Source organism: Nonomuraea endophytica, from assembly GCF_014203235.1.
Taxonomy (GTDB): Bacteria; Actinomycetota; Actinomycetes; order Streptosporangiales; family Streptosporangiaceae; genus Nonomuraea; species Nonomuraea endophytica.
On the sequence record NZ_JACHIN010000003.1, the window covers coordinates 651306 to 708344 of the forward strand.

53 protein-coding genes (2 of these 53 running past the window's edge) are annotated in these 57039 nt (G+C 71.2%); 25 read left to right on the top strand and 28 right to left on the bottom strand.

The window, feature by feature from the left end; genetic code table 11:
- From ureG to HNR40_RS14940, 8 genes are all read right to left on the bottom strand, one after another.
- Positions 1-112, bottom strand: the beginning of a protein-coding gene (ureG, locus tag HNR40_RS14905; RefSeq protein WP_184961415.1) for an urease accessory protein UreG. The gene continues 524 nt to the left of window position 1, outside the view; the window shows 112 of its 636 coding nt (coding positions 1-112); its start codon is at positions 110-112; its stop codon lies beyond the left edge, outside the window.
- A gap of 25 nt (positions 113-137) precedes the next feature.
- The gene (locus HNR40_RS14910; protein ID WP_312896350.1) at positions 138-833 is read right to left on the bottom strand and encodes an urease accessory protein UreF; all 696 of its coding nucleotides are present in this window, start codon (positions 831-833) and stop codon (positions 138-140) included.
- Positions 830-2548, bottom strand: a complete 1719-nt coding sequence (gene ureC, locus HNR40_RS14915; protein ID WP_184961417.1) for an urease subunit alpha — start codon at positions 2546-2548, stop codon at positions 830-832. Before ureC ends, HNR40_RS14910 begins: the two co-directional genes overlap by 4 nt.
- A 5-nt stretch (positions 2549-2553) precedes the next feature.
- Positions 2554-2982 carry an urease subunit beta gene (gene ureB, locus HNR40_RS14920; RefSeq protein ID WP_184961419.1) on the bottom strand — a complete coding sequence of 143 codons (429 nt, stop codon included), beginning with the start codon at positions 2980-2982 and terminating at the stop codon, positions 2554-2556.
- A complete protein-coding gene (locus HNR40_RS14925; protein WP_184961421.1) occupies positions 2972-3679 on the bottom strand; it encodes a sirohydrochlorin chelatase in 708 nt (235 codons plus the stop codon). Before HNR40_RS14925 ends, ureB begins: the two co-directional genes overlap by 11 nt.
- A 2-nt stretch (positions 3680-3681) precedes the next feature.
- Positions 3682-3990 (bottom strand): urease subunit gamma, encoded by a 309-nt coding sequence (locus HNR40_RS14930; RefSeq protein WP_184961423.1) that lies wholly within the window; start codon positions 3988-3990, stop codon positions 3682-3684.
- A 21-nt stretch (positions 3991-4011) separates the two neighbouring features.
- Complete coding sequence (locus HNR40_RS14935; protein ID WP_312896351.1) at positions 4012-4911, bottom strand: urea transporter; 900 nt, start codon at positions 4909-4911, stop codon at positions 4012-4014.
- Between the two features lie 212 nt (positions 4912-5123).
- Positions 5124-6203, bottom strand: a complete 1080-nt coding sequence (locus HNR40_RS14940) for a DUF5925 domain-containing protein (protein ID WP_184961427.1) — start codon at positions 6201-6203, stop codon at positions 5124-5126.
- Positions 6204-6282: 79 nt separating this feature from the next.
- Between HNR40_RS14940 and HNR40_RS14945 the strand changes: the two genes are divergently transcribed.
- Positions 6283-7464 (top strand): amidohydrolase, encoded by a 1182-nt coding sequence (locus tag HNR40_RS14945; RefSeq protein ID WP_184961429.1) that lies wholly within the window; start codon positions 6283-6285, stop codon positions 7462-7464.
- A gap of 13 nt (positions 7465-7477) precedes the next feature.
- Here HNR40_RS14945 and HNR40_RS14950 read toward each other — a convergent pair whose 3' ends face one another.
- Entirely contained in the window at positions 7478-9085 is a 1608-nt protein-coding gene (locus HNR40_RS14950) for a serine/threonine-protein kinase (protein ID WP_184961431.1), read from the bottom strand.
- 92 nt (positions 9086-9177) lie between these two features.
- On the opposite strand from HNR40_RS14950, the gene HNR40_RS14955 reads away from it, so the two are divergent.
- The 5 genes from HNR40_RS14955 to scpA all read left to right on the top strand — a co-directional run bounded on the left by HNR40_RS14955 (position 9178) and on the right by scpA (position 16764).
- Positions 9178-11043 carry a CASTOR/POLLUX-related putative ion channel gene (locus tag HNR40_RS14955; RefSeq protein WP_184961432.1) on the top strand — a complete coding sequence of 622 codons (1866 nt, stop codon included), beginning with the start codon at positions 9178-9180 and terminating at the stop codon, positions 11041-11043.
- A 16-nt stretch (positions 11044-11059) separates the two neighbouring features.
- Positions 11060-11989, top strand: coding sequence for an S-methyl-5-thioribose-1-phosphate isomerase (gene mtnA / locus HNR40_RS14960; protein WP_184961434.1), 930 nt, complete (start codon positions 11060-11062; stop codon positions 11987-11989).
- Positions 11990-12094: 105 nt separating this feature from the next.
- Positions 12095-12871: a peptidoglycan recognition protein family protein gene (locus tag HNR40_RS57200; RefSeq protein WP_184961436.1), complete on the top strand. Its 777-nt coding sequence runs from the start codon at positions 12095-12097 to the stop codon at positions 12869-12871.
- 48 nt (positions 12872-12919) lie between these two features.
- Positions 12920-14602 (top strand): methylmalonyl-CoA mutase subunit beta, encoded by a 1683-nt coding sequence (locus HNR40_RS14970; RefSeq protein ID WP_184961438.1) that lies wholly within the window; start codon positions 12920-12922, stop codon positions 14600-14602.
- Complete coding sequence (scpA, locus tag HNR40_RS14975; protein ID WP_184961440.1) at positions 14599-16764, top strand: methylmalonyl-CoA mutase; 2166 nt, start codon at positions 14599-14601, stop codon at positions 16762-16764. The genes HNR40_RS14970 and scpA overlap by 4 nt, the downstream gene beginning before the upstream one ends.
- 181 nt (positions 16765-16945) lie before the next feature.
- On the opposite strand, the gene HNR40_RS14980 is transcribed toward scpA, so the two are convergent.
- The 4 genes from HNR40_RS14980 to HNR40_RS14995 form a co-directional block, all read right to left on the bottom strand.
- On the bottom strand, positions 16946-17422 hold the full coding sequence (locus HNR40_RS14980) for a GNAT family N-acetyltransferase (protein ID WP_184961442.1): 477 nt from the start codon (positions 17420-17422) through the stop codon (positions 16946-16948).
- Positions 17423-17488: 66 nt separating this feature from the next.
- Complete coding sequence (locus tag HNR40_RS53575) at positions 17489-19324, bottom strand: serine/threonine-protein kinase (protein ID WP_221340448.1); 1836 nt, start codon at positions 19322-19324, stop codon at positions 17489-17491.
- Entirely contained in the window at positions 19321-21168 is a 1848-nt protein-coding gene (locus HNR40_RS53580; protein WP_221340320.1) for a serine/threonine protein kinase, read from the bottom strand. Before HNR40_RS53580 ends, HNR40_RS53575 begins: the two co-directional genes overlap by 4 nt.
- Positions 21169-22581 carry a serine/threonine-protein kinase gene (locus HNR40_RS14995; RefSeq protein ID WP_184961444.1) on the bottom strand — a complete coding sequence of 471 codons (1413 nt, stop codon included), beginning with the start codon at positions 22579-22581 and terminating at the stop codon, positions 21169-21171.
- A gap of 812 nt (positions 22582-23393) precedes the next feature.
- Here HNR40_RS14995 and meaB point away from each other — a divergent pair.
- From meaB to HNR40_RS15025, 6 genes are all read left to right on the top strand, one after another.
- On the top strand, positions 23394-24353 hold the full coding sequence (gene meaB / locus HNR40_RS15000) for a methylmalonyl Co-A mutase-associated GTPase MeaB (protein WP_184961446.1): 960 nt from the start codon (positions 23394-23396) through the stop codon (positions 24351-24353).
- 264 nt (positions 24354-24617) lie between these two features.
- Entirely contained in the window at positions 24618-25247 is a 630-nt protein-coding gene (locus HNR40_RS15005; protein ID WP_184961448.1) for a TetR/AcrR family transcriptional regulator, read from the top strand.
- 2 nt (positions 25248-25249) lie between these two features.
- Positions 25250-25678, top strand: a complete 429-nt coding sequence (locus tag HNR40_RS15010; RefSeq protein WP_184961450.1) for an acyl-CoA thioesterase — start codon at positions 25250-25252, stop codon at positions 25676-25678.
- A complete protein-coding gene (locus tag HNR40_RS15015) occupies positions 25672-26016 on the top strand; it encodes a hypothetical protein (protein WP_184961452.1) in 345 nt (114 codons plus the stop codon). Before HNR40_RS15010 ends, HNR40_RS15015 begins: the two co-directional genes overlap by 7 nt.
- A gap of 107 nt (positions 26017-26123) precedes the next feature.
- Positions 26124-28370: a CehA/McbA family metallohydrolase gene (locus HNR40_RS15020; protein WP_246509044.1), complete on the top strand. Its 2247-nt coding sequence runs from the start codon at positions 26124-26126 to the stop codon at positions 28368-28370.
- Positions 28371-28376: 6 nt separating this feature from the next.
- Complete coding sequence (locus HNR40_RS15025; protein ID WP_184961454.1) at positions 28377-29321, top strand: acyltransferase domain-containing protein; 945 nt, start codon at positions 28377-28379, stop codon at positions 29319-29321.
- Here the strand turns inward: HNR40_RS15025 and HNR40_RS15030 are convergent.
- A complete protein-coding gene (locus tag HNR40_RS15030) occupies positions 29318-30130 on the bottom strand; it encodes a TetR family transcriptional regulator (protein ID WP_184961456.1) in 813 nt (270 codons plus the stop codon). The two genes, HNR40_RS15025 and HNR40_RS15030, sit on opposite strands and share 4 nt — an antisense overlap.
- Before the next feature lie 90 nt (positions 30131-30220).
- On the opposite strand from HNR40_RS15030, the gene HNR40_RS15035 reads away from it, so the two are divergent.
- Genes HNR40_RS15035 through HNR40_RS15055 form a run of 5 tightly spaced genes read left to right on the top strand, consistent with a single transcriptional unit; the run spans position 30221 to position 34745 of the window.
- Complete coding sequence (locus HNR40_RS15035) at positions 30221-31699, top strand: MFS transporter (RefSeq protein WP_184961458.1); 1479 nt, start codon at positions 30221-30223, stop codon at positions 31697-31699.
- A gap of 9 nt (positions 31700-31708) precedes the next feature.
- The gene (locus tag HNR40_RS15040; RefSeq protein WP_184961460.1) at positions 31709-32320 is read left to right on the top strand and encodes a TetR/AcrR family transcriptional regulator; all 612 of its coding nucleotides are present in this window, start codon (positions 31709-31711) and stop codon (positions 32318-32320) included.
- Complete coding sequence (locus HNR40_RS15045; protein ID WP_184961462.1) at positions 32317-33384, top strand: acyltransferase family protein; 1068 nt, start codon at positions 32317-32319, stop codon at positions 33382-33384. Before HNR40_RS15040 ends, HNR40_RS15045 begins: the two co-directional genes overlap by 4 nt.
- Before the next feature lie 38 nt (positions 33385-33422).
- The gene (locus HNR40_RS15050; protein WP_184961464.1) at positions 33423-34082 is read left to right on the top strand and encodes a hypothetical protein; all 660 of its coding nucleotides are present in this window, start codon (positions 33423-33425) and stop codon (positions 34080-34082) included.
- 57 nt (positions 34083-34139) lie between these two features.
- Positions 34140-34745: a phosphatase PAP2 family protein gene (locus HNR40_RS15055; protein ID WP_184961466.1), complete on the top strand. Its 606-nt coding sequence runs from the start codon at positions 34140-34142 to the stop codon at positions 34743-34745.
- Here HNR40_RS15055 and HNR40_RS15060 read toward each other — a convergent pair.
- Entirely contained in the window at positions 34733-36487 is a 1755-nt protein-coding gene (locus HNR40_RS15060) for an AMP-dependent synthetase/ligase (RefSeq protein WP_184961468.1), read from the bottom strand. The genes HNR40_RS15055 and HNR40_RS15060 overlap by 13 nt on opposite strands.
- A gap of 70 nt (positions 36488-36557) precedes the next feature.
- Positions 36558-36716 carry a hypothetical protein gene (locus tag HNR40_RS15065; protein ID WP_184961470.1) on the bottom strand — a complete coding sequence of 53 codons (159 nt, stop codon included), beginning with the start codon at positions 36714-36716 and terminating at the stop codon, positions 36558-36560.
- A 25-nt stretch (positions 36717-36741) separates the two neighbouring features.
- Here HNR40_RS15065 and HNR40_RS15070 point away from each other — a divergent pair, with 25 nt between their 5' ends.
- Positions 36742-37263 carry a CGNR zinc finger domain-containing protein gene (locus HNR40_RS15070; RefSeq protein ID WP_184961472.1) on the top strand — a complete coding sequence of 174 codons (522 nt, stop codon included), beginning with the start codon at positions 36742-36744 and terminating at the stop codon, positions 37261-37263.
- Here HNR40_RS15070 and HNR40_RS15075 read toward each other — a convergent pair.
- Entirely contained in the window at positions 37253-38461 is a 1209-nt protein-coding gene (locus HNR40_RS15075; RefSeq protein ID WP_184961474.1) for an ROK family transcriptional regulator, read from the bottom strand. The two genes, HNR40_RS15070 and HNR40_RS15075, sit on opposite strands and share 11 nt — an antisense overlap.
- An 86-nt stretch (positions 38462-38547) precedes the next feature.
- Between HNR40_RS15075 and HNR40_RS15080 the strand changes: the two genes are divergently transcribed.
- The 5 genes from HNR40_RS15080 (at position 38548) to HNR40_RS15100 (ending at position 44436) form a co-directional block, all read left to right on the top strand.
- Positions 38548-39906: an extracellular solute-binding protein gene (locus HNR40_RS15080; RefSeq protein WP_184961476.1), complete on the top strand. Its 1359-nt coding sequence runs from the start codon at positions 38548-38550 to the stop codon at positions 39904-39906.
- Positions 39903-40802: a carbohydrate ABC transporter permease gene (locus HNR40_RS15085; protein ID WP_184961478.1), complete on the top strand. Its 900-nt coding sequence runs from the start codon at positions 39903-39905 to the stop codon at positions 40800-40802. Before HNR40_RS15080 ends, HNR40_RS15085 begins: the two co-directional genes overlap by 4 nt.
- 3 nt (positions 40803-40805) lie before the next feature.
- Positions 40806-41615, top strand: a complete 810-nt coding sequence (locus tag HNR40_RS15090) for a carbohydrate ABC transporter permease (protein WP_184961480.1) — start codon at positions 40806-40808, stop codon at positions 41613-41615.
- A gap of 224 nt (positions 41616-41839) precedes the next feature.
- On the top strand, positions 41840-43423 hold the full coding sequence (locus HNR40_RS15095) for an ABC-F family ATP-binding cassette domain-containing protein (RefSeq protein ID WP_184961482.1): 1584 nt from the start codon (positions 41840-41842) through the stop codon (positions 43421-43423).
- Positions 43424-43461: 38 nt separating this feature from the next.
- Positions 43462-44436 carry a hypothetical protein gene (locus tag HNR40_RS15100; protein WP_184961484.1) on the top strand — a complete coding sequence of 325 codons (975 nt, stop codon included), beginning with the start codon at positions 43462-43464 and terminating at the stop codon, positions 44434-44436.
- A gap of 103 nt (positions 44437-44539) precedes the next feature.
- Here HNR40_RS15100 and HNR40_RS15105 read toward each other — a convergent pair whose 3' ends face one another.
- Positions 44540-44809, bottom strand: a complete 270-nt coding sequence (locus HNR40_RS15105) for a TFIIB-type zinc ribbon-containing protein (RefSeq protein WP_184961486.1) — start codon at positions 44807-44809, stop codon at positions 44540-44542.
- A gap of 46 nt (positions 44810-44855) precedes the next feature.
- Entirely contained in the window at positions 44856-45713 is an 858-nt protein-coding gene (locus tag HNR40_RS15110; protein WP_184961488.1) for a phosphotransferase family protein, read from the bottom strand.
- A gap of 46 nt (positions 45714-45759) precedes the next feature.
- Here HNR40_RS15110 and HNR40_RS15115 point away from each other — a divergent pair, with 46 nt between their 5' ends.
- Positions 45760-46650, top strand: coding sequence for a TIGR03619 family F420-dependent LLM class oxidoreductase (locus HNR40_RS15115; protein WP_184961490.1), 891 nt, complete (start codon positions 45760-45762; stop codon positions 46648-46650).
- A 78-nt stretch (positions 46651-46728) separates the two neighbouring features.
- Here HNR40_RS15115 and HNR40_RS15120 read toward each other — a convergent pair whose 3' ends face one another.
- Both HNR40_RS15120 and murQ read right to left on the bottom strand, forming a co-directional pair.
- Positions 46729-47781: a serine hydrolase domain-containing protein gene (locus tag HNR40_RS15120; protein WP_184961492.1), complete on the bottom strand. Its 1053-nt coding sequence runs from the start codon at positions 47779-47781 to the stop codon at positions 46729-46731.
- A complete protein-coding gene (gene murQ / locus HNR40_RS15125) occupies positions 47781-48683 on the bottom strand; it encodes an N-acetylmuramic acid 6-phosphate etherase (RefSeq protein ID WP_184961495.1) in 903 nt (300 codons plus the stop codon). Before murQ ends, HNR40_RS15120 begins: the two co-directional genes overlap by 1 nt.
- A 57-nt stretch (positions 48684-48740) precedes the next feature.
- On the opposite strand from murQ, the gene HNR40_RS15130 reads away from it, so the two are divergent.
- Complete coding sequence (locus tag HNR40_RS15130) at positions 48741-49859, top strand: exo-beta-N-acetylmuramidase NamZ family protein (protein WP_184961497.1); 1119 nt, start codon at positions 48741-48743, stop codon at positions 49857-49859.
- On the opposite strand, the gene HNR40_RS15135 is transcribed toward HNR40_RS15130, so the two are convergent.
- The 7 genes from HNR40_RS15135 to HNR40_RS15165 form a co-directional block, all read right to left on the bottom strand.
- Complete coding sequence (locus HNR40_RS15135; protein WP_184961499.1) at positions 49838-50701, bottom strand: GNAT family N-acetyltransferase; 864 nt, start codon at positions 50699-50701, stop codon at positions 49838-49840. The genes HNR40_RS15130 and HNR40_RS15135 overlap by 22 nt on opposite strands.
- Positions 50702-50706: 5 nt before the next feature.
- Positions 50707-51717, bottom strand: coding sequence for an ABC transporter ATP-binding protein (locus tag HNR40_RS15140; RefSeq protein ID WP_184961501.1), 1011 nt, complete (start codon positions 51715-51717; stop codon positions 50707-50709).
- Entirely contained in the window at positions 51714-52724 is a 1011-nt protein-coding gene (locus HNR40_RS15145; protein WP_312896352.1) for an ABC transporter ATP-binding protein, read from the bottom strand. Before HNR40_RS15145 ends, HNR40_RS15140 begins: the two co-directional genes overlap by 4 nt.
- A gap of 2 nt (positions 52725-52726) precedes the next feature.
- Positions 52727-53626 carry an ABC transporter permease gene (locus HNR40_RS15150; RefSeq protein ID WP_184961503.1) on the bottom strand — a complete coding sequence of 300 codons (900 nt, stop codon included), beginning with the start codon at positions 53624-53626 and terminating at the stop codon, positions 52727-52729.
- Complete coding sequence (locus HNR40_RS15155) at positions 53623-54630, bottom strand: ABC transporter permease (RefSeq protein WP_184961504.1); 1008 nt, start codon at positions 54628-54630, stop codon at positions 53623-53625. The genes HNR40_RS15150 and HNR40_RS15155 overlap by 4 nt, the downstream gene beginning before the upstream one ends.
- A 7-nt stretch (positions 54631-54637) precedes the next feature.
- Positions 54638-56422, bottom strand: coding sequence for an ABC transporter substrate-binding protein (locus HNR40_RS15160; protein ID WP_312896353.1), 1785 nt, complete (start codon positions 56420-56422; stop codon positions 54638-54640).
- Between the two features lie 179 nt (positions 56423-56601).
- Positions 56602-57039 carry the 3' end of a zinc-dependent alcohol dehydrogenase family protein gene (locus HNR40_RS15165; protein WP_376773471.1) on the bottom strand. 549 nt of this gene lie beyond the right edge of the window, so the window shows 438 of its 987 coding nt (coding positions 550-987); its start codon lies off the right edge, out of view; it ends in the stop codon at positions 56602-56604.

The following is a 57039-nucleotide window of genomic DNA, read 5'->3' on the forward strand; positions in this document are numbered from 1 at the left end:
CGATGCTGTGGCCCCTGTCCTGCAGAATCGGGACGAGAGCCTCGATCAGCGCGGTCTTCCCCGAACCCACCGGGCCGCCGATCCCCACTTTGAAGACCTTCTCCAGTTCCATGCTCTCCGCCCTCTCTTCTGGTTGGTCACGTGATGAACAGCCGGGCCTGCGCCCGCTGGTGCCCGGCCGCGACGGTGTCGGCGACCGGCACCGAGCTGTGCAGGTCCCGAGGGTCCTCGGCGCCGAGCGCCGCCCGCGCCACAACCTCCAGATCCGGGCGTACGGCACGCAGCAACGCCTGCGCACGGCGGAAGTCGGTGCAACCCAGGCGCACCGCCGCCGTCACGTAGCTCGCGGCGAACGCGTACAGATCACCGGCCACGGCCCGAACCTCGCCGACGCCGAGACCCGCGTACAGCGCGCCCACGACCACGGCGTGGTTGCCCGGCGTGGCCTTGCCCGCCACCAGCTCCGCCAGGCGCGCGGCCTCGGGGATCGGGAAGGCGAACGCGGCCGTGTCCAGGACCTGGCGCCCGGTGCGCACCGACGCCGTGCGCTGCTCCCGGACGAGCTTGGTCGCGTGCAGCCTGTGGTCGACCTCGGCCAGCCGTTCCCAGTCGCCCGTCCGGACGGCGCGGTGGGCCAGCACGAGCGCGGCCGCGTCCCCCGGCCCCACCATGTTGTGGAGCAGGTCGGCCAGCAGCTCGCGCAGGCCGTCCTGGCCCACCGGCCCGAGCTGGGTGTAGCCCTCAAGCCCGTGCGACAGCGTGTACATCCCGCTCGGGAACCCCGAGTCGGTCAGCTGGAGCTGGGCCAGCAGCGTGCCGAGGTCCTCGCTCACAGGAAGAACAGCCGGTTCAGCGGGAGCTTCTTGGCCGGTTCGATGTGCACGGGCTCGCCGTTGAAGGTCACCTTGTACGTCTCCGGGTCGACGCGGATGTCGCCCAGCGTGGCGTTGCGCACCATGTGGCGCTTGTCGACGGTGCGGCACTGCCGTACCGGACGGATCAGGCGGCGCAGCCCGAGACGGTCGGGCACGCCCGCGTCGATGGCCGCGCCCGACAGGAAGGTGACGCACGTCGCCGCCAGCGCGCTGCCGTGGGCGGCGTACATCGGGCGGTAGTAGATGGGCTGCGGCGTCGGCAGGGAGGCGTTGGCGTCGCCCATCTGGGCCCAGCTGATCATGCCGCCCTTGATGACCATCGTGGGCTTGGCCGCGAACGTGGACACCGGCCACAGGACGATGTCGGCGAGCTTGCCGTCCTCCAGCGAGCCGATGGTGTCGGCCATGCCCGAGACACGCGCCGGGTTGATCGTGAGCTTGGCGATGTAGCGCAGGACCCGGAAGTTGTCGTTGCGCGCGGAGTCCTCCGGCAGCGGGCCGCGCTTGTCCTTGCAGTGGTGGGCCACCTGGAAGGCGCGCGTGAACGACTCACCGATCCGGCCCATGGCCTGGGAGTCGGAGCCGATGATGCTGATGACGCCCAGGTCGTGCAGGACGGTCTCGGCCGAGATGGTCTCGGCGCGCACGCGGCTCTCGGCGAACGCCACGTCCTCCGGCACGTCGTAGCTGAGGTGGTGGCAGACCATCGTCATGTCGAGCAGCTCGTCGATCGAGTTGACCGTGTACGGCAGCGTCGGATTGGTCGAGGCCGGGCAGACGTTCGGCTCCCCGGTCACCCGGAGGATGTCGGGGGCATGGCCGCCACCGGCGCCCTCGGAGTGGTAGGTGTGGATCGCGCGGCCGTTGATGGCGCTGATCGTGTCCTCGACGAACCCGGCCTCGTTGAGCGTGTCGGTGTGCACGGTGATCTGGATGTCGAGCTGGTCGGCGACCGAGAGCGCGCAGTCGATCACCGCGGGCGTGGCGCCCCAGTCCTCGTGGACCTTCAGCCCGCAGGCCCCCGCCCTGATCTGCTCCTCCAGCACGCCGGGCAGGCTGCTGTTGCCCTTGCCGAGCACGCCGATGTTGATCGGGACGTTCTCGAACGCCTGCAGCATCCGGCCGATGTTCCAGGCGCCCGGGGTGGTGGTGCAGCCGCGGCTGCCGTCCGCCGGGCCCGTGCCGCCGGCGACCAGGGTGGTGATGCCGTTGCTCAGCGCGTTCTCGACCTGCTGGGGTGCGATGAGATGGACGTGGGTGTCGATTCCGCCCGCGGTGGCGATGAGGTTCTCGCCGGAGATCACCTCGGTGTTGGCGCTGATGACCAGGCGGCGGTCGACGCCGTTCTGGGTGTGCGGGTTGCCGGACTTGCCCACCCCGACGATCTTCCCGTCCTTGACGCCGATGTCGCCCTTGACGATGCCCAGGATCGGGTCGATGATCACCGCGTTGGTGATCACCAGGTCGAGGGCGACGGCGCCGCCGGTGGCCGGATCGGCCGCCATGCCGTCCCGGGCGGTCTTGCCCCCGCCGTACTGGGACTCGTCGCCGTAGTGGCCCTCGGTGTAGTCCTTCTCCACCTCGACGACGAGGTTGGTGTCGCCCAGGCGGATCCGGTCGCCCACGGTCGGGCCGTACATGGAGGCGTACTGCCGGCGGCTCATGCTGGTCATGCGGCTCAGCCCTTCTTCTTGGCGCCGGAGGACTTCTTCGCCGGCTTCTTGGAGGGCGCCGGTTCCGGCTCTTCGAGGTAGCCGCGCTCGCGCATGCGCCTGAGTGCCTCGCGGTGGGCGTCGCGGCTGTGGATGCCGCCGTTGAGCAGGCCGCCGAATCCCACGATGCGCTGGCCGCCGCCGTACTCGACGAGCGTGACGCGCTTGGTGTCGCCCGCCTCGAAGCGGACCGCGGTCCCGGCCGGGATGTCCAGGCGGGTGCCGAACGCCTGCTCGCGGTCGAAGCTCAGGGCCCGGTTCACCTCGAAGAAGTGGAAGTGCGAGCCGATCTGGACGGCGCGGTCGCCGGTGTTGCGCACGGTGAGCGTCACCCGGGCCTGGCCGGCGTTCAGCTCGATGTCGCCCTTGCCGTAGATGTATGGATCATCCGACATGAGAGTGTGTCTCCTCGTGGGTATGGGTGTGCGGCATCGGTTCGGCCAGGCCGTCGTCGCGATGTCCGCTCCAGCGATGCTCGGCCTCCATGGCGCGCCGGTGGATGAGCGTGGCGAGCGAGGCGCGTCCGAGGAGGGGCCCGGCCGTCCGCGTGCCGGGCCGGGTGGGCGCCGGTACGAACGAGGCGGGCACCAGGACGACCTCCTCGGCCCCCAGCAGGCGGCAGCGCTCGACGCCCTCGTCCACGTCCGGATCGCCGCCGCTCAGCGCGACCTCGACCCAGCGGACCGGCGTGAACTGCCGGACCAGCCGGGCGATCTTGAACAGCTCGGCGTCCGGCTCGGGGCCGATCGCGGGCGCCACCAGCAGGACGGCGGAGGCGGCCGTGAGCTTCGCATGGACGACCGCGGCCCGCAGCCAGCCGACCAGGTGACCGGTGTCCGCCAGCGGCCGGGCCAGGAGCAGGTCACCGGCATCCCGGTCGCGCGCCGCCCAGCGCAGAGCCTGGGCGGCCACGCCCGCAAGGTCCGGATCGCGGCCCAGAGTCATCGGCACGACCACCGCCGGACGCCGCGGGATCGCCGACCGCAGCTCGCGATCCACGGAGCAGACCCGCGGCGCGTCCGGCCCGAGCAGCGGCGGCAGGCAGCGACCGCCCCGGCTCTCGGCCCCCGCCGCGAGAAGAATCTCGCGCACCGTCATTGCGCGCCGACCGGATCATGGCAGGACACCAGCTTGGTGCCGTCGTCGAAAACCGCCTCGACCTGCAGCAGCGACAGCATCCCGCGCACCCCCGGCAGCACGTCGTCCGGGCCGATGACCTTCTTCCCGAGCTCCATGCACTCGGCGACCGACCTGCCGTCCCGCGCCGCCTCGACGACCGCGCAGCTGATCAGCGCGACCGTCTCCGGATAGTTGAGCTTCAGACCGCGATCCTTGCGCTGGCGCGCCAGCTCGGCCGCGGTGAAAAGCAGCAGCTTCTCCATTTCCCTGGGGGTGAGATTCATCAGAGTTCCTTTCTGAACGAGTCACGCGCGCGCGATCCTGGAGAACATCGGCACAGCCGCCAGGAACGTCCACGTCACCAGCACGAACGGCCAGGTCAGGGTGTGGCCTCCGGCCACCGCGAACAGATTGCTGATCCCGGCCGTCAGACCCGCGGCCGCCACCGCGCCGACCAGGGCATAACCGGCGCTCACCGGCGTGGCCACCACGAACGTGCCGAACAGCGCGACCCCCGTCAGCACCGAGTTGTAGCCGTAGAGCCCGGCGCCCAGATCGGCGGCCTGAGCCCCCAGCACCCAGCCGGTAATCAGACCGGTCAAACTCGACACCAGCGCCACCAAACCCACCCGCCAGCCGGCGAGCACCAGTCCGGCCAGGAAGATGAGCCCGACGTACCACTGGCCCTGGAGGAAGACCTGGCCGATCCCGCTGAACGTGCCCCGCCACAGGTGGTCCCAGCTCATGCCGGTGCCCGGAGCCGTCGCGGACGGCGCCGCCGTACTGACCTGGCGGGCCCACACCCGGCTGAACGAGGACCCCCCGACCACCATCACCGTCGTGATCACACAGAAGGGCGCGGTCAGGGCGGACAGCTTGTACGGCATCAGCAGCACGTTGAGCGCCGAGGTGAGAACGCTGCCAGCGACCGCACCGAAGATCACCAGCAGGACGGTCAACCAGCTGACGTCAAAGTAGAGGGCCAGCCCCACCCCGATCAGCGTCCCGCTGAACCCCTCCAGGCCGAGCGCCACCCGATCGCTCCACGAGACGCCCAGTAGATGGGCGGTGAGCGTGGCGGTCACCGTGCCCAGCAGCCCGAACACCCCGAACCGCCAGCCGCCCACGAACAACGCGACCAGGAACACCAGCCCCACCCAGGGATTCGGCTGGAAGACGACCTGGGCGACGCCCCTGAGGATCACCCGTGGCAGGTCGTAGCGCGGTACCCGAGATGTCCCCGATGACATGAATCCAGCCGTTTCCGCCGCTACCGGATGATGACGCCGGGCCCCCTCATACGAAAGGGGCGCGACACATTGGCATCTATCCCTGAGCGAAGGGGGAAAAGACCAAGGACAGCCATCGACTGGACAAAGTCATCGTGTTCGGTGGCTTCGGGCGACGGGCAGGGCTTTCAGAGGTAGAGGCCGGTGGGTTCGGCGGTGGCGGCGGGGGCGAGGGCGGTGCCGTTGCGCTTGGCGTACAGCTCGGCCAGGGTGGCGCCTTCCGGGCCTATGCCGTCCTGGGTGCCCAGCCAGGATGTCGCTTCCGCGTGTGACAGCGCGCCCACCTCGATCTGGGCCAGGCAGCGGCCGGGCCGTACCACGGCGGGGTGCAGGCGGGCGAGGTCCTCGTTCGTGGTGATCGCGACCAGCACGTCGCGGCCCTGTCCGAGCAGGCCGTCGGTCAGGTTGAGCAGGCGGGACAGGCCCTGGCCCGTCATCTCCTTCGCGCCGGAGCGGATGAGCTCGTCGCAGTCCTCCAGCACGAGCAGGCGCCAGCGGGAGCTGCCCTCGTCGTCCTCCTGGTCGTAGCCGACGGCGACCTCCATGAGGTAGCCGGGCTCGGCGAACAGGTGCTCCGGGTCCAGGACGCAGTCGACCTGGCACCAGTCGCGCCACTGGCCGGCGAGGGTGCGCAGGAGCGTCGTCTTGCCGGTGCCGGGCGGGCCGTGGAGCAGGATCAGGCGGCCGGTCACCTCCGCGGGGGTGACGGCCATCAGCGCGTCTATCGAGGTGCGGGCGGTGCCAGAGTAGTTGCCGGAGATCTCCGACCAGGCCTGCGTGGTGATCGGCTTCTCGGAGCGGTGGCCGCCGTGCGGGCCGCGCCACCAGAAGCCCATGCGGCTGTGGTCGTCGGCCGGCTCGGGCTCCTCCGCGCCGTCGGTGCACTCCCGCAGCACCGAGCGGGCGAGGTCCTCGCTGACGGCGGTGACGGAGACGGTGGCGGTGCGGTTGCGATGGCGTACGACGCGCAGCGTCCATCCTTCACCGGTGACCAGGCGTGACTCGGTGCCCTCCTCGACCTTCGCGGTGCGCACCACCTTGCCGGTGGCGGGCTGCAGGGCGGCGTCGGGGCGTACGCGCTCCAGCTCGGCCTGCCGTGACCACGGCTGGGTGCCGGTGGCGAACGGGGACAGGGCGAGAGCGTCGATGACGTCGATGGCCGAATCGGCGTCGTCGAGCCACAGGTTCATGGGCAGGCCGGATGACATGGGCTCAATGATCCAGGTCAGCGCCATCCGGTGTCGAAGGATTTTGCGTGAAATAACGGTATACCACTATCTTCGGGGGATGACCGACCTGCTCCTGCGCGACGCCCGGATCTGGGGCTCCGACGCGCTCACCGACCTGCTCATCCGCGACGGCGCCGTCGCCGCCGTCGGCACGGACCTGGCCGCGGACGGCGTGCCCGTCGAGGGGCTCGGCGGCCAGTTGCTGCTCCCCGGGTTCGTGGACGCGCACGCGCACGTCGACAAGACCATGTGGGGCGGCCCCTGGGTTCCGCACGACGCCGGGCCCGGCCTCATGGGCAAGATCCGCAACGGCGTCGAGGCCCGCCCCGCCCTCGGCCTGCCCAGCGCCGACTACATCACCGCGCTGCTCCAGCAGATGGTCGTCTCCGGCACCACCCACGCCCGTTCGCACGTGGACGTCGACACCGCCATGGGTTTGGCGGCCGTCGAGGCGGTACGCGAGGCCGTGGCCCGCCTCGACGGCCGCATCACCGTGGACCTGGTCGCGTTCCCGCAGGCCGGCCTGCTCACCGCCCCGGGCACCGCCGACCTCATGGACCAGGCGCTCGCCGCCGGCGTCGGGCTCGTCGGCGGCATCGACCCGGCCGGGCTGGAGAACGCCCCCGTCGAGCATCTCGACGTGGTCTTCGGCCTGGCCGAGAAGCACGGCGCCGGAGTCGACATCCACCTGCACGACGGCGGCCCGCTGGGCGTGTGGCAGTACGACCTGATCATCGAGCGCACGCTGGCGCTCGGGATGCGGGGCAAGGTCACCATCTCCCACGGCTACGCGCTGGGCGAGGTTCCCGCCGACGTCCAGGCCCGGGTGATCGCCCGGCTGGCCGAGGCGGGCGTCTCGCTCGCCACCGTCGCGCCCGCCAGCGCCCCGCCGCTGCCCCTCACGGCCCTGCGCGAAGCGGGCGTCCCGGTCGGCGCGGGCAATGACGGGGTACGCGACCTGTGGAGCCCCTATGGCAACGGGGACATGCTGGAGCGGGCACTGTTCCTGGCCCAGCGCAGCCGGTTCGTCCGCGACGAGGAGATCGAGATCGCCCTGGAGGCCGCCACCCTGGGCGGCGCCCGCGTCACCGGCCGGCGCGCCGGGTTCGCGGTGGGCGACCCGGGCGACTTCGTGGCGGTGAACGCCCGCACCCCGGCCGAGGCGGTCTGCGTACGCCCGGCCAGGTCCCTGGTCGTCAAGTCCGGCCGGGTCGTCGCCCGCGACGGGCGCCTGGTGTGATCGGCTGGTGTGATCAGCGCCGCCGCAGGTCGCCGGTCTGGGTGACGAGGTCGTTGCCCGGCACGTCGCGCCACTTGTAGGCCAGGACGTCGCCGTTGAGCGTGAGCCAGATCGTGCCCGGGATGCACCCGCCCGACGAGGCGCCCAGGCTGAAGATCAGCGTCTTGCCCTCGATCTTGGTCAGCGGGATGGTCGCGGCGCACTCGGACTGCGAGTCCTTCTCGGTCCAGGCCGCCGTGGTCGCGCCGGCCTTGAGCGTGACCGTGTTGATGGAGCCGTCGGTGTCCAGGAAGTTGGTCGACTTGGTGTGACCGTCCCATGAGCCCGCGAAAGCCTTCGGAATCTTGACATTTCCGGACTTGACCGGGGTGGACGGCTCGCTGGTGGGCTCCTCCTCCGACGGCTGCGCGGTGGCCGAGACCTCGGCCGTGGGGGACGGCGGGGGCGTGGTGGAACGTGCCGACCACGGATTGTCCGGGCCCTGGTTCAGCAGGAAGACGGCGCCGCCGGCGGCCAGGGCGACCACGGCGGCGATCCCGCCCATGAGCACGCCCCGCTTGCGGTTGCGGGGCGAGCTCTGCGTGGTCAGCGCCGCCGACTGCGGGCCCGTCAGATGAGCCGCCCCCTGCATCCCAGAAACAGGTCCGGTGTACGGCATGCCGGAAATGTCGGCCCCCCGACCAGTAAACCCCGGACCCCCTGTACCGGCCCCCGGGCTTCCGAAACCGGAGCCCCCTGTGCCGGAGCCCGGTCCGCCCGCCCACGGCTCTCCGGCGGGCACGCCGGTCCCCGGTCCGGCGGGTCCGTGGTGGAAGGGGAAGGTCGGGGCGGCCTTCGGGTCCACCAGGGCCACCATCAGGTCCCTGGCCCTCGGGCGGCCCGCCGGGTCCTTGGAGAGCGCGGCGGCGATCAGCCCGCGCAGCCGTTCGGGAAGAAGGGACAGGTCGGGCTCCACGAACAGCACCCGCTGCATCGCCGCGGGCACCGTCTCGGCCCCGAACGGGCTGGTCCCGGTCGCCGCGAACACCATCGTCGCCCCCCACGCGAACACGTCGGAGGCAGGCGAGGCGGGCGTGCCGTTGATCTGCTCGGGCGACAGGTAGGCGGGGGTCCCGATCAGGCCGGAGGTCATCGTGGCCGCCCCCTCGGCGCGCGCGATGCCGAAGTCGACCACACGCGGCCCGTCCGGCCCCAGCAGCACGTTGGCCGGCTTGAAGTCGCGGTGCACGATCCCGGCCGAGTGGATCGCGGTCAGGGCGGTGGCCGTACCGACGATCAGGCGCTCGAGGTCGCCCTCGCGCAGCGGGCCGAGCGAGCGCACCCGGTCGGCGAGGGAGGGCCCGTCCACGAACTCGCTCACCACGTACGGCCGCGAGCCCGACACCGAGACGTCGAGCACCCGGGCGGTGCAGAAGGAGGCGATGCCCTCCATCGCCTGGAGTTCGCGGGCCAGGCGGGCGCGGGTGACCGGGTCCCCGGTGCTCAGGAGTTTGACGGCGACCTGTCCGCCGGAGCGGGTGCGGGCGAGGTAGACGATCCCCTGGCCGCCCTCGCCGAGTCGGGCGTCAAGGACGTAATCGCCCAAAGTCGCCGGATCGTCAGGTGTCAGGGGGGTCACCATGGCCGATACGTTACCGGTCGGCATGCGTTACGGCAGATCGACGGGTACCTTGTGTCGTTGGTCAAATTTTCCCCCTATGTGGAGGTATCGGGGTGTCCAGGGTGACGTTCCGCGAGCGTGCTCGGTATTGGTTCGACAACACCATGTCCAAGGGCACCGCGTCGCTGATCGGCTGGCTCGCCCTCGTCTCGGTGGCGCTCATCCTCGTGGTCAGCGGGCTCACGCTCTGGCTGGCGCCCGAGGAGCCGGAAGGCGTCGGCGGACCGGGCCACGTGCTCTGGATCTCGCTCATGCACGCCCTGACCCCCAGCAAGGTCGCCAGCGACAAGGGCAGCGTCGCGTACATGACGGTGATGTTCGCCGGCTCGCTCGGCGGCCTGTTCATCGTCAGCATGCTCGTCGGCCTGCTGTCCAACGGGCTCAAGCAGCGCGTCGACCGGCTGCGCAGGGGCCGCTCGCGCATCGCCGAGTCCGGGCACACGGTGGTGCTGGGCTGGTCGGACCAGGTGTTCACGATCGTGGGCGAACTGGCCAAGGCACACGCCAGCCAGCGCGGCTCGGTCATCGCGGTCCTCGCCGACCGCGACAAGCTCGCCATGGAGGAGGAGATCCGCGAGCGCGCTGGCGACCTCGGCAGGACCCGCATCGTCTGCCGCACCGGACGCCCCACCGAGCCCCGCGACCTCAGCCTCATGAACCTGGCCGCCGCCCGCTCGGTCGTCGTGCTCTCCCCGGAGGGCGAGGACCCCGACGCGCACGTCATCAAGATCCTCCTCGCGCTCGCCAAGCGCTCCGGCATCCACCCGCCGGTCGTGGCCGCGCTCACCTCCGGCCGCAACATGGCCGCCGCCCGCCTGGCCGGCGGCCCGCTCGTGCACCTGGTGGACTCCGACGACACCGCCTCCCGGCTCATCGTCCAGTCCTCGCGCCAGTCCGGCATGTCGGTCGTCTGCATGGACCTGCTCAACTTCGACGGCGGTGAGATCTACCTGCGCCCCGCCGAACTGCTGGTGGGCAAGACCTACGGCGAGGCGCTGCACGGCTACCACTCCGCCACCGTCATCGGCCTGCGCACGAGCGCCGGCGTCGCGCTGAACCCGCCCACGGACACCGAGATCGGCCCCAAGGACGAGGTCATCGTCATCGCCCACGACGACTCCTCGATCTGGCCCGCCGCCGGCGCACCGAAGATCGACGAGTCGGCCATGGCCGTCACGGAACGTGCCAAGCACGCCCCCGCGCGCACCCTGCTGCTCAACTGGAACGGCCGCGCCGAGCAGATCGTGCGCTACCTCGACGGCTACGTCGCCCCCGGCTCCGAGCTGGAGGTCGCCGCCGACCACCCGAAGGCCGGGGCCAACCTCACCGGCCTGCGCAACCTCACCGTGAACGTCAAGGACTGCGACACCACCGACCGCTTCGCCCTCGAAGCGCTCGGCCTCGGCCTGTTCCAGCACGTCATCGTGCTGTCCGACGACCGCTTCAAGGCCGACCACGCCGACACCCGCACGCTCATGACACTGCTGCAACTGCGCGACATGCAGACCAAGCTGGGCGAGCACTACTCGATCGTCAGCGAGATGCACGACGAGAGCAACCGCGCGCTGGCCGAGGTCACCGAGGCCGACGACATCGTCATCAGCGACACCGTCATCGGGCTGCTGCTCGCCCAGCTCGCCGAGAACCAGCACCTGGCCGACGTCTTCGGCTACCTCTTCGACTCGCGCGGCTCCGAGATCTACCCGCGCCCCGCCTCCGCCTACGTCGGGACCGGGGTCGAGGTGGGCTTCTCCACCGTGGTCGAGGCGGCTCGCCGGCGTGGGGAGACCGCCATCGGCTACCGGACGGCGTACGCGCGCAACAAGCCCCCGCACTACGGGATCGTCCTCAACCCGGACCGTTCCCGGCGCGTGTCGTTCGGCCCGCACGACTCGGTCATCGTCCTGTCGGAGCGCTAGGCCCCACAATGACCCTGTGAGGACCATTGACTGGGTGGACGGCGCCATCGAGCTCGTCGACCAGACGAAGCTGCCCGACGAGCTCGTCACCCTGCGGATCACCGACGTCGACACCCTGATCGGGGCCATCCGGCGGCTGTCGGTGCGCGGCGCGCCCGCGCTCGGCGTGGCCGGCGCCCTCGGCGTCGTCCTGGCGGCGGGCGACGCCGCCCAGATCGCCCGGCTGCGCGCCGCCCGCCCGACCGCCGTCAACCTGGCCTGGGCCGTCGACCAGGTCGCCGCGCTCCCGCCGGGGAAGGCGCTGAAGGCCGCCCTGCGCATCAGGGACGAGGACATCGCCGCCTGCCACGCCATGGGCGCGCGCGGCGCCGACCTGCTCGAAGGCGACCGGCTGCGGGTCATGACCGTCTGCAACACCGGCGGCCTGGCCGCCGTGGAACGGGGCACGGCGCTGGGCGTCGTCCAGACCCTGCACGAGCGGGGCCGGCTCGGCGAGGTCCTGGCGCTGGAGACCCGGCCGCTGCTGCAGGGCGCCCGCCTCACCACCTGGGAACTGGCCCGCATGGGCGCGCCCCACCGGCTGGTGACCGACTCGGCCGGGCCGTACCTGCTGGCCAGGGGTGGCATCGACGCGGTCCTCATCGGCGCCGACCGCATCGCCGCCAACGGCGACGTCGCCAACAAGATCGGCTCGTACGCGCTGGCGCTCGGCGCCGAGCGGGCCGGAGTCCCCTTCATCGTCGTGGCCCCCGAGTCCACCATCGACGAGGGCACCCCCTCGGGCGACCAGATCGCCATCGAGGACAGAGGCTCCGAAGAGGTCACGACCATCCAAGGTGTACGGCTGGCGCCCAAGGGCACTGAGGCGGTGAACCCGGCGTTCGACGTGACACCCCACGACCTCGTCACGGCGATCGTCACGGAGAGGCGGGTGATCCGGCCCTAAGCGACCGCAGACGACCCCAGACGAATAAGGGCAACTCCCGGACCGGCCCGCATCTCCCGCGTTACGCTCAGTTGTCACCTCAACGTGATCCCCCGGGAGCAGACCGTGGCCATCGACCTCATTCTTCGACGCGCATGGAATGCTCGGCCGCCGCGTGGCGACTACACGCAGCTCGACGCGACGCGCGGTGTGAAGGTCCACTACACAGGAGGCCGTGTCGATCCCGGCCTCACGCGTGACCACGCCAAATGCGTCGCTCTTGTCCAATCCATCCAGAACCACCACATGGACGGCAACGGCTGGATCGACATCGGATACACCTATGCGGTTTGTCCGCATCGGAAGGTGTTCGAGGGGCGGGGGCCGCATCATCTGCCCGCCGCCAACGGGGCCGGGCTCAACGCCGGTCACTACGCAGTGCTAGGGCTCGTCGGCAACGCCGGGCTGGTGCAGCCGCCGGACGCGATGCTGCACGGGATCATCGACGCGGTCGAACATCTGCGGGCCAAGGGCGCGGCCGGGCGGGAGATCAAGGGGCACCGCGACGGGTTCGCCACCGACTGCCCGGGTGACGCGCTCTACGCGTGGGTGCGCAAGGGGGCGCCGCGTCCTGGCGGGGGGCCGCCGGACCCGCCTGATCCGCCGACGGCGCCGCCGTTTCCCGGGCGGCTGCTGAAGTATCCGCCGGTCATGTCCGGGCAGGACGTGCGGACCTGGCAGACGCAGATGAAGAAGCGCGGCTGGGAGATCGACGCCGACGGCGCGTACGGGCCCGCCTCGCGGGACGTGTGCCGCAGGTTCCAGCGCAACCAGGGCATCGCGGACGACGGAATCGTGGGGCAGCTCACGTGGCGGCTGGCGTGGGAGGCGCCGCTTCCCTAAGGCGGACCCGGAGCATTGTTCTGGAGCGGTTCCGCTTAATATCCGAACATGGAACTGGCAGCCGGGTATCCCCCCGCCACCCGTGACGACTGGCACGCGATGGCGCTCGCCGTGCTGGGCAAGTCCGGCCTCGACTTCGAGGCGCTGACCAGCCGTACGTACGACGGGCTCACGCTCCAGCCGCTCTACGACGCCCCCGACCTGCCCAGCGTGCCCCGGCCGCCGCTCGGCGCGCGCGGCTGGGACGTGCGCCAGCGGCACACCGTCGCCGATCCGGAGGCGGTCCTGGCCGACCTGGAGAACGGTGTCACCTCGTTGTGGCTGGCCGTCGGGCCTGACGCGATCCCGGTCGACGGGCTGCCGCGGGTGCTCAAGGACGTCTACCTGGACCTCGCGCCCGTCGTGCTCGACGCCGGGGCGCTGGTCGAGCGGGCCGCCGACGTCCTGCTGGGGCTGGCGGCCGAACGTCAGGGGTCCGTGCGCGGGAATCTGGGGGCCTCGCTCGCCTCGGTGGAGCCGCGGGTGGTGGCCGCCCTGGCCAGACGGTGTACACAGGGGTACCCGGAGCTGCGGGCGGTGGTCGTGGACGCGACGCCGTACCACGACATGGGGGGCAGTGACGCGCAGGAGCTCGGCTGCTCGCTGGCGCTCGGTGTCGCGCACCTCAGGACGCTCACCGGCGCCGGGCTGAGTGTGGAGGAGGCGTTCGGGCAGCTGGAGTTCCGGTTCGCGGCGAGCGCCGACCAGTTCGCCACGATCGCCAAGCTGCGCGCGGCGCGGGTGGTGTGGGCGCGGGTGGCCGAGGTGTGCGGCGGGCCCGAGCGGCAGCTGCAGCACGCGGTGACCAGCTCGGCCATGATGACCGCGCGCGACCCGTGGGTGAACATGCTGCGCACCACGCTGGCCTGCTTCGGCGCCGGGGTCGGCGGTGCCGACGCGGTGACCGTGCGGCCGTTCGACGCCGCGGTGCGGGAGCCGGACGCGTTCGGGCGGCGGATCGCCCGCAACACCCACGCGCTGCTGATGGAGGAGTCCGGCGCCGCCCGGGTGGCCGATCCGGCGGGCGGCTCCTGGTACGTGGAACGGCGTACGGCGGAGCTGGCCGAGGCGGCCTGGACCTGGTTCCAGGAGATCGAGGCGGCCGGAGGGCTGCCGGGCGGGGCCGAGGAGCTGGTGGCCGGGCGCATCGCGGAGGTACGCGCCCGGCGCGACGCCGACATCGCGCACCGGCGGCTGCCGATCACCGGCGTGAGCGAGTTCCCGAACCTGGAGGAGAAGCCCCTGCCGGGCGGCACGCCGCGCGGGAGCGGACGCTACGCCGAGCCGTTCGAGGAACTGCGGGACCTGGCCGACGCGCAGCCGGAGCGGCCCAAGGTGTTCCTGGCCACGATCGGCCCGGTCGCGGCGCACACCGCGCGGGCCGCGTTCGCCGCCAACCTGTTCCGGGCGGGCGGGCTGGCCACCGAGAGCGCCGGGCCCGGAGTGGACGCCGAGCAGATCGCCACCGCCTTCGCCGTCAGCGGCGCGCGGGTGGCGTGCCTGTGCTCCAGCGACAAGCTTTACCCCGAGCACGCCGAGGCGGTCGCCGCGGCGCTGAAACGGGCCGGCGCGAGACGCGTCTGGCTGGCGGGGAAGGGGGAGTACGAGCACGTGGACGGCCGCGTCTTCGCCGGGTGCGACGCGCTGGCGGTGCTCAGGACGACCTTCGACGACCTGGAGGTGGCACGATGAGCATCCCCGACTTCACCTCCGTCCCGCTCGCGGGCGGTGCGCAGGAAGCCGCTCCCGAGGTGGCTGGCGAGGTGTGGGAGACGCCCGAGGGCATCGGGGTCAAGCCGCTCTACACGGCCGCCGACCTCGACGGGCTGGACTTCCTCCAGACCTATCCCGGGGCGGCGCCGTACCTCAGAGGGCCTTATCCCACGATGTACGTCAACCAGCCGTGGACGGTCCGGCAGTACGCGGGCTTCTCGACGGCTGAAGACTCCAACGCCTTCTACCGGCGCAACCTGGCGGCCGGGCAGAAGGGGCTGTCGGTGGCCTTCGACCTGGCCACGCACCGGGGGTACGACTCCGACCATCCGCGGGTGGCCGGGGACGTCGGGATGGCCGGGGTGGCGATCGACTCGATCTATGACATGCGTCAGCTTTTCGACGGCATCCCGCTGGACCGCATGTCGGTGTCGATGACGATGAACGGCGCGGTGCTGCCGATCCTGGCGCTCTACATCGTGGCGGCCGAGGAGCAGGGCGTGGCGCCGGAGCAGCTTGCCGGGACCATCCAGAACGACATCCTCAAAGAGTTCATGGTCCGCAACACCTACATTTATCCCCCGGCACCCTCTATGCGGATCATTTCGGATATTTTCGCTTATACCAGTGAAAAGATGCCGAAATTCAACTCTATTAGTATTTCGGGGTATCACATCCAGGAGGCTGGGGCCACCTGTGACCTGGAGCTGGCGTACACGCTGGCCGACGGGGTCGAGTACCTGCGGGCGGGGGTGGGCGCGGGGCTGGACATCGACGTGTTCGCGCCCCGGCTGTCGTTCTTCTGGTGCATCGGCATGAACTTCTTCATGGAGGTGGCCAAGCTGCGGGCCGCGCGGCTGTTGTGGTCGCGCCTCGTTTCCGGATTTAACGCGAAAAATCCGAAATCTCTGTCATTGCGGACCCACTCGCAGACGTCCGGATGGTCGCTCACCGCCCAGGACGTCTACAACAACGTCGTCCGCACCTGCGTGGAGGCCATGGCCGCCACCCAGGGCCACACGCAGTCGCTGCACACCAACGCCCTCGACGAGGCGCTCGCCCTGCCCGGCGACTTCTCCGCGCGCATCGCCCGCAACACCCAGCTCCTGCTCCAGCAGGAGTCCGGCACCACCCGGGTGATCGACCCCTGGGGCGGCTCCTACTACGTCGAGCGCCTCACCCACGACCTCGCCGAACGCGCCTGGGCCCACATCCGCGAGGTCGAGGAGGCCGGGGGCATGGCCAAGGCCATCGACGCCGGGCTGCCCAAGCTGCGCATCGAGGAGGCCGCCGCCCGCGCCCAGGCCCGCATCGACTCCGGCCGCCAGCCGGTCATCGGCGTCAACAAGTACCGGCCCGCCGCCGACGAGCCCATCGACGTGCTCAAGGTCGACAACAGCGCCGTGCGCGCGCAGCAGATCGACAAGCTGCGCCGCCTGCGCGCCGAACGTTCCGATGACGAGGTACGCCACGCGCTCGAAACCCTCACCAAGGCGGCCGACGCCGCCCAGAGCGGCACCCGCGGCCCCGGCCTCGACCAGAACCTGCTCAAGCTCTGCGTCGACGCCGCCCGCGCCAAGGCCACCGTCGGCGAGATCTCCGACGCGCTGGAGAAGGTGTACGGCAGGCACGCCGGCCAGGTGCGTACCATCTCCGGCGTGTACCGAGACGAGGCCGGCCCGGCCGCCAACATCGAGCGCGTACGCGAGGCGTGCGCCGACTTCGAGCGCGCCGAGGGTCGCCGGCCGCGCATCCTGGTCGCCAAGATGGGCCAGGACGGCCACGACCGGGGCCAGAAGGTGATCGCGACCGCCTTCGCCGACCTGGGCTTCGACGTGGACGTCGGCCCGTTGTTCCAGACGCCGGAGGAGGTGGCGCGCCAGGCGGTCGAGGCCGACGTGCACATCGTCGGCGTGTCCTCGCTGGCCGCCGGGCACCTCACGCTGGTGCCCGCGCTGCGCGAGGCACTCGCCGCCCTCGACGCGGAGGACACCATGATCGTGGTGGGCGGGGTGATCCCGCCCGGCGACTTCGCCGAACTCCGGGCGGCGGGCGCCGGCGCGATCTTCCCGCCGGGCACGGTCATCGCCGACGCCGCCCTCGGCCTCCTGAAGGACCTGACCGCGCGGCTGGGGCACTGACCTGGCGGCTCCGGACAAGTGAGGCGCAAGTGTGGCGCATGCGAGCCGCAGTTGAATCCAGTCTGACAGCTCTGACTGGAAGGACGTGTGGTGTCCATGCCGTTGCACGATCAGTCCGAGGCTCCGGCGGCGTACGGTGTCGGCTGGGGCAGAGGCTCCCGATAGCGACAGATCTTCCGTCTCACCTTCCCGGAGGGCGGGCGCCTCCGGGGAGGTCGATCTGATACTTGATGAAACCCGGGTTGACGGCCACCTGGTCGTACAGGCGGCGGGCCGTGGTGTTGCCCTCCTGGGTGTGCCAGTAGACGCGGGCGCAGCCGTTGGCCCGCGCCCAGTCGGTGACCGCGGCGATCAGGGCCCGGCCCACGCCCTTGCCGCGTACGTCCTCGGCGGTGAAGAGGTCCTGCAGGTAGCAGAGGCCGGTGTCGGGGGCCGACGTGCTGCCGTGGACGAGGAAGTGGGTGATGCCGACCAGCCGTCCGCCGAGCCGGGCGCCGAGCGCGTGCAGCCGGGTGCCGGACTGGAACTCCTGCCACGCCCTGTCGTACATGCTCTGCGGCTCGGTGCGCCGGTAGAAGGCGATGTAGCCGCGGAACAGCTCCTCCCAGGCGTCGCGATCCGAGGGCAGCAACTTCTCCACGGTGACAGTGTTGACCATGCACCGAAACTTACGGACAAATCCGCAGGTGGGGCATGGCCACTCGCGGCCCTTACCCGCTGACCACTATTCCTCGGGCCAGGGGGCGCCGTCGCAGGTGCTGAAGTTGAACGTCCGTGTCATGGCATTGGGGGACAGCACCCGGAACTGCACCGTGTGCGCCCCGTCCGACCGGATGTGCGCATACCCGAGCACCAGCTTCGTCGGCGCCGTCGCCGCCGCCTTGCCCATGTCGCGGCCGTCCAGGATCCACCGGTACGTGAACGGCGTCTTCTTGCTCGCGCTCACGGTGGCCGCGATGTTCGACTGCCGGTAGCAGTCGCCGGTCCGCAGCCCCTCCGACCGCAGGCTCACCGACCCCACCCGCCCGGCGGGCGCGGCCGGCTTGGACGTCGTGGGCTTCTGCGTGGGCTCGTCCGTGGTGGGCTGCTCGTCCGCCGTGGGCTTGGTGTCCGCTGTGGGCTTGGCGTCCGGGGTTTCCCTGGTACGGCTCCGCGTCGCCGTTGGCTTTGGTGTCCGGGGCGGCTTGGCTGACTTCTGTGCCGTGGGCTTCACAGCCGGTTCCACGCTGCCGGCCGGAGGCGTACCCGTGGACGGCAGCCCGGGCGGCGTCTGGGCGACCGGCCACGAGATACCGGTGACCAGCGCCGTGACCAGCCCCGACGTCACCACCACGGCTCCCGCCGCCGCCCCGGCAACCAGCAACGCCCGCCTCCACCCATCCCCACCGTGCCCGCCGAGAGGTCCGCCGGGCCCGGACCCGCGCGGCCCTCGGTCGTCTCCGCCGTCTCCGCCGAGAGGTCCGCCGGGCCCGGACCCGCGCGGCCCTCGGTCGTCTCCGCCGTCTCCGCCGAGAGGTCCGCCGGGCCCGGACCCGCGCCGCTCTCGGTCGTTCCCGCCATCTCCGCCGACAGGCCCGCCGGACCCGCGCCGCCTCTGGCCGCCGCGCATCCCGTCGGGGGTGCCCGAACCGGAAGAGGGGTGCGGGCCTGTTCCCGGGAACGGGCTTCCTCCGGCCGGTCCCGGGGAGGGAGTTCCGTCGCTCGGCCCTGGGAAGGGCGTCTTGTCGCTCGGTCCTGGGAAGGGAGTTCTGTTGGCCGGTCCTGGGAAGGGGGAGCCGGGCCGTACACCCGCTTCGGGAAGGATGTTGTCAGGAGGCGCGCCCGCGCCGATGAGCTGGAACAGGACCTCCTGCATCGTGGGGCGGGCGGCGGGGTTCTTGGCCAGGCAGCGGGTGACGATCGGGCGCAGGGGGCCGGTGAGGTCGCCGAGGTCCGGGTCGGCGTGCTGGATCCGGGTGATGACGGCCGGGAGGGAGTCGTTGCCGAAGGGCGGGCTGCCCGTGGCGGCGTACACCATGACGCCGGCCCACGCGAACACGTCGGTCGCCGGACCGACGCCCGCGCCCGCCAGTTGCTCGGGGGCCATGTAGGCGGGGGTGCCGACGACGCTGCTGGTGACGGTCAGGGAGGCGCCGGAACGGGCGATGCCGAAGTCGATCACGCGGGGGCCGTCGCGGCCGAGCAGGACGTTGCCGGGCTTGAAGTCGCGATGGACCACGCCCGCGCGGTGGATGGCCGCGAGCGCGGTGGCGGTGGCCACGGCCAGACGTTGCAGCCCCGCCCCGCCGTGCCGCCCGGCCTCCGCCAGGGACGGCCCCTCCACGTACTCGGTCACGATGTACGGCCGGCCGCCGGTCGAGGCGTCCAGCACCTGCGCCACGCAGAACGGTTCCACCCGCCGCAGCGCCGCCACCTCCCTGGCCAGGCCGTCCCCGCCCTCGCGCAGCACCTTGACCGCGACCTTGGCGCCGTCCGGCGCCTGTCCGAGGTAGACCACGCCCTGGCCGCCCTCGCCGAGCTTCCTCACGATGCGGTACGGCCCCACGCTCGGCGGCGTCACTGGCCCTCCATCGAGCAGACGCTGAACGGCAGCGACCTGGCCGCGCTGCCCGGCGCGGTGACCTTGAGGGTGACGTTGTGCCCGCCGGTCTTGAGCATGTACTGGTGCGCCAGGGCCGGAGCGGTGAACTCGCCCTTCGGCACCCACGTGCGGTTGCTGTGCTTGACCTGCCCGTCGACCACCCACGCGTAGCTGATCCACACCTCCGACCTGCTCGACTCCAGCGAGCCCGAGAACCCGACCGGCGGCATGTAGCAGCTCGCCGTATGGTCCTGGCCGGGGCCGCCGCGCAGGTCGATGCCGAGCACCCGGACCTTGGCGGCGGCCGGCGCGGGCTTCTTCGTGGTGCGCGTGGGAGCAGGGGTGGTGCGTTCGGGCGTGGGACTCTCCCGCGTCGGGGTGGGACTCTGGGGGGTGCGCTCGTTCGACGGCTTCGGCGTGGGGGTTCGCTTCGGGGTCTTCTTGGGGGTGGGTTTGCGGGTGGTCTTGCCGGGGCGCGGGGTCTTTCCGCCATTCGCGGTGGGTGTCGAGGTGTACGGCGCGGCGGCCGCCCACAGCCCCGAACCGCCGCCGAGCCAGGTCAGCCCCGACACCAGCCCACCGGCCACCACGACGGCCCCGGCCACGGCCAGCGGCACCGCGAGCGCGGCCTTGACCGGCTTGCGGCGATGTACCCGATCGGTGACCTGATCCCGCCGCCCGCCAGGATCGGTAACCTGCCCACCCTGACCATGTCCGGGCGCCGAACCCGCGCGATCCCATGCCGGACCTGCATGTCCTGGCGCCGAACCCGCCCGATCCCATGCCGAACCTGCGTGTCCGGGCGGCGAACCAGCGTGATCCCACGCCGGACCTGCCTGTCCTGGCGTCGGACCCGCGTGTCCGGGCGCTGATCTCGCCCGGCCGTGCGGTGAGCCCGCGTGACCCGGCGTTGGGCCTGCGTGTCCGCCTGCCGGACCCGCGTATCCCTGTGCCGGGCTCTGGGGATCCGGGGCGGGGCGCTGGTCGCCGCCGAGGAGGCGTAACAGGACCTCGCGCATCGGCGGCCGGGCGGCGGGGTCCTTGGCCAGGCAGTCGTACACGACGCCGCGCAACTGCCGGGGCAGGTCGCCGAGCTGGGGCTCGTTGTGCAGGATGCGGTTGATGATCGCGGGCAGCGTGTCACTGCCGAACGGCGGCGTCCCGGTGGCGGCGAACACGATCACCGACGCCCACGCGAACACATCCGCCGCCGGCCCCACATCGTGCCCGGCCAGCTGCTCGGGCGCCATGTAGGCGGGCGTGCCCACGATCCCGCTGGTCGCGGTCGCCGCCGCGTCGGTCGCGCGGGCGATGCCGAAGTCGATGACCCTCGGCCCGCCCGGCCCGAGCAGTACGTTGGCGGGCTTGAAGTCGCGGTGCACCACACCGGCCTCGTGGATCGCCGCCAGCGCGGTGGCCGTGGCGACCGCGAGCCGCTGCAGGTCGGCGCCGCTGTGCCGCCCCGCCTCGTGCAGCGACGGCCCTTCCACATACTCGGTCACGATGTACGGCCTGCCGTACCCCTGACCGGGCATGCCCTGACCCGGGCGGTACCGCCGGCCGGGACCCGGACCGCCGCCGAGGGAGGCGTCGAGGACCTGCGCGATGCAGAACGGTTCCACGCGGCGCGCGGCCGCGATCTCCTTGGCGAAGCGGTCGTCGCCGCCCAGCCCGTCGCGCAGCACCTTCACCGCGACTGGGGGCCCGTTGTCGGCCTGCCCGAGATACACGACGCCCTGACCGCCCTCGCCGAGCCTGCCAACCAGTCGGTAGGGACCTACGGTAGCGGGGTCGTCAGGACCGAGTGGCGCGATCGTGCCCATCTACTCCGTCCCCACCGGGCACACCTCGACCGCGATCGACTCGCGGGCCGTCACCGGCGAAGTGACGCGAAGGGTTACGGTGTGCCGTCCGGGGAGCGTGATGGCGGGCGGTGGTACGACGGCGCGGGTGCGGGCCTCGGTGATGTACGCCGTGCCGTGCCGCGCCACCTGGCCGTCCACGATCCAGGCGTAGCGGAAGCGCACCGGCCAGCGGGTTCCCTCGACGAGGCCGCTGACCACGGTGTCGCCCACCTGGCAGTCGCGGGTCTGGGCGGTTCTGACGCCTTGGGCGCGTACGTACAGGACCCGGATCGTGCCCACGTCCCGCGTGGAGGAGGCGCTGGGGGAGGGCGTGGTGGAGGAGCCGAGGGAGGGCGTGGTGAGGTCGCCCGGGGAGGGGGTGCCGGTCGCGCGCGGGTGGCGGACGCGGGTCTTGGTCGGCTTCGGGCTGGAGGAGGACGCCGAGGCGGGCGTCACCGTCGTCACCACCGGCCCGGCGTCGCGGCGCGGATCGGAGGTGAGCCAGACGATCGCCCCGGACAGGGCCAGCACCATCACCCCGGACACGCCGGCGATCAGCGCCCGCCGTACACCTCGACGGACGGGCGAACGGCCCGCCTTCGCGGCCGGGAGCGGCTGCTCACCACCCAGCAACTGCAGGACGACCTGCCGCATGGCGGGGCGGAGCGCAGGATCCTTGGCCAGACAGCCCTGCACGATCGCGCGCAACGGCTGCGGCAGATCGCCCAGCTCCGGCTCCTCGTGCAGGATCCGGTTGATCACCTCGGGCAGCGCCCCGTCGCCGAACGGCGGCTTGCCCGTAGCGGCGAACACCACCGTCCCCGCCCACGAGAACACATCCGCCGCGCCCCCGGCGGCCTGCCCCGCCAGTTGCTCCGGCGCCATGTAAGCAGGCGTACCGGCCACACCACCCGCACTCGGCGTGTGGTCATCACCCGCCAGCCCGAAGTCGACCACCCTCGGCCCGCCCGGACCCAGCAGCACGTTGGCCGGCTTGAAGTCCCGATGAACCACGCCCGCCTGATGGATCGCCGCCAGCGCCGTGGCGGTCGCGTTGGCCAGCCGCTGGAGCTCGGCGCCCGCGTGCCGCCCCGCCCGCTGCAGGGGCGGCCCGTCCACATACTCACTCACGATGTACGGCCGGCCGGCGAACGAGGCGTCAAGCACCTGTGCCACGCCGAGTGGTTCCACGCGGCGGGCGGCGGCGATCTGCTCGGCGAGGCGGTCGTCCCCTGTCCGGCCTTCGCGCAGCACCTTGACCGCGACCGGCACGCCGTTCCTGGCCTGGCCCAGATAGACCACGCCCTGACTGCCGGCGCCGAGCCGCCCAACCAGACGGTAGGGTCCCACCGCCGCCGGATCGCCCTCGCGCAACGGTTCGACGTGCGGCATGAGGGGAGTGACTCCTGTGACGGCTGAGATGGATCTCCAGCACCCTAGCGCCTAGAGACACGATTTGTCGGAACTTAGTCCGATAAACACGTAAACACCCCCCACCACCAGCCCAAACACCCCACCATCCCAACCTGCCACCCCAAGAGCACCCCCCCGCGGCACCCTGATGACCCGAAGCAGCACCAACAACACACTCCGCAAGTCCGGCGACGCGTTCACCCCGCCCCGGGCAAAGCCCGTCCCCCGGCAGAGCCCCGCTTCCCGCAGAGCCGAGCCCGCAGGGCTGCGCCCCGCGGAGCCCTGCGGGCCGCGGACGGGGAGACCGGCCAGTGGGTCGCTCCGGGCCCTGGAGAGTCGCGTCTCCCGTAGAGCGGCGCTCCCGTAGAACTGCGTGCCCTGCCGAGCGGTATGCCCGCAGGGCGGCATGCCTGCGAGACCCCTGCGTGGTCCGCGCCACGCCGCTGGGCGGCATGCCTGCGAGACCGGTTCGTGGTTCGCGTCGCCCCGCTGGGCTGCGCGCCCGCTGGGCTGCGCGGCCCGCAGGGCGGCATGCCCCGTAGAGCTGCGCGTCCGCGAGACCGGGAGGCGCTTCGCGCCGCCCTCCGGCGAAGCGCCACGCCGCCGTGAAGCGCCGCGCCCCCACGGGGCGGCGTGACCGTGAGGGCGGTGGGTGGCTCACGTCGGGGTATTGCGGGCCGCGTCTCTGGAGGGTGGCGTGTCTGTGAGAGCGGTGTCCAGGGTGGTAAGCGGGGGCGGTGTGGGGTGTGTGGGGCTGGGTGGGGGTGGCGGGGAAACGTACGATCGGGGGCATGCGGTCGGTCGAGGACTATGTCGAGGGTGTGAAGGCCGGGTCCCGGACCTGGATCGGGCGGGCGATCACGCTGGTGGAGTCCACGAAGAGTGACCATGCGCGCCTGGCGCAGGATGTGCTGGTCGCGCTGACCCCTCTCGCCGGGCGGACGTGGCGGGTTGGGGTGTCCGGGGTGCCGGGGGTTGGGAAATCTACCTTTATTGATGGGTTTGGGACTTTGCTCACCGGGCTGGGGCATCGGGTGGCCGTGTTGGCCGTTGATCCCTCCTCTACCCGGACGGGGGGCAGCATTCTGGGGGACAAGACGCGGATGGGGCGGCTGGCGGCTGATCCGCATGCCTACATTCGGCCTTCCCCCACCTCGGGCACGCTTGGGGGAGTGACCAAGGCGACCCGGGAGGCCATGGTCGTGGTGGAGGCGGCCGGGTACGACGTGGTGCTCGTCGAGACCGTCGGCGTCGGCCAGTCGGAGACCGCCGTCGCCGACATGGTGGACAGCTTTCTGCTGCTGAGCCTGGCGCGTACTGGGGACCAGCTCCAGGGGATCAAGAAAGGGGTGCTGGAGCTGGCTGACGTGATCGCCGTGAACAAGGCCGACGGGGAACACGAGATGGCCGCGCGCAAGGCGGCCAGGGAACTGGCCGGTGCGTTGCGCATGCTGCGCTCAGAAGGGCCGCCGCCTCCTGTCCTCACCTGCAGCGGACTGACCGGCGCCGGGCTGGAAGAGCTGTGGCAGCAGATCGGCGCCCACCGGGAACGTATGGACGTGGCGGCCAAGCGACGCGCCCAGCAGGTCCGGTGGACGTGGACGCTGGTCCAGGACCGCCTGTTGGCCGAACTGCACGGCAACCCCGAGGTGGCCGCGCTCACCAAGGAGGTCGAGCGCGAAGTACTGGCCGGCGAACTAACCCCCGCCCTGGCCGCCGACCGCCTCCTGGCCGCCTTCAAACGCCCCTGACCGCCCCGCCGCCCCAACGGCAAGCCCAGGCCACCACATCAGGCCACACCCCAAACCGCCGCACACTCCCACGCACGCCACAGGCCCTCACCCGCCGCACGTTCCAGAGGTCCACTGCGCCGCGCAGTTCCGCATGTGCAGCGTGCCGGTTCGCGTGGCCGCGCGGTTCCCAAAGGCATGCCTCCGACTCCCGGGCGCGTGCATCCAACGCTCGAAGGCGCGACGGAAAACAAAACGACCGGTCGTTCGTATATAGTCGTGCCCATGACCGATGGACGCAGGTTGCGTGGGCAGCGCAGCAGGGAGGCGATTCTCGAACGAACCGTCGCCCTCGCCTCCGTGGACGGGCTCAGCGGCCTCACCCTGGGGCGGCTCGCAGAAGAGTCCGGCATGAGCAAGTCGGGTTTCTTCGCGCACTGGCGTGACAAGGAACAACTCCAGCTGGACGCCGTCGACTGGGCCGCTCGCCAGTGGGTGGACCACATCGTCCGCCCCGCCATGAGGACTCCAGCCGGTGTACGCCGCCTGTTCGCGATGCACGAGGCTCGCCTGCGCTTCTATGAGGACGGCGTCCTCCCGGGGGGCTGCTTCTTCTTCGTCGCCCAGGCCGAGTTCGACGACCGTCCGGGGAAAGTGCGCGACCGGGTGGCCAAGGCGATGGCCGACTGGCTCAACGCCGTACGCGCCATGGTCGAGGAAGCCGTCACCCTGGGCGAGCTCAGGGACGACACCAACCCGGGCCGCCTCGCGTTCGAGATCAACGCCCTGGGTGAGGCGACCGTCGCCCATGCCCGGCTGATCGATCCGGCCGAGGCCTACTCCTACTCCCGCGCCGCCGTCCTGCAGCGGTTGCGCGGGCTCGCCACCGACCCCTCGCTTCTCCCGGAGGATTGACCGTGACCCAGTTCAAGCCCGTTCAGGTGCATTTCGATGACCTCGATGCCATGGGCCTGCTGCACAACTCCCGCTACGCCCTGCTCGTCGAGCGCGCCGTGTCCGCATTCTGGACCGAGGCGGGCTGGCGGTTCGACCCGGCGCTGTCGAAGTTCAAGGACGTCTACATGGTCGTGCGCGAGTTCAAGATCGTGTACAACTCGCCGGTGATGGGGGCGGGCGACGTGCTCGTGGAGTTCTGGCTGGAGCGCATGGGAAGGACTTCCGGCGTGTACGGCTTCCGCGTCCTGTCGGCCGACCGGACGGTTGTCCATGCCGAGGGCCACCGCGTGAACGTCAACCTCGACTCCACCACCCTGCGGCCCACGCCGTTCTCCCCGGAGATCCGCGAGGCGGCGGCCGTCCTGATGCGCGAACCCGCCGCATGCTGAGCACCCGCTGGTTGCCCGGCCCGCACGTGCCCGGCGACACCCCGCTGGTGGTGAGCGAGACCGCTTTCCAGCTCAACCGGGCCATCGACCTGCCGCGTGCCTGCTGGGCCGGTTGGCAGTTGAGCAAGTTGTGGCCGGAGTTGGAGGGCGCCGTGGCGTTGCGGCTCTGGGTGAATCCGGTGCGGCGCCGTATCGGATCGGTGTCGGTGTGGCGGGAGGGGACCGACCTCGACCGGTTCGTACGGCTGCGCGCGCACGTCGACATTGTCCGCGCCTACCGGGGCAAGGGCACGCTGACAACCAGGACGTGGGAGAGCATCGGCGTCCCCAGTGGGTGAACTATCCATCGCCGGGTGAAATATCGCTACTCGTTTCGGCCCGGGCGGCTACCCAGAGGTGTGGCGTGTGTCACGATGGCGCGCAGTCGACGACGGGGAGACCGCGCATGTGTGATGACCCGATGCTGCCCGAACCGGTCGCGGGGGCCCTGCGAGAGTACGGCGGGCTGCTCGGCGAGCACGGCATCACCTGGGGCGAGCCGGAGATCCACTACGTCAAGCTCTTCGCCCGCAGGCGAGTGCTCCCGCCCGAGCTCCAGGGCCGTTTCTGGCGGGTGGCCTTCGGCCGCCTGGCCGCCCTCCACCCCGGCGAGCCGCTGGAGGGCCTCGGCGCCCGCCTGGCCGAACCCGACTACGACGAGATCCTGCGCGACACCCTGGAAGGCGAACTCCCCGCCCACGCCGCCGCCCTCCGCCTCACCCCCGAGGGCCCGGTACTCGACGGCCGACCCCACGTCATCCTCCGCGGAGCAGAAAACAGCCGCGGGGAAGGACAGGACCGCGGAGAACAAACCGGCAGTGGTGGGGAGAACAGCCACGGGGGAGAGGGAGGACTCGGGGGAGAGGGCGGCCATGGAGAAGATCGCACAGGAGGCGACGGCCCTGAGGAAGGCGACGGCCGCGGGGGAGGCGACGACCGTGGGGGCGACGGCCGCCACGATGGGGACGCCGAGGTCAGGGTGGCGTTCTTGGTGGATTCGGGACGTGCCGACCCGGCCACCGTAAAAATCGGGAGCTTACGTCGTGAAATATCCCCTCAGGGTGCTTGGCTGACCGAGATCACCCCCAGCACACCGGTCATCCTCGACGGCACCCCTGTAGACACGACACCCCTGTTCAGGGTCGCCGAAGTGGCCAGGGTGAGGCTCCGCTCGCCGTACCCCTGCCGCTGGAGTGTCACCGGCGACGGCGGCCAGGGCTGGTTCCCCGCAGGAGCCCCGCACCGCCATGACTTCCACGGCCGCCCCTACTTCCACGGCGACGACCTCACCCTCGACGTCCCGGCGGAACCCCTGACGATCACCGCCACCCGCGGCATGGAGTACGACCAGGTCCGCACGGAGCTGACCCCCCGTCCGGGCCACGACCACCAGGTACGGCTCACGCCGCACCGCATCTACCACGCCGCCGCCCGCGGATGGTACGGCGGCGACCTGCACACCCACCTCAACTGGGCCGGTGACCTCATCGCCGCCCCCGCCGACGCCGCGGCGGCCCAGCACGGCGAGGACCTGCACGTCCTGAACCTGCTGGCCGGGAACGTCTCGGGCGCCCGCGTGTACGACCGCGAGGCCCTGGCGCACTGGATCGGCCGTGACCTGCCCTGGTCCGACGCCACGCACATCGCCAGGATGGGCGCCGAGTACCGCAACGACCTGCTCGGCCACGCCTACGCCTTCGGCCTCACCGCCGAGCCGGACCGCCTGCACACCGGCTTCGACGGCGCGCCCGACTGGCCGCCGAACGCCGCCGCCCTGGCCGAGTTGCGGCGGCTGGGGGCGCTGCTCGGCTACAGCCACCCGTTCGGCCAGCCGGTGAGGGACGACGATCCGGCGAAGGCGCTGTTCGGGCCGGTGGCGCGTGACTGCTCGGCCAGCGCGCTGGTCGCCGACGCCGCGCTCGGCCTGGTCGACAGCCTGGACGTGCTCACCCACGCCTCGATCCCGGCCACCGCGGCCGTCTACCGCCGCCTGCTGGGAGCGGGGAACCGGCTGGCCGTCACCGCGGGCACCGACACGATGATCTCCTTCACCCGCTCCGACAACCAGTCGAACCCGCCCGGCTGGGGCCGCGTCTACGCCCGCGTGGACGGGGCGCTCACCGCGGAGTCGTTCGCCTCGGCCGTGCGGGCCCGCCGTACGTTCGCGACGACCGGTCCGTGGCTGGAGCTGTCGGTGGACGGCCACGGACCGGGCGCGGTCATCGACGCGGAGCCGGGCGGGCGGCTGTCGGTCACCGCGACCGCGATCGGCCCTGAGGTGTCGGCGGTGCGCATCCGCACCGCCGACGGGGTCCGCGCGGGCGCCGGACGGCTCGGCGGCGGCGACGACGCGCTCACCGTCACCGTCGAACTCGACGTCGGCGAGCCCACCTACGTGCTCGCCGAGGCCCTGTGCGAGCCGCACCCGCGCACGCTGACCGCCACCGGGTACGCCCTGACCAGCCCCGTCCACGTGGACGTCGGCGGCAGGCAGGTGGCGCGCGGCTCCGACGTGCGCTGGTGCCTGGACTGGCTGGACCTGCTGGAGGACCTGGTCAGGATCCACGCCAGGCTGGACGCGCCGGGCCAGCTGGAGGACCACCTGGAGCTGATCGAACGGGCCAGGGAGGTGTACGGAACCCGGCTAGGCTGATCGCCGATGGACATCAAGAACCTTCTGCGCGAGCACCCCGCCTGGCTCGCCCACCTCGAATCGCTGGGCGGCTTCGAGGCCCGCCCGCCCGCGCCCCACGACCTGCTCGGCGAGCTGATGCGGCTGACGGTCCCGCACGAGGACGTCGCCGGGGTGATCACGAGTGCGCCGGAGCCGGGCACCCCGCAGTGGTGGTTGCTCGAACGCTGCGTGCACTCCCTGGTCTCCGCCATCGACGTGCGCGACGACCCGCCCTACTTCCCGGATTTGCCCGAGCTGGGGCCGTACTTCTATGTGCACGTGTTCCTGGCGGCGCTGCCGTACACGCGTGAGTTCCACCGCGCGCGCGGCATCCCCGAGGAGGTGTCGCACGAGACGCTCGCCGACATCGGCCGCAACATGGCCGTGCACCGCAAGCGGCACGGCCGGCCGGGGCTGCACGCGCCGTTCTGGTACATGGCGCACGTGCGCGGGATCCTCTACCAGCTCGGGCGGCTGCAGTTCTCGCGCGACCAGATGGGCGGCAGGACGCTGGAGGCGGTGCGCGCGGCCGGGGTGCCGGTGGGCGAGCACGGCCGGACGCTGGGGCTGCACATCCCCGACTTCTGCGGGCCGTTCCCGCCCTCGGCCTGCACGGACGCCTTCGAGCGGGCGCGCGCCTTCTTCCCCAAGCACTTTCCCGACGAGGACTACCCGGTGGTGACCTGCAGCTCGTGGCTGCTGGATGACCAGTTCGCCCAGTATCTGCCGGCGAGTTCGAACATCATGTCCTTCCAGCGCCGCTTCCGGCTGCTGCACCGCTTCGAGACCAGCGGGATGATGGACTTCGTCTTCGGCGCGGACGCCAAGGCCGACCCGCTGCCGCGCCGCACCAGCCTGGAGCGTGCGATCGCCGACCACCTCGCCGCCGGCGGCACCTGGTACGGCCGCGCCGGCTGGCTGCCCCTCTAAGCGGTCTCCACGAAGCCGGCCAGGCCGTCCAGCATGATCCTGAGGTTGATCGTGAAGATCTCCTCCAGGTCGGCCAGGACGTCCGGGCTGTCGCGCAGCGCGCTCTGGCGCGGATAGCGGCCGGCGCCCAGCTTCTCGTAGACGGCGGGCACGGTCACCGCACGCCACTGGCTGAGCGAGATCCCGCCGCCGCGCCGGCCCGCGGCGATCTCGCTCACCCGGAGCAGCGCCAGCCCCTGCACGAGCCCGCTGACGCCCAGGTAGAGGCGGTGGGTGGTCACCGGGTCCAGGCCCAGGCCGTCGAACGCGCCGAGTCCGCGCTCGAAGCGGGCCAGCAGGCTCGGGACGAGCGGCGGCCGGACGGTCGCGATCACCTCCAGCAGCCATGGGTGGGCCGAGTAGATCTCCCACTCCCACCGGGCCGCCGCCTCCAGCTCGGCCCGCCAGCCTCCCCGGATCGGGGGCCCGGAGTCGAGGCCGTCGGCGAAGACGGCCTCGACCATGAGGTCGATCAGCTCTTCCTTGCCCGCGAAGTAGTTGTACAGCGACATCACCTTGACGCCGAGCGCGCTCGCCACATGCCGCATGGACAGGCTCTCCAGGCCGTCGGCGTCGGCGATCCGCACGGCGGTGCGCACGATCAGCTCCCTGGACAGCCCCGCCTCGCCGCGCTGCTCCCGCACCGGCGTCACCACCACTGACCGGCGGGCCCGGTAGGCGCGGGCCTGGCAGGAGCGGGAGCAGTACAGCGGTCTGCGGCCCCGGCCGGGAAGCACGAGTTCTTTTCCGCACCGCGCGCAGGTCGCCATTTCATCACACCCTTTTTCCGTGACGAAATGATATCACTCGCCTGTAAATAGCTAGTAGGAAGGACATGACGTACATCGTAAGGAGGCAGAATGAAAAAGGCGGGTCCGCGGGAATGGGCAGGGCTGGCGATCCTCATGCTGCCCGTCCTGCTCATCTCGGTCACGGTGACCGTGCTGTTCTTCGCGCTGCCGTCGCTGACCGCGGAGCTGGAGCCGAGCGGCGCCCAGCAGCTGTGGATCGTGGACGTCTACGCGTTCCTATTGGCCGGGCTGCTCATCCCGATGGGCCATCTGGGCGACAGGATCGGCCGCAGGCGGCTGCTGCTCCTGGGCGCGGTGGCCTTCGGCCTGGCCTCGGCGGCGGCGGCGTTCGCGTCCAGTGCCGAACTGCTCATCCTCGCCCGCGCCCTGCAGGGCGCCGCCGCGGCCACGCTGATGCCGCCCACGCTCGCGCTCATCCGGGTCCTGTTCGCCGACCCGCGGCAGTTGCGGATGGCGATCGCCGTCTGGGCCGCGGTCTTCACGCTCGGCAGCGTGGCCGGGCCGGTCGCCGGAGGGTGGCTGCTGGAGCACTTCTGGTGGGGATCGGTCTTCCTGATCAACGTGCCGATCATGCTGGTGCTGCTCGTGCTCGGCCCGCTGCTGCCGGAGTACCGCGATCCCGCTCCCGGCCGGTTCGACCTGGCCGGCGGGGTGCTCGTCCTGCTGGCCGCGCTGCCCCTGGTGTACGCGGTGAAGAAGGCCGCCGGGCAGGACTTCTCCGTGACCATGTGGGCCGCCGCCGCGGCTGGACTGGTGTTCGCCGCGCTGTTCCTGCGCAGGCAGCGCACCCGGCCCGGCCCGATGCTGGACCTGGCGCTCTTCCGGCGGCCCGGCTTCGGCCTGTCCCTGGCCACCGCCACGCTCGCGGTCTTCGCGCTAATCGGGACGTTCTACTTCCTCACCCAGTACCTGATGTCGGTGCTCGGCATGCGGCCGATCGCCGCCGGACTCATGATCGTGCCGGCCGCCGTCAGCGCGGCCGCCGGATCGGTGCTCGGGGCCGGACTCACCCGGTGGCTGCGGCCCGGCCACGTCATGGGGTCGGGGATGGTCTTGGGGGCGGCCGGGTTCCTGCTGATCGCGGGGCTGGGCACCGAGGAGAACCTGCCGCTGCTGTTCGGCGGGCAGATCCTGCTGGGCTGGGGCATCGGGTCGGTGCAGGCGCTCGCCTCCGGCCTGGTCGTCTCCACCGCGCCGCCGGAGAAGGCCGGATCGGCCTCCGGCCTGTTCGAGTCGGCCACGGAGTTCGGGCAGGCGTTCGGCGCGGCCGTACTCGGGAGCATCGGCATGGCCGTCTACCGCGCGGCGCTCACCGCGACCATGCCGCCGGACGTGCCCGCCGAACTGGCGGCGGTGGCCAGGGAGACGCTGGGCGGCGCCCTCGCCCTCGACGCCGGTACGGCACTCGCCACCGCGGCCCGAGCCGCCTACGTGGACGGCATGCGCACGGCGGCGCTGGCCGGAGCGGTCGTCATGGTGACCATGGGCGTTCTCGTCCTGCGCGCACGTTCTGGCCGAGTGTGCTAAATTCTGGCCATGCGGTCAGAAAATAAGCCAACCGGCCAACGATCGTTCATCGAAGAGGCCAGGCGGACGCAGATCATCGCCTCGGCCATCGAGGTCCTGGCCGAGTCGGGGTGGGCCGGCGCGTCCCTGGCGAACATCGCCAAGCACGCCGGCATCAGCAAAGGCGTCATCTCCTACCACTTCGCCGGCAAGGACGAGCTGATGGAGGAGGTCGTCGACCAGGTCTACGCGCAGATCGCCGAGTACGTGCTGGCCAAGATGGAGGGCGAGAAGTCCGCCACCGAGCTCCTGCGCACCCACGTCCTGGCGGTCGCCGAGCACATGCGCGGCAACCGCAACCGGCTGAAGGCCATCGGCGAGATCTTCCACAACCTGCGCGGCCCCGACGGCGGAGCCCGCTACGGCCCGCAGACCAACGAGGAGATCTACCAGGCCCTGGAGCTCGTCTACAAGCTCGGCCAGGACACGGGCGAGTTCCGCCCCTTCGACCGGCGCGTCATGGCGGTCACCCACTCCGCCGCCGTCGACGCCATGTTCACCTACTGGGTGGTCATCCCCGGCCACGACCTCGACGCCCACGCGCGCGAGCTGGCCGACCTCCTCGAAAGGGCCGTCAAGTGAAGACCGAGACCCGCACCAGGCTGCTGGCCGTCGACAACCTGCGCGTCGTGCTGACCGCGCTCGTCGTCGTCCACCACGTCGCCGTCACCTACGGCAACATCCCCGCCTGGTACGTCTTCGAACAGGCGAAAGACGGCACCGGCATCGTCCTGGACCTCCTGGTCATGTTCAACCAGGCGTTCTTCATGGGGTTCTTCTTCCTCATCTCCGGCTTCTTCACCCCGCGCTCCTACGACCGCAAGGGCCCGGGACCGTTCATGCGCGACCGGCTGAAGCGGCTCGGCATCCCGCTGCTGGCCTACCTGCTGTTCCTGCGGCCCGTCGCGATGGCCGGGATCTATGACGGCTCCATGCCGTACTGGCACTTCTACATCGGCTCCTGGGACCCGGGACCGATGTGGTTCGTGGAGGTCCTGCTGGTCCTGACCGGCCTCTACGTGCTGTGGCGCCGCTCCGGGCGGCAGATCGAGGAACGGCGCGGCGAGCTGACCCTGCGCGCGATCGCGCTGTTCGTGACCGGGCTGACGCTGGCCGTCTTCGTGTGGCGGTTCCTGGTGCCCGTGGGGCAGTACTGGCCGGTCGTCGGCCTGCCCACGCCCTCCTACCTGCCGCAGTACGCCTCCATGTTCGTCCTGGGCCTGATCGCCTACCGGCGCGGCTGGTTCGAGACGCTGCCCAGGTCGGCGGCCAAGTACGGGTTCATCGCCGCCGGTGTCGCCTCGGCGGTGCTACTGCCGGCCGGGATGTGGACCAGGGGCTGGGTCGCCCAGCTCGGCACGGCGGCGTGGGAGTCGGTCTTCGCGGTCTCGATGGTCATCGCGCTCAGCGTCTGGTTCCGCGAGCGCTTCAACCGGCAGGGCCCGTTCGGCAAGTTCCTGGCCGACCAGGCGTTCACCGTCTACATCATCCACCCGCTCGTGCTCGTCGGCATCAGCACGCTGCTGTCCGGCCTGGCGGCGCCGGCCATCGCCAAGTTCGCGCTCGTGGCGGCGCTGGCACTGCCGATCTGCTGGGGTCTGGGCTACCTGGTGCGCTCCATCCCCGGCGCCAAGCGCATCCTCTGAGCGGGGAACCCCGCGCGGCCGGGCGGTGTATCCGGGACATGAGACGCACGCTCCTCGCCGCGACCGCCCTGCTGCTGAGCGGCTGCAGCGCCGCCACGAGCGGCACCATCCCCTCCACCGTGCGCGAACCTCCCGGCCGCCGCGTCTGCGCGGGCGCCAACCAGCCGGACTTCGACGCCGGCCTCGACGACCGCGTCGTCGTCTCCGGCCCGGCCGCGCTGCTCGCCTTCGCCCTCGCCCCACCCCCGAGCACCCCGCCCCCAAGCACCCCGCCCCCAAGCGCGCCGCCTCCGAGCACCCCACCCCCGAGCACCCCACCCCCGAGCACCCCACCCCCGAGCACCCCACCCCCGAGCACCCCACCCCCGAGCGCTCCGCCTCCGATCGCGCCGCCGTCCGGGGGCGGGCCGGCGGTGCGCGGCTTCAAGCTCGCCGTCCGCGCCGAGCCGGGCGCGGACTTCACCGTCACGACCCGCACGCCCGGCACCGCCCTGCTGTTCGACCGCGCGAAGTACCGCCGCGACAACGCCTACACCCTGTCCGACGGCACCCCCTCCTACCGCTTCACCGGCTGCGCGGACCGGCGCGCGCTGTGGGTGGGCAACGTCCTGACCACCGGCCCGATCAAGGTCGAGCTCTCCATCCGGTACGGCGCCGCCGACCACCCCGTCACCGTCACCGCCTACGCCAGAAAGTGACACCCGGCTCCCGCTCCCGCACGTGACCCGGGGCGGCGATTGGGCAGTATGGGGTGTATGCGACTCCGCTCCCGCCTGCACCGCTGGGACAAACGCCTGTTCAAGGCCGTTGCCAACGCGCACCTGCCCGGCTTCGAAAGCGTCCTGCCCCCGCTGTCCAACGCGGCCAACAACGCCGTGCTGTGGGGCCTGATCTCGGGCGGGCTCGCCTTCACCGGCAGGCGCAGGCTGCGCAGGGCGGCCACCCGCGGCCTGCTGGCCATCAGCGTGGCCAGCCCGCTGGCCAACATCGCCGCCAAGCGGGCCTTCAACCGCAAGCGCCCGCTGGCCGACTTCCTGCCGCTGGCGCGGGTGCTGAGGACCCCGTCGTCGACCTCGTTCCCCTCGGGTCACTCGGCCACGGCCGCCGCCTTTGCCACGGCGGTCGCGCTGGAGGCGCCCCGGCGGGTCAGCGTGCCCGTCGGCGTGGTGGCGGGGGCGGTCTGCTTCTCCCGCGTGTACACCGGCGTGCACTATCCGGGCGACGTGCTGGCCGGGGCCGCCATCGGGGTGGCCGCCGGGCTGTTCACCCGGCGGCTGTGGCCCGACGTGGGCGAGGCCGTACCCGTGCTGAGGAAGACGCGCGCGGCGCGTCCGGAGCGAACGGACGGTCAGTCGGAGTAGAAGCCGTCCAGCACCTTGCCGTGGTGCTCCTCCACGACCTTGCGCTTGATCTTGAGGCTGGGCGTCAGCTCGCCGGTCTCCACCGTGAAGTCCTCGGCCAGCACGGCGAACTTCTTCACCGTCGCGTAGCTGGCCAGGTCTGCGTTGACCTGGTCTATCGCCTTCTGGACCTCCGCGCGCATCCGGGGGTGCTCGCGCAGCGCCTCGGCGTCGGCGGGCAGGTTCTCGGCCTCGGCCCAGGGCCGCACCACGTCCATGTCGAGCGTGACCAGCGCGGTGCAGTAGTTGCGCCGGTCGCCGTGGACGAACACGTGCGACAGGTACGGGCAGGCGGCCTTGATGCGGCCCTCCAGGTGGGTGGGCGCGACGTACTTGCCGCCGGAGGTCTTGATGAGCTCCTTCTTGCGGTCGGTGATGAGCAGCCGGCCCTGGTCGTCGAGTTCGCCGATGTCGCCGGTGTGCAGCCAGCCGTCCTCCAGCGCCGCTGCGGTGTCCTCGGGCAGGCCGTGGTAGCCGCGCATGATGCCGCGCCCGCCGATGAGCACCTCGCCGTCCTCGGCGATCTTCACGGTGGTGCCGGGCAGGGGCGGGCCCACGGTGCCGAACTTGACGGTGTCGGGACGGTTGAGGAAGCTGCCGGCCGACGACTCGGTCAGGCCGTAGCCCTCCAGGATGGTCAGGCCGGCGGCGTCGAAGAACTCGGCGATGTCCTGTGACAGCGGGGCCGCGCCGGAGATGAAGAAGCGGATGCGCCCGCCGAAGCGCTCGCGCAGCTTGGCGAAGACGAGCCGGTCGGCCAGGCGGTACTCGACGCCGGTGGTGACCGGGATGGACGCGCCGCGCTGGCGGGCCCGCACGACGCGCACGCCGGTGGCCTTCGCCCAGGTGAAGATGCGCAGTTTGAGGCCGCCCTCGTTGCGCATGTTCGCGGCCACCGTGTTGTGGATCTTCTCGAAGATGCGCGGCGCGGCGGCCATGAACGTGGGCCTGAGCACGCCCATGTTCTCGGCGATCTTGTCGAGCCGGCCGTCGAGGGCGGTGGGCACGCCGCAGTCGATCATCACGACCTCCAGCAGCTTGCCGAAGGAGTGTGACAGCGGCAGCCACAGGAAGTGCAGGTCGTCGGGGCCCAGCAGGCCGAGCTCGCGCACCGACGAGGCGGCGAACAGCCAGTTGTCGTGGGTCAGCTCCACGCCCTTGGGCCGCCCGGTGGTGCCCGAGGTGTAGATGAGCGTGGCCAGGTCGTCCTCGGAGATGGCCTCGACCATGGCGTCGTAGTCGCCCTCGCCGGCCACCTCCGACAGCGGCACCACCCAGCCGTCGTCGGCCGCCGTGCCGTCGATGACCACGACGTGCCGCACGTCGGGCAGCTTCTCGCGCACCGAGCGCAGTTTGGCGACCTGGGCGTCGTCCTCGGCGATGACGAGCGTGCTGCCGGAGTCGGTGATCACGAACGCGGACTCGTCGGCCGTGTTGGACGGGTAGATCGTCGTGGTGGCCGCGCCCGTGGACAGCACGGCCAGGTCGGCCAGGATCCATTCCAGGCGAGTGGAGCTCAGCAGCGCCACGCGGGCGCCCGGCCCCGAGCCCAGCCCGGCCAGGCCGAGGGCCAGTTCGCGCACCCGGTCGCCGGTTTCTCGCCACGACAGGGACGTCCAGCCGCTCTCGGACGGCGTGCGGTAGGCCTCGGCGTCCGGGGTGGCGTTGACCCGGTCGCGCAGCAAGGCGGGGATGCTGGACATGCCTGACCTCCTGAGGGGGGTGATGGTGCCGACAATAGGACGAACACCCTCGGAGAGTCGATGGTGCCGGTCAGTCACATCCCCCGCGTGTCGCGGCGATCGCGACATCCGCCCCGCCGCTCGCACGCACCTCCCAGGCCCCGCACTCACAGCGGAAGTACGCGACCAGACCCTCGGACGTGCGATGGGAGGAGACGGCGATCAGCTCGTGCAGGTGTGTGGAGCGCATGATTCCAGCCTGATGTAATGAGCTTGTGCATTTCAACGCTTACGGAGGCAACGGGGCGGCCCTGTCCGCCGACCTGGTCAACACCGCCGACTACTCGCCCGGCGCGCTGACGCCGATCCTGTCCGCGAACGCGATGCTGCGCCCCGAGCTCACCCCGGCCCAGGCCGCGGAGCTGGAGCTCTGGGCGGGCCGGCTCGATCCCGTCTTCGGCGAGCGCGACCAGGAGACCCAGATCGAGCTGATCAACGACCTGCTGAAGGTGACCGCGGCGACGCCGTACGCCAGCGCGCACGACGGAAGAAAGCCGCACCTGCACTTCTTCTCCATCGACGCCGACATCGTCAGCCGGGCCAAGGACACCACGGCCGGCGGGCTGGCCATGGCCATCTCCTTCTCCGACGGCCGCCGCCTGGGCCGCTGCGACCGCGAGGGCTGCGCGACCGTCTACGTGGACACCTCGCGCAACGGCCGCCGCCGCTTCTGCTCGCTGGCCTGCGCCAACCGGGTCAACGTGGCCAACCACCGGGCCCGCCGGCTCACTCCCTGACCAGGCGGTCCAGGCGGGGCGCGTAGGTGACGTGGAAGACGAGCGACGCCGCGCCGATCGCCGCCGCGTCGGCGGCGATGGGGGAGACCTCCACGCGTACGGCCTGCAGCCCGCGGGCCAGCACCCGGGTGGAGACCGCCCGCCCGATCACGTCCCGGTAGAGCCCGCCCAGTTCCCGCACCGCCGGCCCGCCCAGCACGAGCAGGTCCACGTCGAGCATGTTGACGATCGAGACGGCGGCGTCGGCCAGCCGGTCGGCCGCCTCGGCGGCCACCGACAGCGCGAGCGGGTCCCCGGCGGCCGCGGCGGCGCACACGGCCGCGTGGCTGAGCCGCCCGCGCGTCAGCACCGACTCGGCGCCCAGCGCCAGGCGTTCCCTGGCCGTGGCCACCATCGCGCTCGGGCAGCACAGCGCCTCCACGCAGCCGCGGTTGCCGCAGTAGCACTCGGGTCCGTCCGGCATCACGGTGACGTGGCCGAACTCGGCGGCGTTGAGCGTGCGGCCCCGGTAGACCTGCCCGTCCAGGAACAGGCCGCCGCCGATGCCGGTGCCCAGGTACAGGTAGGCGAAGCTGGGCACGGCGCGGGCCAGGCCCGCCCAGCGCTCGCCGATCGCCGCCGCCGTGGCGTCGTTGTCGACGGTGACCGGGTAGCCGACGTGGCGTTCCAGCAGGCTCCTGATCGGGACCCCGTCCCAGCCGGGCAGGCGCGGCGGGGTGACGATGACGCCGTCGGGGTCGAGCGGGCCGGGGGAGGCCAGGCCCACGCCGAGCACCTTGTGATCAGGTACGCCGGCCTCCTTCAGCAGGCGGCGCGCGGTACGGGCCAGCGTTCTGACGATCGGCTCCGGCTCGGCCCCGCGTACCGGGCGGTGGAGCTTGACCAGCGGGCGGCCGGCCAGGTCGGCGAGCACGTAGGAGACCTCGCCGGGGTCGAAGTGGATGCCGACGGCGTATCCGGCGGCCGGGTCGACGCGCAGGATCGTGCGCGGCTTGCCGCCGGCGCCGGGCGCGGAGCCGTCCTCGACGACCAGCCCGTCCTCCAGAAGTTTGCGGACGATGACGGAGACGGCCTGCGGCGTCAGCCCGGTGATGCCGGCGATCTGGACCCGGCTGATGCCGTCGGAGGCCTGGACGGCCTCCAGCACGACCGCCCGGTTGTAGGTGCCGACCTTGGGCAGGTTGGTCCCCATCTGCATGAGGCCAATCTCACACGAAGGCGTTGACTCTGTAAATCAATTTGATTTACCTTCGCGGGTAACCGGCGACATAGGGGAGTCCCCCGATGAAACGTGTCCTGATCGCCTCAATCCTCATCATCGGCGTGGCGGCCTGCGGCTCCGGAACGAAGGAGCCCGCCGCCGGCGGCGCCAAAGAGCTCGAAGTCCTCTACAAGGTCGAAACCACCTGGCCGCACCTGGAGAAGATGCTCCAGAACGCCAAGAAGCAGTACGAGGCCACGCACAAGGGCGTCACGATCAAGCTGACCCCGGTGCAGGGCAACAACGAGGCCTACTACACCAAGCTCGCGCTGCTCAACCGCTCCGCCGACTCCGCGCCCGACCTCTACTACCACGACACCTTCCAGGTCAACGCCGACGTCGCCGCGGGCAAGCTGGCCCCGCTCGACGAGTACCTCGGCGCCTGGCCCGACTGGGGCACCCAGTTCCCCGACTCGGTCAAGCAGGCGGCCAAGGGCGGCGACGGCAAGATCTACGGGGTCCCGATCAGCACCGACACCCGCGGGCTCTGGTACCACAAGGACGTGCTGGCCAAGGCAGGCATCGCCGTACCGTGGGAGCCCAAGACGTGGGCGGACGTGCTCACCGCGGCCCGCGCGATCAAGCAGAAGGCGCCCGGCGCGATCCCCTTCAGCATGTATTCCACCAAGATCCACGGCGAGGCCGCCACCATGCAGGGCTTCGAGATGCTCCTGTACGGCACGCCCGCCGGCACCCTCTACGACGAGACCCAGAAGAAGTGGATGGCCGCGGGCAAGGGCTTCACCGACTCCCTGGCCTTCATCAACACGATCTACCGCGAGAACCTCGGCCCCAAGCTGTCGGACGCCCACAACGCCAAGCTGTCCGACAAGCACACGCTGGAGTGGTTCCCGCAGGGCAAGCTCGGCATCCTGCTCGACGGCGCCTGGACCCCCTCGGCATGGAAGCCGACCGGCGCCAAGCCGTGGCCGGAGTGGCAGCAGAAGATGGGCTGGACCCGGATGCCGACCCAGAACGGCCAGGAGCCCGGCGCGGTGAGCATGTCGGGCGGCTGGGTGATGGCGATGAGCTCCTACACCCCGAACAAGAAGGAGGCGTTCGACTTCATCACCACCGCCACCAACAAGGAGAACTCGATGCTCTACTCGGTCGGGACCGGCGACCTGGCCCCGCGCAAGGACGTCGCCGCCGACCCCGCCTACAGCGCGGACAACCCGTCGGTGAAGTTCTGGACCGAGCTGGCCGAGGTCACCCACTACCGCCCGGCCTTCGAGGAGTATCCGAAGGTGTCGGCCGAGGTCCAGGAGGCCATGGAGGCGGTCACCACCGGCGCGCGCGGCCCCGAGGAGGCGGCCAAGGCCTACTCCGACACGCTGCCCGGTGTCGTGGGCGGCCCTGACAAGGTCGTCGCGGGCGGATGACGGCCACCGCTCTTTCCCGCCCGGTGGCACGGGGCCCGTCCGGCAGGCGGCGCGCCCTGCGCCGCCTGGCGCCGCTTGGGCCCGCGCTGGTCCTGATGGTGCTCTTCCTGGCCGGGCCGATCCTGTGGAGCCTGTACGTCGCGTTCACCAACGAGACGCTGTCGGGCACGAACTCGGTCAGTCCCAGCTTCGTCGGCCCGGCCAACTTCGTGCGCATGTTCGGCGACGCCGACTTCGTCAACTCCTTCACGCTCACCTTCGTCTTCGTGGTCGGCTCCGCCGTCGTCGGGCAGAACACGCTCGGCCTGATGATCGCGCTGCTGCAGCGCGGCCGCTCGCGGGCCACGCGCAGCACCGTCAACGGCGTGGTGATCGCGGCGTGGGTGATGCCCGAGGTCGTCGCGGCGCTGTGCTGGTTCTCCTTCCTGGCCGAGGAGGGCACGCTCAACACGCTGACCGGCATCGGCCAGGAATGGCTCTACACCGCGCCGATGGTCGCGGTGATCCTGGCCAACGTCTGGCGCGGGACCGCGTTCTCGATGCTGGTGTACTCGGCGGCGCTGTCGGAGGTGCCCGCCGAACTGGTCGAGGCGGCGGCCGTCGACGGCGCCGGCACCTGGCAGCGGCTGTGGCACATCACGCTGCCGCTGATCCGGCGCTCGATCATGGCCAACCTCATGCTGATCACCCTGCAGACGCTGGCCAGCTTCGGGCTGATCTACACCCTGACCGGCGGCGGACCGGGCAACGCCAGCCAGACCACGCCGCTGTACATGTACGACAAGGCCCTGCGCTACGGCGAGATCGCCTACGGCTCGGCCATGGCGCTGGTGATGCTGGTGATCGGGGCGCTGTTCTCGCTGGTGTACCTGCGGCTGATCAAGGTGGAGGACTGAGTGATGGGCCGACTCGCCGCCCGGATCGCGCTGCTGGTCGTGGCCGTGTCGTTCGCGGCGCCGTTCCTGTGGGTGGTCATCGCCTCCGTCCAGCCGGGCGCGGGGCTGTCGGCCCAGCCCACGGGGGAGTTCTCGCTCGGCAACTTCCAGGCGGTGCTCACCTGGGAGACCACGATCCTGCCGGTGATCAACTCCATCGTGATCTCGGCCGGGACCGCGCTGATCACCGTGCTGGTCGCGGCGCTGGCCGCCTACCCGCTCTCGCGCTACGAACTGCGCTATAAGCGCTCGTTCATGCTGACGCTGCTGTTCACCACCGGGCTGCCGCTGACGGCGATCATCGTGCCGGTCTACTCGATGTTCTACCGCTTCAACCTCTACGGCTCGGTGCCGGCGATGGTGTTGTTCCTGGCGGCCAGCGCGCTGCCGTTCGCGATCTGGCTGATGAAGAACTTCATGGACGGCGTGCCGGTCGGACTGGAGGAGGCGGCCTGGGTGGACGGGGCCGGGTGGGTGCAGTCGCTGGTGCGCGTGGTCGGCCCGCTGATGGCGCCGGGCATCGCCGTGGTCGGAATCTTCGTCTTCGTCGGCCAGTGGGGCAACTTCTTCGCCCCCTTCGTGCTGCTGGACGAGTCGGAGGAGGCGCCGGCCGCGGTCACCATCTACACCTTCTTCTCCCAGTACGGCCAGGTCGCCTATGGCGAGCTGGCCGCGTTCTCGATCATCTACACGGCCCCGGCGGTCGTGCTCTACGTGGCGGTCAACAAGTATCTGGCCGGCACGTTCAACCTGGGTGGCGCGGTCAAGGGCTGAGCTTGCGGAGAAATCTTGGGTCGCCTAAACTTCTGCCCGTCGTATCGCCTAGCCCAGGGGGCAGTTGAAGTGAGGGTCTGAGGTCGCGGGCACCGCGCCGTTCCGCCCCGTCGTGGGCACGCGCGCAACCTGGACCTCTGGCGTTCCGCCACCTCACACGGGCGTTTCGCGGTGATTCCCGCCATGTCACGAATTGTTGATCTTTTGTGACGGGAGCCACCCTTATGTCATTTTCCGTAGTCATCGACCGCGTCTCCTACGGCTGGGCCGACGGAACGCTGGTGCTCGACCGGCTCGAAACCGCCTTCCCGGCGGGACGCACCGGGCTGATCGGCGCCAACGGGTCGGGCAAGTCCACCCTGCTCAAGATCCTCGCCGGCGAGCTCCAGCCCGCCGCGGGCAGCGTGAGCCTGGCCGGCCGGGTCGGCTACCTCGCGCAGAACCTCACCCTGCGCCAGGAGTCCACCGTCGCCGACCTGCTCGGCATCGCCGGGGTCCGGGCGGCGCTGCACGCCATCGAGTCCGGCGACGTCGCCGTCGCCCACTTCGAGACCGTCGGTGACGACTGGGACGTCGAGGAACGCGCGCGCGCCGAACTCGACCGGCTCGGCCTGGACCACGTCGGCCTCGACCGGACCGTCGGCACCCTGTCCGGCGGCGAGGTCGTCATGGTCGGGCTGGCCGCGCAGTTCCTCAAGAACCCCGCGGTGCTGCTGCTCGACGAGCCCACCAACAACCTCGATCTGCGGGCGCGCGAACGGCTCTACGCCGCCGTCGCCTCCTGGCCGGGGGTGCTGGTGATGGTCAGCCACGACCGCGCCCTGCTGGCGCTCGCCGACCAGATCGCCGAGCTCAGGGAGGGCCGGATCCGCGTCTTCGGCGGCAACCTGGACGACTACGAGCGCATGCTCGCCGCCGAACAGGAAAGCGCCGAGCGGACGGTACGCACCGCCGAGGCCGACGTCCGCAAGCAGAAGCGCGATCTCGCCGAGGCGCACATGAAGCTCGACCGCCGGGTCCGCTACGGCAACAAGATGAGCGCCCAGAAGCGGGAACCGAAGATCATCATGAACGGCCGCAAGCGGGAGGCCCAGGTCTCCGCGGGCAAGCACCGGATCATGCACACCGAGAAACTGGAGGGAGCCCTCGACCGGCTGACCGAGGCCGAGCAGGCTGTCCGCGAGGACCGCGAGATCCGCATCTCGCTGCCCGAGACCGCCGTGCCCACCGGGCGGGTGGTTCTGGACCTGCCGCTGGAGCACGCCTCCGGGCCGGACGGCGGGGCCGTACTGGAGAAGCTGCTTGTGCAGGGACCCGAGCGGATCGCGCTGACCGGCGCCAACGGCTCGGGCAAGACCACGCTGCTGCGGCGGATCGCCGGGCACGGCGCCCTGGTGCCGTCCCGGTACCTGCCGCAGCGCCTCGACCTGCTGGACGATGACAGGAGCGTGCTCGACAACGTGCGCCTCCTGGCCCCGGACGCCGGGGTCACCGAGGTGCGCGCGCGGCTGGCCCGGTTCCTGTTCCGGGGCGAGCGGGTGCATCAGCCGGTGTCCACGCTGTCGGGCGGCGAGCGCTTCCGCGCCACGCTGGCGGCGCTGCTGTCGGCCGACCCGGCGCCGCAGCTGCTCCTGCTGGACGAGCCCACCAACAACCTCGACCTGGCCAGTGTGCGACAGCTCACTCAGGCGCTGTCGGCCTACCGGGGCGCGCTGATCGTGGCCAGCCACGACCTGCCGTTCCTGCGGGAGCTGGGCATCACCCGGTGGCTGCGCCAGGACAGGGAGCATGGCCTGTCGGAATCGTGAATTGACGCAAGGGGATCAACCGGGCAATAGTGTGGCAGGTGGCTGTCCCCCGGTTGATGACCTGCGTGCTCGCCCTCGCTACCCTCACCGCCTGTACCTCAGGCGTCAGCGGACCGACCGGTGGTGAGCCCGTCGCCAGGGGCGTGGCCGGCGGGCCCGGCACCGCCAGGCCCAGCACCGGCACGGGAACCACCGCACCGCCCGCCACGGCGCTCACCCCCGAGAGCTACAAGAGCGAGCTGTCGGGCCGCAAGCAGACGATGACCGACGCGATCGACTCCATGATGGGCGCGCGCACGGTCAAGACCCTGAACACGCGGGTGGAACGTGCCGAGGAGGCCCTGCGCGGCGCCGCCGACGAGCTGTCGGCGATGACGCCCCCGCAGGAGGTGAAGGCCCAGCACGACGCCTACGTCGGCAGCCTGCGCGAGTTCGCCGCCCAGCTCGGCTCGACCCTCGGCAAGGTCGGCAGCCGTGACGTGTGCACCCCCGGCGGCGTGCTCACCGATCTCAGCGCCGCGCTCAAGCAGCTCGACGAGACCGGCGCCGCGCTGCAGGCGGCCGGCGACTACCCGGCCGACGTGGTCGAGGTCAAGGCCGCCGCCAAGCAGAGCCGGCGGCTGAGCACCGGCAAGTTCATCAAGCGCGAGAACCTCAACGGCCGCAGCTCGCTGCAGATCGACAACGGCTCCACCCGCGACGCCGTGGTCACCGTGATGCGCGGCGGCACCAAGGCGTTCAGCATCTACGTCCGCAAGAAGGGCAAGTACAAGGTACGCGGCGTCCGCGACGGCAACTACAAGATCTACTTCACCCACGGCGTCGACTGGGACGGCAAGAACCGGGCCTTTACCCGCGACTGCAGCTTCGAGCGCTTCCAGAAGTCGGTGAAGTTCAAGACCACGTACACCGCCTCGCAGATCCTCTGGCACGACTGGCGGATCACCCTGCACGCGGTCTCCGGCGGCAACGCGCCGACCGACCCCGTGGACCCGGAGAGCTTCCCCAAGTAGGCCGAAGGGCCGCGCGGACGCCCGCGCGGCCCCCTCTCGTCACGTCGTCAGGATGAGACGTTCAGGATGAGACGTTCAGGACGAGACGTTCAGGACGAGACGTTCAGGATGAGAACAGCATGCCGAGGAAGCTGTCCTTGCGCTTGTGACCGTGGTGGTAGCCGCCGCCGTGGTGGCCGCCGTGCGACGGAGCGCCCCAGGCCGGGCCGCCGGGCGCGGGCGGCGGCGCGCTGCGATACTGCGACTCCATCCTGGTGATCGTCTCGAGCTCGCCATAGTCCAGGAAGATCCCCCGGCAGTTGTCACACTGCTCGATGTGGACCCCGTTGCGCTCATATGTCCGCATGTTGCCGCGGCACTTGGGGCACTGCATCCGCTTGATCTCCTTGCCGTCAGGGGAAAACTCTGTGCGTGCGCCACTATGGCAGGCCCTGAGGGAGCCCGACAATTCTGTCGCACGCCTCGATCAACGAATGCTCCACCTCGTCGAGTTCCCGGCCGTCACGGGCGGCGTTCACGACCGCGACCGCCGCGAGCTGGGCGGTCAGCGCACGGGTCGGCACGTCGAGCCTGGCCCACGGATCGTCCGGGTCCAGCGCGGGGCCGCCGGAGGCCAGGTAGGCGCCCAGGAAACGGTCCCAGGTGGGCGCCTCCAGCAGCCCCGCCGCGTACCACGCCGCCGGGCGGGCCAGGTCCCAGACCGGGTCGCCCACGCCCAGGTCGTCGATGTCGATGAGCAGCCAGCGCTCCCGCCGTACCAACTGCCCCAGATGCCAGTCGCCGTGGGTCAGCAGGCCCGGAGTGGGCTCGGGCTCGGGCAGACCGGCGAACGTCATCCGGATGAGCTGCTCGACCGGGCCGTCACCCGCCATCCGCCGCACCGCGCGGGCGGCCCGCGCGGGACCGCCCGCCGCCGGCATCGGCGACACCACCGGCAGGGGTACGGCATGCAGCCGCGCCAGCAGCCTGGCCCCCTCCTCCCACGGCGCGGTGTCCGGATCGACGGTCTGCCCGGCGGGCCAGACGGTGACGGCCCGCCCCGCCACCGTGAGCACCTCGGTGTCGAGCGGCGCGAGCATGATCCCGCTGAGCGCGGCGGCCCCGGCGGCCCGCAGCCGAGGCGCCAGCAACACCGGATCGTCGCGCACCGAGTGCGCCTTGACCACGACCTCGCCCCTGCGCACCACGACCACGTCCGTGCGGCTGGGATGGACGTCGGGCGCGCCCGTGCCCCCGTAGTCCGCCGCCACCCTCGCCAGTTCTTCCGTGAGACCCACTTGATAAGACTAGGTGTCTCAGCACGATGCCAAAGCGGGAGATGTCATGAAGATCAGCTTCGGGGTGCCGATCTCAGGGCCGTGGGCCCGGCCGGACAACATGCGCGCGGTGGCCCGGCGCGCGGAGGAACTCGGCTACGCGGGCCTGTGGACCTTCCAGCGCCTGCTCTATCCGGAGGGCCACGCGATGGGGCCCGTCTATCGCAGCGTGCACGACCCGCTCATCACGCTGGCCCATCTGTCGGCCGTCACCGAGCGGATCGAGCTGGGCGTGGGAGTCGTCAACGCGTTCATGCAGCCGGTGATGCTGGCCAAGCAGCTCGCCACGCTCCAGACGCTCGCGGGCGGGCGGCTGGTGGCCGGGGTGGGGCTGGGCTGGCTGGAAGAGGAGTTCACCGCCTCAGGCGTGGACTTCGCCGCGCGCGGGCGCAGGGGAGAGGAGTTCGTGCGGGTCCTGCGCGCCTGCTGGAGCGAGGAGGTGGTGGCGCACGAGGGCGAGTTCTACCGGGTGCCGCCCGCCCACATGGACCCCAAGCCGGAGCCCGGCCCGCCGCCCGTCCTCATGGGCGGGGTCGCCGAGCCGGCGCTGCGCAGGGCCGGGCGGATCGCCGACGGCTGGATGAGCTCCAGCCGCGAGGACCTGACCACGATCGACCAGAAGATCGCCCAGGTAAAGGCGGCGGCCGAGGAGGCCGGGCGCGACCCCGCCGCCCTGCGCTTCGTCGTCAGAGGCGTCACCAAGGTCCGGACCGGCGAGCGCGCGCCGCTGACCGGCTCCTACGCGGAGATCCGCGCCGACGTGGACGAGCTGGCCGCCAAGGGCGTCACCGAGGTCTTCCACGACCTCAACTTCGACCCCGAGATCGTCACCGCACCCGCCCAGGAGGCCATGAGCCGGGCCGAGGAGGCCCTGGAGGCGCTCGCTCCCGCTTCCTGACGCCGGGCCGCCTCGTGCGCGGGGGGAGCGCCTCCACGGCCTTCACGCGTGCGGACCGCGTCTGTGGCGATGGCGCGGCTACTGCGCTAGGCGGAGTGCTTCCGTGGCGACTGCGTGGCGGAGGGCGCGGATGCCGTCTCTGCCGCGTACCGGGTGGACGGCGTTGGTGAGCAGGACCACGGTCAGGCGGTGCACCGGGTCGACGACCAGCGAGGTGCCGGTGAAGCCGGAGTGGCCGAAGGCGCCTTCCAGCGGCCCCACGATGGACGGGTCGCCGATGCGCACGCCGAGCCCGTGACGGAACGCCGCGCCCTCAGCGCCCTGGTCGCGCAGCATCTCGGCGACGGTCTCCGGCCGCAGCACGGGGCCGCCGCCGAGCCGGAGGTTCTCGCCGAAGCGCAGCACGTCGTCGGCCGTGGCGAAGATCCCGGCGTGCCCGGCGACGCCGCCGAGGCCGTAGGCGGTCTCGTCGTGCACCTGGCCGCGCACACAGCCGGGCCCGGGGCGCTCGGGCTTCCACTCGGTGGCGGCGATCCTGGGCAGCTTGTCCGCGCCGGGGTTGTAGCCGGTGTCGGCCAGGCCGAGCGGACCGGTCACCCGGGCCCGTACGAGCTCGTCGAGCGGCGCCCCACCGGCGAGCTCGGCGATCCGCCCCACGGTGACCATGCCGACGTCGGTGTAGAGGTACGGCCCGCCGACCTCACCGGTGACCGGCGTGCCGACCATGGCGGCCAGGCGCGCGGCCGGGTCGGCGTCGGGCAGTTCGAGGTCGATGCGGCGAGTCGCCTGCAGCCCCGCGGTGTGGGTGAGCAGCCGGCGCAGCGTGACGCGCGGGTCCTTGCCGGGCAGCCACCGCGCCACCGGCTCGTCCAGCCCGGCCAGCCCGTCCTCGGTCAGCGACAGCACGGCCGCCGTGGTGAACAGCTTGCTGATCGAGGCCAGGTCGAAGATCGAGTCGCGCTGGGCCGCCGGCCGTACGGGAGCGAGGGTGAACTCCAGGTCGGTGTAGCGGACCAGCTCGCCCGCGACCGAGGAGGCGGCCACGACGCCGTCGACGGCGATGACCGCCACGGCCGCCGAGGCGGTGCCGGGAACCGCTTCCGCCAGGATCGCGTCGAGCCGGTCGGACATCAGCTCTGCGCGCCTTCCAGTGCGTCGGCCAGCCGTTCGCCGTGCTCCTCCAGCAGCGTGCGGGCGGCCTCGACGTCGAGGCCGTGCCTGATCATCAGGACCGCGACCTTGGCCTGGCCGTCGGCGGCCGCGAGCGTGGTTCGGGCGGTCTCGGCGTCGGCGCCGGTGATGTCACCGACCATGCGCACGGCCCGCCCGGCCAGTTTGGAGTTCATGGCCGACATCTCGATCATCTGGTTGCCGTAGGTACGGCCCAGCCTGATCATCGAGATGGTGGAGATCATGTTCAGCACCAGCTTCTGGGCGGTGCCCGCCTTGAGCCGGGTCGAGCCGGTCACCACCTCGGGGCCCACGACGACCTCGATCCCGTGCTCGGCCGCCGCCGACAGGGGCGCGCCGGTGTTGCACGACAGGCCCACGGTCAGCGCCCCGCGCCCGGCGGCCTCGCCGAGCGCGCCGATCACGAAAGGAGCGCGCCCGCTGGCCGAGACGCCGACGACGGAGTCGTCAGCGCCGACCTCCAGCTCGGCGATCGCGGCGGCGCCCGCCTCGGCGTCGTCCTCGGCGCCCTCGATGGACCGGGTCAGCGCGTCGGGTCCGCCGGCGATGATGCCCTGGACCAGCGACGGGTCCGTGCCGAACGTGGGCGGGCACTCCGAGGCGTCCAGCACGGCCAGCCGGCCCGAGGTGCCGGCGCCGACGTACAGCAGCCTGCCCCCGGCGGCCATCCGCGCGGCGATCGCGTCGATGGCGGCGGAGATGTCCGGCACGGCGGCGGCGACCGCGGCGGGGACGGACGCGTCGGCCTGGTTCATCAACTCGGCGATCTGCTCCGTCGGCAGCCGGTCAATCTGGCTGTAGCGCGGATCGCTCTGTTCCGTGGACAGCTCCGGATCACTCATGACGCTAATTTCCACCATGTACTTCTCTCTTGTAAATAACTTTCAGACAATGGGTTCATGCAACACGTAAGAACCGGAGCCGAACGGCTGGCCAACGACCCCTCGCTCGTCCCCGGCGAGCGGATCGGCCTCATCACCAACCCGACGGGCGTCCTGCCCGACCTGACCCCCACCCTGGAGGCGCTGCTGGCGGCCGGAGTGCCGGTCACCGCGCTGTTCGGGCCCGAGCACGGCATGCGCGGCACCGCCCAGGCGGGCTTCAGCGAGAAGGACGCGCTCGACCCCAGGACCGGGCTGCCCGTCTACGACACCCACCAGATCTCCGGCGACGAACTGGACGCCGTCGTGGCCGCCTCGGGGGTGGACACGCTGGTCTTCGACATCGCCGACGTCGGCACCCGCTTCTACACCTACATCTGGACGATGTACGACCTGCTGACCTCCGCCGCCCGGCTGGGCGTGCGCTTCGCCGTCCTGGACCGGCCCAACCCCCTCGGCGGGACCGTCGTCGAGGGCCCCCTGCTCGACCCCGCCTTCGCCAGCTTCGTCGGCCGCTATCCGCTGCCGGTCCGCCACGGCAGGACCGCGGGGGAACTGGCTCTGAAGTTCGACCCTGACGTGCTGGTCGTCGAGATGGACGGCTGGACGCGCGAGATGTCCTACGCCGAGACCGGGCTGCCCTGGGTGATGCCGTCGGTCAACATGCCGACCGTGGACACCGCCCTGGTCTACCCCGGCACCGGGCTGTTCGAGGGCACCAACTTCTCCGAGGGCCGCGGGACCACCCGGCCCTTCGAGCTGGTCGGCGCGCCGTACGCGGACGAGCGCTACGCCCGCGAGCTCAACGCCCTCGGCCTGCCCGGCGTGCGCTTCCGCGAGGTGTACTTCACCCCCACCTTCCAGAAGCACGCCGGGACCACCGTCTGCGGCGTCCAGCTCCACGTGCACGACCGGCGGGCCTTCCGCCCCGTGCTCACCGGCCTGTCGATGCTCCACCTGGCGCGCACCCTCTACCCCGGCGACTTCGCCTGGTGGGGCCCCAACCTGTTCATGGAGCACCTGTGGGGGTCCGACACGCTCACGCGCTGCCTGGACGACGGCGGCGACCCCCGCGAGCTGTGTCCCGACCCTAGCCTCCCCGATGGCCACCTGCTCTACCCCAGCTCGCGGCGGTAGAGCCAGAAGACGCGTTCGGCTCGCGCGCCCACGGCGCGCGAGTAGAACCGCAGAGGTCCCACCCACCCGATCTGCGCGCTGGCCTGCCCCTCGTCCCGCTGGCAGGCCAGCGCGCTGCGCAGCAGCACCCGGCCCACGCCCAGCCCCTGCGCCGCCGGAGCGGTGCCCATCGGGCCGAACCAGCCCGGCCGCCCGCCCCACGCCGCGAACGCCAGGATCTCCCCGTCGCGCTCGGCGTAGACGACGCCGTCGGCCGTCTCGGCCTCCCAGGCCCAGCTGTCGTTCCAGTTGCGGCGGGCGAACTCCACGATCGGCTTGCGGTCGTCGCCGCCGGTGCTCACCCCGACCCGCACACCCTGCCCGGCCAGCCGGTCCAGGTCCGTCTCGACCGACAGGTCCGTGCTCAGGTCGGCGGTCATGTTCCACGCCACGTGGTAGCGCTCGTACCCCAGCCGCTCGGCCAGCGCCGCCGCGGGCGTGTAGCGCACGTCGATGCCCGGCCACGCGTAACACGGCGGGTTGCCGGCGAAGCGCGCCTGCGTCGCGCCCCGCGCGCGCAGCCACTCCTCGGCCGCGCCCACCAGCTCCCGGCCGCGCCCCCTGCCCTGCTCATCCGGATGTACGGCCAGCAGGTCGATGTGCCCGAGCGCGGCGTCACGCGTCGACAGGGAGGCGAAGACCACCCCGCCACCCTCGACGATCGCCGTCCAGCGCCGGTCGGCCGGCGGCCGCGCCAGCCGCCTGACCAGCGCCGCCCCCTCCGCGGAGTCGTACGTCAGCGCCGCCCGCGCGATCCGCCCCGCCTCCTCAAGGTCGGGCCCGGTCCCGCGCGTTCCCCCCACGGGCCTCACACCCCGCTCATCGGCCGGGCGATCACGTCGCGGCGCTCGGGATAGAAGCAGGCGTGCTCCTGCGGCGCTCCCTCGGTCACCTGGAGCACCGGCCGCTCGGTCTCGCAGCGGTCCTGGCGGAACGGGCACCGGCTGGCGAACAGGCAGCCCTGCGCCTCCTGGCTGCCGTCCATGGCCTCCACGGGCACGACCGGCTGGGCGCCCGGCTCCTCCAGGCCGTGCAGCACCGGGATGGCCGACAGCAGCGACTGCGTGTACGGGTGCACCGGGTCGGCGATCACGGTGTCCACCGGGCCGCGCTCGACGACCTGGCCCCGGTAGATGACGTACATCTCGCCGTCGTCGCCGATGTAGCGCGAGGTCGCCACGTCGTGGGTGATGAACAGCACGCTGACGCCCAGCCGTTCGCGCAGGTCCTTCAGCAGCGCCAGGATGCCCAGCCGCAGCGACACGTCGATCATGGAGACCGCCTCGTCGGCGACCAGCACCTCCGGGTCCACCGTCAGCGCGCGGGCGATGACCACGCGCTGGCGCATGCCGCCGGACAGCTGGTGCGGGTAGCGCGACAGCACGCTGCCCGGGTCCAGGCCGACCAGCGACAGGACCTCGGCGGCCCGCTCGTCGATCCACTTCTCGTCGCGGCCCGTCTGCTTGGCGCGCAGCTTGAGCGGCGCGTAGAGCGTCTGGTGGATGGTCCGCGTCGGGTTCAGCGCCGAGTACGGGTCCTGGTGGATCATCTGGATGCGCCGGAAGTACGGCTGGCGCTGCTTCTGCTTCAACGACGACATGAGGGTGCCGTTGATGCCGATCTCACCGCCGTCGTAGGTCTCCAGCCCGGCGATGATCCGGCCCAGCGTCGTCTTGCCGCAGCCCGACTCGCCGATGAACGAGACCGCGCCGCCCTTGGGGATCTCGAAGTCCACCCCGCGCAGCGCCTGGACCTCCCGGCCGGCGAGCACACTGCCCCGCTGCTTGAAGGTCTTGGTGATGCCCTTCCCCGTGATCACGCGTGCTCGCCTTCCCTGGATGGCACCTTGACGGCGCTGTCTACGGCGTGACAGGCCACGATCCGCTCGCCGTACGCCTGGGCCGCCGGGTCGACGGTGTCGCAGACGTCCATGCGCAGCGGGCAGCGCTCGCGGAACACGCACCCCTCCTTCGGCACGGTGGCCAGGGTGGGCGGGCGTCCGGGCAGCGCCTGGGCCTCGTTGATGTCGCCCACCAGGCGGGGGATGGCCCTGATCAGGCCCCTGGTGTACGGGTGTTGCGGATCGGCCAGGACCTCGCGGGTGGGGCCCTGCTCGACCAGGCGGCCGCCGTACATGACCGCGAGACGGTCGGCCACCTCGGCCACCACGCCGATGTCGTGGGTGATGACCAGCGTGGTGAGGCCGCGCTCGGCGTGCACCTCGCGCACGATCTTCAGGATGTTCGACTGGGTGATCATGTCGAGCGCGGTCGTGGGCTCGTCGAGCACCACGAGGTGCGCGTTGAGCACCAGCGCCAGCATGATGCCGACGCGCTGGCGCATGCCGCCCGACAGCTCGTGCTGGTGGGAGTCCAGCACCCGCGCGCCGTCCAGGCCCATCCGGCCCAGCAGGTCCTTGGCCTCCCTGACCAGGGCGCGCAGGTCCTCCACGCCGTGCGAGCGGCCGAGGTCGAGCAGCTGCTTGCCGACGGTCTTGAGCGGGTTCAGCGAGTTCTGCGCGGCCTGGAAGACGTAGCCGATGTGCCGGCCGCGGGCCTTGCGCAGCTCCTCGCCGCGGAACTTGGCGACGTCGCCGAGCCCGTCGATCTCCACGCTGCCGTGCTGGATGCGGCCGGGCGGCTGGACCGCGTTGAGCAGCGACAGCGCCATCGTGGACTTGCCCGAGCCGGACTCGCCCACGATGCCGGTGATGGTGCCCGGCTTCAGCTCCAGACTGACATCGCGCACGGCGGGCAGTTCGCCCGCCGGGGTCTTGTAGACGACCGTCAGGCCGTCGATGCGCACTCCCGGCGCCTGTTTTGCCACCTCTACTCCTCGCGCAGCCGGGGGTTGAAGATCTCGTCCATGGCGTCGACCACGAGCACGATGCCGAGCGTGAGCAGCAGGATCGCCAGCAGCGGGGCCAGCAGATACCCGAGCGCGTACGGCTGGATCATCGCGCCGGCCTGGAAGACCGCCAGGTTGAGCATGACGCCCCAGTTGTCCGACTCATAGGGCAGGACGCCGAGGAAGAACAGGCCGACCTGCGCGTAGACGGCGCCGGTGACCGCGATGAGCATGTTCATGGCGATGTACGGCGCCATGCTCGGCAGCAGCTCCTTGCCGACGATGTGCGTCGTGGAAAGGCCGAGACCGCGCGCCGCCTCGATGAAGCCGCGCTCGCGCAGCGACAGCGTCTGCGCCCGTACGGCCCGCGCCACGCCGCCCCAGCCCAGCAGCCCGAGCACCAGTCCCATCTGGAACGGGTTGCCGAACTTCCACACCGTGGCCAGCACCAGCAGCAGCGGCAGGCCGGGGATGGTGAGCTTCATGTCGGTGACCCGCATGAGCACGGTGTCCCAGCGGCCCCGCTTGAAGCCGGAGAACAGGCCGAGACCGGTGCCGACGACGACCGTGATGACCGCGGTCACCGCCGCGCTGAGCAGGACGTAACGCGAGCCCTTGACGACCAGCGCGACCACGTCGCGGCCCTGCGGGTCGGTGCCGAACCAGTGCTCCCAGCTCGGCGGCTGGGTGATGGCGTTGGCGTTGTCGGGCAGGATGTCCGGATAGAACATCGGCCCGAAGATGCCCATGAACGCGAAGCCCAGGATGATGACGACGCCGACCATGCGGCTGGGCTTGCGCTTCATGACGCGCCACACGCCCTGCCAGAAGTTGCGGCGCATGGTGGCGCTCGTGCTCGTGCTCTCCAGGATGACGCTCATGAGGCCTCCTCCCCGCCGCGCACCCGCGGGTCGATCACGGTGTAGAACAGGTCGGCCACGATGTTGGCCACGATGACCGAGGCCGTGATCAGCAGGAACGCGCCACCCATGAGCGGGTAGTCGCGCAGGTTGATGCTGTCGATGAGCAGCAGTCCCAGACCCGGGTAGTTGAAGATCTTCTCGATGAAGACGGCGCCGCCGAGCAGCAGGCCGAGCGAGAGGGCCAGGATCGTGAACAGCGGCAGGATCGCGTTGCGGGCGATGTAGCGGAAGACGATCGAGCGCTTCATCCCGCGCAGCTCGGCGGCCAGGATGAAGTCGTCGCCGAGCACCGTCACGACACTCGACTTCATCGCCAGGATCCAGCCGCCGTACGCCGACAGGGCGTAGGTGGCGACGGGAAGCACGGCGTGCTGGGCCAGCGAGCCGAGATAACCGCTGTTCCAGCCGGGCTCGAACAGGATGTCCACCGGGCTGTCGGGCGGCAGCAGCGGGATCAGCGTCGAGAAGATGACCACCAGCAGCATCGCCAGGATGTACTGCGGGATGCCGTGCAGCAGCGAGCCGGAGATGGCCAGCGTGTCGCCGAGCTTGCTGGTGCGCTTGATCGCCGCGTAGACGCCGAAGATGACGCCGACGAGGAAGCTGAGCAGGGTGCCGATCAGCACCGGAAGAACGGTCCATTTCGCCGCCTCGGCGAGCACGTCGGTGACCGGCTGTCCGGGCCGGGTGATCGAGATGCCGAGGTCGAAGCGGAACAGCCCGCCCATGTAGGCGAGGTACTGGTCCCACATCGAGCCCGAGGGCAGGAAGCCGTACATCACCTTCGTGGCCTGCAGCGCCGCCTCCGGCGACATGCCGCCTTCGAGCAGCTTCTCGTAGCGGGCCGCGACCGGGTCGCCCGGGATGTTGTTGACGATGAAAAAGCTGATCGTCGCGACCACGAGGATCATGACGATCCCGCGGGCCAGGTGGCCCGCGAGACGCCGCGCGATAACCGTCATGGGTGCCTTACTGCTTCTTCTTGACCAGACCCTGCTGGATCCAGACACCCGAGGGAAGGACGCCGGTTCCGAGGCGCAGGACCTCGTCGTCGTGGGGCCAGCCGGTGAAGCGGCTGTTGTTGACGAACTGGTTGTTCACGTAGTCCCAGAGCTGGATGACCGGCAGGTCCTGGTTGGCCGCCTGGGCCAGCTGGCTCATGATCGGCTTGGCCTCGTCGGGGCCGACCGAGTTCAGCTTGGCGGTGAGCTCACCGGGGTTGATCTTGCCGCCCTCGACCTCGATCTGCTCGGGGCTGCCCATCCAGTTGCCGCTCTTGCCGGCGGCCGAGTGCTTGATCTTGCCGCCGACGTTGGCCCAGCCGTTCGACGCGCCGTAGAGGCGCTGGAAGATGTCGTACGGCGCGGGCCCGAGCGCGATCAGCCAGAAGCCGACGTCGTACTTGCCCGCGGCGAGCTCTTCCAGGTAGACCGGGTAGTCAGCCGTGGTCACGACCTCGGCTTCGATGCCGGCCTTGGTGAGCTGGCTCTTGATGTTCTCCTGCGCCGACAGCCAGTCGGAGAACCCGGCCGGCGCGTGCATGGAGACCTTCCACGGCGAGCCGTCGGCCAGGGTCCACTTGCCGTCCTTCTTGGTCAGGCCGGCGGTCTTGAACTCCTCCTCGGCCTTGGCCAGGTCCGTCTTGTACGGCTCCAGCTTGGGCAGCGTCTCGGGGATCCAGGCGTCGGCCGCCTTCTGGTGGATGCCGCTGGTGGTGGTCGCGGCGGTGCCGCCCTCGGGCGAGGCGACCTTGGTGACCTGGTCGCGGTCGATCAGGTAGGCCAGGCCCCTGCGCACGTGCACGTTGTCGTAGGGCTTCTTGCTCTGGTTGAAGGCCATGCTCACGGCGACGGGGGAGTACCCCTTGATGACCTCGCTGCCCGGAGCGGCCTTGATGCGGTTCATCACGTCGGTCGGAGCGGCGACGAAGCCGGAGTGGTCGAGCTTGCCCTGGGTCAGGTAGTTCCAGATCTGCTCGTTGCCGGTGTAGTTGAGGAACTTCACCTGGTCCGGCGCGACGTTGGCGGCGTTGAAGAAGTTCTTGTTCTTGACCAGCAGCGCCTCGCCGGGGTTCGCCCGCTCCAGCACGAACGGGCCGCCGGCGACGTCCTTCTGCGGTGCGAAGGCGATCACCTGCTGGCCCAGCTTGGTGATGTCCTCGCGGGCCTTCTCGGCCTCGGGTCCGTCACCGCGCGCGGTCTTGATCGTGTCCCAGATGGTGGCGGGGACCGCGGCGCTCCAGATGTGGGCGGGCAGGACCGTGGTGTCCAGCACGCCTCGGGCGAACTTGGGGCTCGGGTTGGCGAGATCCTGCGTGATCTTGATGGTCTTCTCGTCCACCACGGTGACGTCGGCCGCGGCGCCCGCGGCGCCCGGGGTGACGGCGAAGGCCGTGCTGCCCTGCGTGTAGGCGAGGGCGATGGAGAGCTTGACGTCCTCCGCTGTCACCGGCTTGCCGTCCGACCACTTGGCGTTCGGCTGCAGCTTCAAAGTGATCGAGGAGTTGTCAGGCGCGATCTCCCAACTGGCCGCCATACCCGGCAGGGCCTTGTTGGGGTCGGTCAGGTGGTTGACGACCCAGCCGATCTTCATCGTGGTGTACCCCGGGAAGGCGTTGCCCTTCGGGTTGTACGGGTTCGGCGGCGCGCTCGCGTCGATGCCCGGCCTGTTCACGTCGATCGTGGTGAAGAGCCCGCCACCACCGCCCGAGCCGGACTTGTTGGTGGTGCCGCTGCCGCCGCTACACGCTGTCACGCCGGCTGCAAGGCCCAGCAACGCCACTACCGCTGCTAGTCGCTTCATTTACCGCTCCGGAGATAGTTCTGGGGTTGTCCGGACCTTATGGGCAGGTGGAGAAGGCGTCAATAATCTCCAGAGGTTGTGAGGTTAATGTAACTTTCCTTCATGCACCCCTTGTGTGGCGCTTGGCGCCATCACTCGATGATAAGGACCGCTGCGCCGTTGACCTGCCCGTTTGCCAGATCCATGAGCGCCTGAGCGGCCTCGTCGAAGCTGTAGGCGGTGGTTTTCACCCTCGGCGGGTGCTGACCGGCCAGGCGCAGGTAGGAGCGTCCGTCCTGCCGCGTGTTGGCGGTGACGCTGCGTAGCACGCGCTCCTGGAACAGGTGGCGGTCGTAGTCCAGGGCGGGGATGTCCGTCAGGTGGATGCCCGCCACGGCCAGCGTGCCGCCTCGGTCGAGCGCCTCCAGGGCGGGCGGCACGAGGTCGCCGACCGGGGCGAACAGGATCGCCGCGTCCAGCGGCTCCGGCGGCGCGTGCCCGTCAGCCGAGGCCGCGCCCAGCTCCAGGGCCAGCTGCCTGGCCGCGGGCGACCTGGTGACGACGTGGACGGTGTGGCCCAGCGCGACGGC

Coding starts and splice junctions, on each gene's coding strand:
- ureC (WP_184961417.1), bottom strand. CDS start 2,548: ATGACCAGCATGAGCCGCCGGCAGTACGCCTCCATGTACGGCCCGACC.
- ureB (WP_184961419.1), bottom strand. CDS start 2,982: ATGTCGGATGATCCATACATCTACGGCAAGGGCGACATCGAGCTGAAC.
- HNR40_RS14930 (WP_184961423.1), bottom strand. CDS start 3,990: ATGAATCTCACCCCCAGGGAAATGGAGAAGCTGCTGCTTTTCACCGCG.
- HNR40_RS14940 (WP_184961427.1), bottom strand. CDS start 6,203: ATGTCATCCGGCCTGCCCATGAACCTGTGGCTCGACGACGCCGATTCG.
- HNR40_RS14945 (WP_184961429.1), top strand. CDS start 6,283: ATGACCGACCTGCTCCTGCGCGACGCCCGGATCTGGGGCTCCGACGCG.
- HNR40_RS14950 (WP_184961431.1), bottom strand. CDS start 9,085: ATGGTGACCCCCCTGACACCTGACGATCCGGCGACTTTGGGCGATTAC.
- HNR40_RS14970 (WP_184961438.1), top strand. CDS start 12,920: ATGGAACTGGCAGCCGGGTATCCCCCCGCCACCCGTGACGACTGGCAC.
- scpA (WP_184961440.1), top strand. CDS start 14,599: ATGAGCATCCCCGACTTCACCTCCGTCCCGCTCGCGGGCGGTGCGCAG.
- HNR40_RS14980 (WP_184961442.1), bottom strand. CDS start 17,422: ATGGTCAACACTGTCACCGTGGAGAAGTTGCTGCCCTCGGATCGCGAC.
- HNR40_RS53580 (WP_221340320.1), bottom strand. CDS start 21,168: ATGGGCACGATCGCGCCACTCGGTCCTGACGACCCCGCTACCGTAGGT.
- HNR40_RS14995 (WP_184961444.1), bottom strand. CDS start 22,581: ATGCCGCACGTCGAACCGTTGCGCGAGGGCGATCCGGCGGCGGTGGGA.
- meaB (WP_184961446.1), top strand. CDS start 23,394: ATGCGGTCGGTCGAGGACTATGTCGAGGGTGTGAAGGCCGGGTCCCGG.
- HNR40_RS15005 (WP_184961448.1), top strand. CDS start 24,618: ATGACCGATGGACGCAGGTTGCGTGGGCAGCGCAGCAGGGAGGCGATT.
- HNR40_RS15015 (WP_184961452.1), top strand. CDS start 25,672: ATGCTGAGCACCCGCTGGTTGCCCGGCCCGCACGTGCCCGGCGACACC.
- HNR40_RS15020 (WP_246509044.1), top strand. CDS start 26,124: ATGTGTGATGACCCGATGCTGCCCGAACCGGTCGCGGGGGCCCTGCGA.
- HNR40_RS15025 (WP_184961454.1), top strand. CDS start 28,377: ATGGACATCAAGAACCTTCTGCGCGAGCACCCCGCCTGGCTCGCCCAC.
- HNR40_RS15030 (WP_184961456.1), bottom strand. CDS start 30,130: ATGGCGACCTGCGCGCGGTGCGGAAAAGAACTCGTGCTTCCCGGCCGG.
- HNR40_RS15035 (WP_184961458.1), top strand. CDS start 30,221: ATGAAAAAGGCGGGTCCGCGGGAATGGGCAGGGCTGGCGATCCTCATG.
- HNR40_RS15040 (WP_184961460.1), top strand. CDS start 31,709: ATGCGGTCAGAAAATAAGCCAACCGGCCAACGATCGTTCATCGAAGAG.
- HNR40_RS15050 (WP_184961464.1), top strand. CDS start 33,423: ATGAGACGCACGCTCCTCGCCGCGACCGCCCTGCTGCTGAGCGGCTGC.
- HNR40_RS15055 (WP_184961466.1), top strand. CDS start 34,140: ATGCGACTCCGCTCCCGCCTGCACCGCTGGGACAAACGCCTGTTCAAG.
- HNR40_RS15060 (WP_184961468.1), bottom strand. CDS start 36,487: ATGTCCAGCATCCCCGCCTTGCTGCGCGACCGGGTCAACGCCACCCCG.
- HNR40_RS15065 (WP_184961470.1), bottom strand. CDS start 36,716: ATGCGCTCCACACACCTGCACGAGCTGATCGCCGTCTCCTCCCATCGC.
- HNR40_RS15075 (WP_184961474.1), bottom strand. CDS start 38,461: ATGCAGATGGGGACCAACCTGCCCAAGGTCGGCACCTACAACCGGGCG.
- HNR40_RS15080 (WP_184961476.1), top strand. CDS start 38,548: ATGAAACGTGTCCTGATCGCCTCAATCCTCATCATCGGCGTGGCGGCC.
- HNR40_RS15085 (WP_184961478.1), top strand. CDS start 39,903: ATGACGGCCACCGCTCTTTCCCGCCCGGTGGCACGGGGCCCGTCCGGC.
- HNR40_RS15090 (WP_184961480.1), top strand. CDS start 40,806: ATGGGCCGACTCGCCGCCCGGATCGCGCTGCTGGTCGTGGCCGTGTCG.
- HNR40_RS15095 (WP_184961482.1), top strand. CDS start 41,840: ATGTCATTTTCCGTAGTCATCGACCGCGTCTCCTACGGCTGGGCCGAC.
- HNR40_RS15105 (WP_184961486.1), bottom strand. CDS start 44,809: ATGCAGTGCCCCAAGTGCCGCGGCAACATGCGGACATATGAGCGCAAC.
- HNR40_RS15115 (WP_184961490.1), top strand. CDS start 45,760: ATGAAGATCAGCTTCGGGGTGCCGATCTCAGGGCCGTGGGCCCGGCCG.
- HNR40_RS15120 (WP_184961492.1), bottom strand. CDS start 47,781: ATGTCCGACCGGCTCGACGCGATCCTGGCGGAAGCGGTTCCCGGCACC.
- murQ (WP_184961495.1), bottom strand. CDS start 48,683: ATGAGTGATCCGGAGCTGTCCACGGAACAGAGCGATCCGCGCTACAGC.
- HNR40_RS15130 (WP_184961497.1), top strand. CDS start 48,741: ATGCAACACGTAAGAACCGGAGCCGAACGGCTGGCCAACGACCCCTCG.
- HNR40_RS15150 (WP_184961503.1), bottom strand. CDS start 53,626: ATGAGCGTCATCCTGGAGAGCACGAGCACGAGCGCCACCATGCGCCGC.
- HNR40_RS15155 (WP_184961504.1), bottom strand. CDS start 54,630: ATGACGGTTATCGCGCGGCGTCTCGCGGGCCACCTGGCCCGCGGGATC.